Below are 56624 nucleotides of genomic sequence, written 5' to 3'. Positions count from 1 at the left end.
CCAAGGGCGAGAGCCGGGCGGCACGTGCCGCCCGCATCCGCCAGTACGAAGACTTTTTCAACGCCACCGGCATGGCCACCCCGGATGATCTCGAGGAGTTCCGCTCCTGCCAGAAGACGTACCAGGCCGGCGCCGCACCGTTCAACGACCTCAGCCGCGGTGTCACCCACCAACTCCGGGGCCCCGACGAGGATGCGAAGAAGATTGGTATCAACCCCATCTCCAGCGGTGTGAAGACCGAGGACGAGGGCCTCTACCCGATCCAGCACGGCTACTGGGTGCAGGCGCTCACCAAGGCGCTCGACGCCGACGCTGCCGCTGCTGCGAACAACCGCTGAGGGAGAGAAGTTTCATGACTGCAGTAGCCGAAAACACCGTCACCCAGCACGATATCGAGCAGTTCCTCTACCGTGAGGCCCGCCACCTCGACGACCGTGAATTCGAGAAGTGGATCGAGTGTTATCACCCCGACTCCGAGTTCTGGATGCCGGCATGGGCCGACGACGGTGAACTGACCACCGACCCGATGACCGAAATCTCCCTGATCTACTACGCCAACCGCGGCGGCATCGAGGATCGGGTGTTCCGCATCAAGACGGACAGGTCGAGCGCGACGAGCCTGCCGGAACCGCGTACCGGTCACAATATTTCGAACGTCGAGGTGACCGAGCGTCGCGGCGAGGTCGTGGACGTCCGGTTCAACTGGTTCACGCTCTACTTCCGCTACAACACGGTCGACACGTACTTCGGGAATTCGTTCTACACCATCGACTTCTCCGGTGAGCAGCCGCTGATCATGAAGAAGAAGGTCGTGCTCAAGAACGACTACATCCACCACGTGGTCGACATCTATCACATCTGACCTTCTTCCCCATTCTTCGCGAATCGAGCTGTTTTCATGACTTTCCAAGTTGCACTGAGTTTCGAGGACGGGATCACCCGCTTCATCAAGTGTGACGGCGACGAGACGGTCGCCGACGCGTCCTACCGCGCGCGCATCAACATCCCCCTCGACTGTCGAGACGGTGCGTGCGGCACCTGCAAGTCGCTCTGCGAATCCGGCACGTATGACGGCGGCGACTACATCGAGGAAGCGCTCACCGACGACGAGGCGGAGCAGGGCTACTGCCTTCCGTGCCAGATGATGCCGGAAAGCGATCTGGTGCTGCAGATTCCGACGACCTCCGACGTCGCCAAGACCGCCGCAGGAACGTTCTCGTCGACGATCACGGAGATCCGCAGGTTCTCCGACACCACCATCGGGTTCACGATCGAGATCGCGAACCGCGAAGATCTGGTGTTCCTCCCCGGGCAGTACGTCAACATCACCGTGCCCGGGACGGAGGCGACGCGCTCGTACTCGTTCAGCACCGGGCCCACGTCCAAGGAACTGTCGTTTCTGGTCAAGATCACCGACGGCGGCCTGATGTCGGAATACCTGCGCGACCGCGCACAGATCGGCGACACGCTCGACTTCACCGGCCCGATGGGAAGCTTCTTCCTGCGTGAGCAGAAGCGTCGCGCTCTGCTGCTGGCCGGCGGCACCGGGCTGGCCCCGCTGTTGTCGATCCTCGACAGGATGCGCACCGACGCCGTCGACCATCCCGTCCACCTGGTCTACGGAGTCTCGTCCGACGCCGACCTGGTGGAGCTGGACAAGCTCGAGAAATATACGAAGTTGCTGCCGCAGTTCACATTCGACTACTGCGTATCGGATCCGGCGAGCAGCGCGCCGAACAAGGGGTACGTCACCGGGCTGTTCGAGCCGGCGCATCTGAACGACGGTGACGTCGACGTGTACCTGTGCGGGCCGCCGCCAATGGTCGAAGCCGTCCGCGACCACCTGAAGTCGGAGGGGATCACGCCGGCAAATTTCTACTTCGAGAAGTTCAACAACGCGGCGACGCCCCACGGATCCGAGACACCCGCACCGCGACCGGCCGAAACGCCCGAATCCGCTGTGCCCGAGTACGAGATCGGCGAGGAACACCAGCCGCTGTCCGAGTCGGATGCGCAGTTCGACGCCCGCATGGCACTCGAGCTGGGCGCGCTCGAACTCACCATCGGCAGACTGACTCCGGAACAGCTGGGCGAGTACCGCATCCTCGCCGAAGCGTCCGGCGCCTCGATCGATCGGGACCACTTCACCGACGCCGACGCGTTCACCGACGCGAACTTCCGATTCCACGAGTTCCTGTTCCGCTGCACGGGCAACGAGGTGCTGCTCGAGGCGTACAACCGGCTCGAGGTCACCCAGCTGATGCGCAAGGTCCTCCGGAACTCCGGCTGGGTCGACGAGCACATCCCGCAAGAGCATCTCGACATCGTCGCCGCATTCGACAAGGGCGACCGCGACTCCGCGCGGAAACTGATCGTCGCGCACAGCGCACACGCGAAGACCACCATGTGCCGCGCCATCGAGAACAGCACAGTCGCATGAGGCCGGCGTTCTACGCGAATCGGTTCGACGGCAGGGCCGTCACCGTCACCGGCGCCGCACAGGGAATCGGGCTGGCCGTCGCAACCCGGCTCGCCGACGAGGGCGCGTCCGTCGTCCTCGTCGACCGCGCCGAACTCGTCCACGACGTCGCCAAAGAACTGCGGGAGAAAGGGGCCGAGGCGCACAGCATCACCGCGGACCTCGAACAGTTCACCGACGCGCAGGACGCGATCGACGAGGCCCGCGCCCAGCACGGCCGGATCGACGTGCTGATCAACAACGTCGGCGGAACGATCTGGGCCAAACCGTACGAGCACTACACGCCGGAACAGATCGCCGCGGAGGTGCAGCGATCGCTGTTCCCGACGCTGTGGACGTGCCGCGCCGCACTGCCGCATCTCATCGCGCAGCGCAGCGGCACGATCGTCAACGTATCGTCGGTTGCAACCCGCGGAGTCAATCGCGTGCCCTACGCAGCCGCGAAAGGCGGGGTCAACGCTCTCACCGCGTCGCTCGCGCTCGAGGCGGCACAGTACGGAATTCGCGTGGTGGCCACCGCTCCCGGAGGAACTGAGGCACCGGCGCGCCGCGTCCCACGCGGTCCCGATACCGAATCCGAGCAGGAGAAGGCGTGGTACCAGCAGATCGTCGACCAGACCGTCGACTCATCCCTGCTGAGGCGGTACGGCACCCTCGACGAACAGGCCGCCGCGATCCTCTTCCTCGCCTCCGACGAGGCCTCCTACATCACCGGCTCGGTACTGCCCGTCGCCGGTGGCGACCTCGGCTAGCAGCCCCACATATCTCCACCGCCTCATCGGCGGGCCATCCGGCTCGCCGTCGCACTTCCCGAGCGGAGATCATCATGAACCCGTCCACGACCGACAGCTGGGCCAGCCCCCGCCATCGCCGGGCCGTCACCTGGATCGTCACACTCGCGACCATCGCCATCGTCTTCGACGGCTACGATCTCGTCGTCTACGGCACCATCCTCCCGATGTTGCTCGACGACCCCACTCAACTCGGGGCGATCTCACCGGCCCAGGCCGGCGCGCTCGGTTCCTACGCCCTCATCGGTGTGATGGTCGGCGCACTGGCGTCGGGTGCCATCGGCGACTATCTCGGCCGCCGCCGGATGATGCTGATCAACATCGTGTGGTTCTCCGTGGGCATGGGGCTCGCGGCGCTTGCCACGAGCATCACCACCTTCGGACTGCTCCGATTCTTCACCGGGATCGGTGTCGGCGGACTCGTCGCCACCGTGGGCGCGATGGTCGCCGAATTCGCGCCTCCCGGAAAGCGCAATCTGTACAACGCCATCGTCTACAGCGGAGTCCCAGCCGGCGGTGTACTCGCATCTCTACTGGCCATAGTGCTCCGCGACGCGATCGGCTGGCGCGGCCTCTTCTGGATCGGCGCACTCCCGCTCGTCACGCTGCTGCCACTGGCCCTCATGAAGCTGCCGGAGTCCCCGAAGTGGCTCGTCGCACGCGGGTACGAGGACAAGGCCCGCCGCATCTCCGAATACACGGGTATCCCGATGCCCGACGCAGAGGAGATCGCCCTCGAGCACGCATCGGTCGAGAAAGTCGGATTCGCGGCCCTCGCGACCCGCCGGTATGCCTGGGCGACAGGACTTCTCGGTGTGATGAGCTTCTCCGGCCTCCTCCTCACCTACGGACTCAACACCTGGTTGCCGAAAATCATGGGAGACGCGGGCTTCAACGCCAAGGGGTCGCTGTCCTTCCTGCTGGTCCTCAACGGCGGCGCCATCATCGGCGGTCTGATCGCCTCCAAGATCGCCGACGGTATCGGCCCTCAGCGAGTCGTGGCCACCACGTTCTTCCTCGCTGCGGTCGCGTTGGTGGTGCTCACCCTGGGATTCCCACTCCCGGTGCTGCTCGCCTCGGTCGCAGTTGCCGGAGTGGGCACGATCGGAACTCAGGTGCTGATCTACGGTTTCGTGTCCAACTACTATTCGACCTCCGCCCGCGCTGCGGGAGTGGCATGGTGCGCCGGATTCGGCCGGCTGGGCGGAATCTTCGGACCCCTCATCGGCGGCGCACTCATCAGTGCAGGGATCAGCAGCCAGGTCGCGTTCTCCGTGTTCGCGGGCATTGCCGTACTGGGCGCCTTCGTCACGTTCTTCGTACCGCGCGCACGAGTCGCCCTCCGCGCCGAGGTTGCGCCCGTCACCGCCTAAACGGTCCAGGTGTCGTGCCCGGTCAGAAGCCGCTGGAGCGAGCCCTCGTCTACGGGATCCCTCTCGCGGGCGAGGTCGTTCTGCCTGCGTACCGCATCGTCGTAGGTATCGCGCACAACGCTGCGTAATACGCCGGTCACCGTGTGGGTGAGGTCCTGGTCGGACAGCCGCGAGAGGGCGTACGCGTAGTCGGGATCATCGGTGTGGGCGTCGTGCACGACGATCTCGTTCCGGTCGACGTTGGCGGTCTCGACCACCTTCAGACCGAAACCGGCACGCACGACGCAGTATTCGCCTGCGTTCCCGAACACGATCGGTTCTCCGTGGGTCAATGGAATCAGCCGCTGCTCCGCACCCTCCTTGCGGAGCACGTCGAACGAGCCGTCGTTGAAAATCGGGCAGTCCTGAAAGATCTCCACGAACGACGTGCCCCGGTGCGCCGCGGCCGCACGCAGCACCTCGGTAAGGCCCTTGCGGTCGGAGTCCAGGGCGCGGGCCGCGAACGTCGCCTCGGCACCGAGCGCCAGGGACAGCGTGTTGAACGGGTGGTCCACGGACCCCAGCGGGGTGGACTTGGTGACCTTCCCGACCTCCGAGGTCGGTGAGTACTGGCCCTTGGTGAGGCCATAGATCCGGTTGTTGAACAACAAGATCGTCAGATTCACGTTGCGCCGCAACGCGTGGATCAGGTGGTTGCCACCGATGGAGAGGGCATCACCGTCACCGGTGACCACCCACACCGACAGGTCCGGACGCGTGACCGCCAGCCCGGTCGCGATGGCCGGGGCACGGCCGTGGATCGAGTGCACGCCGTACGTGTCGAGGTAATAGGGGAACCGGCTCGAACATCCGATGCCGGAGACGAACATCATGTTCTCGCGCTTCAGGCCGAGCTCCGGCAGGAAACTGCGGATCGTGGCCAGGATGACGTAGTCACCACAACCCGGACACCACCGCACCTCCTGGTCCGTGGTGAAGTCCTTGGCTTTCTGCGCTACATCGGTGTGTGGGACGTGCGCGGTCGCGCTGAGTGCGAGAGTCCTCCCGATGCGATTGATCATCTGGGTCACGCCGGTTCCTCCTGCCGGGGGCGGTTCGTCCGATAGGTGGCCGAAGCGAGCGCGTCGGAGGTCTTGGCCAGCTCCTGCTCGCGCAACGTTCCCGCCAGCGCCGCGTCGATCACCCTGTGTAGTTCGTCGCTGAGGAACGCGAGACCCTGCACCTTGGTGACCGACTGCACGTCGACGAGGTACCTCGATCGCAGAATCATCGCCAGCTGGCCCAGGTTCATTTCGGGTGCCACCACTGTGGAATAACTGCGGAGCACCGCACCGAGATTCGACGGCAGGGGGTTGAGGTGTCGCAGGTGCACCCGGGCCACCTTCTTCCCCTCCCGCCGGGCCCGGCGGCACGCCTCACCGATCGGACCGTACGAACTACCCCACCCGATCAACAGCAACTCCGCCTGACCGGAGGGATCGTCGACCACCACATCCGGGACGGTGATGCCGTCGATCTTCGCCTGCCGCAGCCGGACCATGAGGTCGTGGTTGGCGGGATCGTAGGAGATGTCACCGCTGCCGTCGGCCTTCTCGAGCCCACCGATCCGGTGCTCGAGCCCGCTGGTGCCGGGCACCGCCATGGCGCGGGCGAGCGTCGCCGGGTCGCGCGCGTAGGGCGCGAACACCCCCTCCGGCAGAGGCGCCTTCTCGTAGTCCACGTCGATCGGGTCCATGTCCGCCACATTCGGAACAGCCCACGGTTCACTGCCGTTCGCGATGGCACCGTCCGAAAGCAGAAGCACCGGCGTGCGATAGGTGAGGGCTATCCGCGCGGCCTCGACAGCGGCGTCGAAGCAGTCGGCGGGTGACCGCGGCGCCAGCACCGCAACAGGCGATTCACCGTTGCGCCCGTACATTGCCTGCAGCAGATCCGACTGTTCCGTCTTGGTCGGCAGTCCGGTGGACGGCCCACCACGCTGCACGTCGATCACCAGCAACGGCACCTCCGTCATCACCGCCAGCCCGATCGCCTCACTCTTCAGCGCCAGGCCCGGCCCGGACGTGCTCGTCACCCCCAGCGCCCCGCCGATCGACGCCCCGAGGGCCGCCCCGATACCGGCGATCTCGTCCTCCGCCTGGAAGGCGGTAACACCCAGGTTTCGATGCTTGCTCAGCTCGTGCAGGATGTCCGACGCCGGAGTGATCGGGTACGTGCCCAGGAACACCTGCCGCGAGGCCAGCTGCGCCGCCGTCACCACTCCGTAGGCCAGCGCAGTGTTGCCGGTCACCTGACGGTAGGTGCCCCGCGGCAGGGTCGCGGCCGAGATTTCGTAGGTGGTGGCGAAGGTTTCCGTCGTCTCCCCGTAATTCCACCCCGCCGTGAAGGCGAGGAGGTTCCCCTCAGCAATCTGGGGTTTCGCCGCGAACTTGGTGCGCAGGAACTGGTCGATACTGCGTGTGGGCCGGTTGTACATCCACGAGAGCAATCCGAGCGCGAACATGTTCTTGGCCCGCTCACCGTCTTTTCGGCTCAGGCCCGCAGGTTGCACCGCGCCCACCGTCAGCGTCGTCATCGGGACCGGGTGCACCGTGTAGTCCGCGAGGGAATCGTCCTCGAGCGGACTGGCCGCATACCCGACCTTCGACAGGTTCCGCTTGGTGAACCCGTCCATGTCGACGATGATCATCCCGCCGCGAGGCAGGTCGGGCAGATTCGCCTTCAACGCGGCAGGGTTCATTGCCACCAGCACATCGGGGCGATCACCGGCGGTGAGAATGTCGAAGTCGGCGATCTGGATCTGGAACGACGACACCCCTGGCAATGTGCCCTGCGGCGCACGAATCTCGGCGGGGAAGTTCGGTTGCGTCGCGAGATCGTTGCCGAATGCCGCCGCCTCCGAGGTGAACCGGTCCCCGGTCAGCTGCATGCCGTCACCCGAATCGCCGGCAAAGCGGATGACCACCCGCTCCAGCTTGGTGGAGTTCGCGTCCGTCGTCATAAGTGCACCGGATCTCTCGACTGCTGCGTCCGTGTCGATCAGCTGCTTCTCACCTCACGTTACAAGCGTTCCGCCGTTCTGCCAGGCACCCGCCTGAAATCGCGTCGCGATACGGTGAGCCTTGTGAGTGACCCAGCCAACAGCGAACTCGTCGGCCGTTCGTGTGAGCTCGCAAGTCTCGAGGCTTTCCTGCGCGCGGCGACTCCCGACATGCCGGCCGTCGTGCTGGTCGAAGGCGCCGCCGGCATCGGCAAGACCACCCTCGTCGAGGCGTTCCTCGCGGCGCACTCCGAGGTGCCGACACTTGCAGCAGTGTCTACGCCCTGGGCGACGGGGCACCCGTACGGCGTGGTCGAGCAGATGCTGGGGTCCGCAGTGACCGCACGACATCCTCTGGGCGTCGCCCACGAGCTCGCCGCCGCGGTGACCGCACTTCCCGGGGAGAAGGTCGTGGTCGTACTCGACGACGCACACTGGGCCGACCTCGACTCTTTGCAGGCCGTGACGTCGGCCAGTCATCTTCTCGACCGCCCTGCCATGCTGGTGCTGATCACGACGTCGGAACCGTCCGCCGACGTCTCGCCCGACGTGATCGAGCTCCTCGACCGACATCACCGTCACCGGCTGTGTGTCCCGCCCCTCGATGCGTCCGACATTCGCACACTCGCGAACCGCATTGCGCACGTGGAACTTCCAGCGCCCATTGCGCACCAGCTCACGCAGCACACGGCCGGAAATCCCCGGCACGTCACGCAACTCCTGCACGAAGTGGATCCGGGCGCCTGGTCCCACTGGCAACCCGTGCTGCCCGTCCCCCGGGCGGTCACCGCATCGGTGCGCTCGCGGCTCACGGCGTGCTCGGCGCCCGCGCGCGCCCTGGTCGAAGCGGCCTCCGTCCTCGTCGGTGATCCGCGTTTCGCCGATGCCGCCGAACTTGCGGACATCGAGAATCCTGTCGAAGCACTCGACGAGGCGCACCGAGCGGGACTGCTGACGATGGGTGAGCATCGCGGCGTCACCGTGCTGGTGTTCCCCTCGGCACTCACCCGGGCCGCCGTCTACCGCGACCTCGGCCCGATCCGACTGCGCGACCTGCACGAGCACGCAGCACGCGTCGTCGACGACGACAGTCAGCGCCTCGACCATCTCGCTGCCGCGTCGCCGTTTCCCCACCCCGAACTCGCCGATGAACTCGACCGCCACGCCGTCCACCGGGCCACGGTCGGGGCCTGGTCCGCCGTCGCGGACGCCCTGATCAAGTCGAGCCGCCTCAGCGCAGACCGACGCATTCGAGAGCAACGCCTGATCCGCGCCGTCGACGCCCTGGTCGGGACCGGAAATCTGCCGCAGGCGATCGCGTTCGCACCCGAGATCGAAAGCTTCCCCGCAAGCCCGCTCCGTGACGCCGTCCTCGGCTATCTGGCCATCCAGCGGGGCCGCCCCGCGGAGGCCGACCTGCTGCTCACGCAGTCGTGGTCTGCCTGCGACCCCGCCGCGGATCCGGCGACTGCCGCACTGATCTGTCAGCGCCGGGTCCTCGACTCCTTGGCCCGGTGGCATGGGCCCGACCTCGTCCAGTGGGGTTCGCGGGCAGTGTCACTCGTCGACCCGAGCGATCCTTCGGCCGTGGAATCCGCGGCGATCATGGGCCTAGGACTGGCAGCGACGGGCAAGACAGCCGAGGCGCGGGCCGCGTACGACCACCTGTCGGCCACAGTCGCACTGGGCGCCCAGTCGCAACGCTTCGAGATGGCCCGGGGGTGGCTCGACCTGGCGTTGGACGAGCCGGAGGCGGCGCGGCAGGAACTCGAAAGTGCCGTCCCGACGGCATTCCGGATGGGGTCTGCCCGTATTTCGCTGTGGGCGCAGGCCTGGTTGGCACGCACCCAGTTCGCCCTGGGTGACTGGAGTGGGGCCGTGGCCACCGTCGAACGTGCCGCGCGTCAGCTGGAGGATGTCGGGCTGGACCTACTGCGGCCACTCGTGCACTGGACGGGAGCGCAGACGCAGGCGCTGCGTGGCAACCGCGATGCCGCACAGCATCACCTCCGGCGGGCGGCCGCGAGCCTCCACGACTACCCGATCATGTTCTTACCGTCCTCGCTGGCACGCGCCCAGTGCGCCGAGGTGGAAGCCGACTACCCCACGGTGATTCGCGCACTCGAACCCCTCACCCGGCTCCGGCCGCGGGAGGGCGTCGACGAACCCGGGTTCTGGCACTGGCCGGACGTCTACGCGAATGCGCTCGTCATGGTCGGGAGAGTGGACGACGCCGACACCTTCCTCATCCCCCACGAGGAACGGGCCGCAGCGCGACAGCACCGTTCCGCCCAGGCGCGGCTCGGCTACGCCCGCGGACGCATACTCGGCGCCCGAGGGGATATCGACGCCGCCCGAGCCGTCTTCGAGCAAGCACTGCAGCATCTCGACACGTTGCCCCTGCCCTACGACCGCGCCCGGGTCAACTTCGCGTACGGCCAGACCCTGCGACGGGCCGGTAAACGCCGTGAGGCCGATGCGGTGATCCAGGCCGCCCGGGAGGGATACTCGGCCCTCGGTGCAACGTCGTACGTGTTGCGGTGCGACCGCGAAATCAAGGCGGGCGGGCTCAACCTCGAGCGCAGTCGTGTCACACTCGCGGACCTGACGCCTCAGGAACAGGCGGTGACGGAACTCGTCGCCGGTGGTGCCAGCAACAAGGAGGCAGCGGGAGAACTGTTCCTGTCGGTCAAGACGGTGCAGTACCACCTGACACGGGTCTACGCGAAGCTCGGCGTTCGCTCCCGCAGCGAACTCGCGGCGCAGTTCCGCAACGAGGGCTGAAGTCGGGGGGCCGGAAACCACCCCAGGGTGTCTTTTCCCGGGCACCCGTTGCGCGAAGGCTGGCACCTGAGCGTCCTGACAACCAGGCGCCCATCCGACCACAGGAGGTCTTCGAGATGAAGGACACGATCGACGCAGTCGAGGCCGACCGCGAGCTGAAAACCCGGCACCGCGCCATGTGGGCGCTCGGCGACTACCCCTCGCTGGCCGGCGAGGTGATCCCGGACCTCGGACCGGCGCTGGTGGCAGCGTGCGAGGTGCGGTCGGGCGACCACGTCCTGGATGTCGCAGCGGGGTCGGGCAACGCGGCTATTCCCGCCGCGCTCGCCGGGGGCCACGTCGTCGCCAGCGACCTCACCCCGGAACTGTTCGATGTGGGACGCCGTGAGGCTGCTGCGGCGGGGGCTGCGGTCGAATGGCAGCAAGCGGATGCCGAGGCACTGCCCTTCGACGACGAGGAGTTCGACGTCGTCATGTCCTGTGTGGGCGTCATGTTCGCGCCGCACCACCAGCAGAGCGCCGACGAGATCGTCCGTGTCTGCCGTCCGGGAGGAAGGATCGGACTGCTCAGCTGGACGCCGGAGGGTTTCATCGGTCAGATGTTCGCGACGATGAAACCGTATGCCCCCGCTCCCCCACCCGGCGCGCAACCCCCACCGCTCTGGGGTCGCGAGGAACACGTCCGCAAATTGTTCGGGGACAGAGTCACCGACCTGACGGCGACGCGGCAGACATTGCACGTCGAGAAGTTCCCGACACCCGAGGAGTTCCGCGACTATTTCAAGGAGCGGTACGGCCCCACGATCGCCGTGTACCGCAACATCGCCGGTGACCCGGAGCGGGTGGCCGCACTGGACGGTGAGCTCGCCGACCTCGCGCGACGCCACTTCGACGGGACCGCCATGGAATGGGAATATCTCCTGGTGACCGCGCGCAGACGTTGACCACCCCGGGACGGTAGGGTTGTCCTCGGTGCGCCGGGAAGTCTGGTCGGCAAGTATATTGTCGACCCGATTTCCAGGAGTGTGCCGTGAGCGAATCCCAGACCCGATCGACGCTGTTTGCCCGCGGATCGTGGGCGGAGACCGCGCGGATCTCCGACATCCTCCGCAAGGAAACGGTGGGCGGAGCGCTGCTCCTGATCGGCTCGGTCATCGCTCTGGTCTGGGCGAACTCGCCGTGGTCCGACGGGTACACGGCGCTGCGCGACACCACCGTGGGACCGGCCTCACTGCACCTGAACCTCTCGCTCGGGACGTGGGCCGCCGACGGGTTGCTCGCGATCTTCTTCTTCGTCGTGGGCCTCGAACTCAAACGGGAGTTCGTGGCCGGAGACCTGCGTGATCCTCGCCGCGCCGCTCTTCCCATCGCCGCCGCCGTCGGCGGCATGGCCGTCCCCGCGCTGGTCTTCGTTCTGATCAACGCCCGCACCGGTGAGGGGGCGCTCGCCGGCTGGGCAATTCCGACGGCCACCGACATCGCGTTCGCGGTGGCCGTCCTCGCCATCGTGAGCACTCATCTTCCGGCAGCCCTGCGCACCTTCCTGCTCACCCTCGCAGTCGTGGACGACCTGCTGGCCGTGACCGTGATCGCCGTCTTCTACACCGACGAGCTCGCGTTCGGCCCATTGCTTCTCGCGCTGATCCCGCTGGCACTGTTCACCGTTGCCGTGCAACGACGCGTCCGCTCCTGGTGGATCCTGCTGCCCCTCGCCGGGGCTACCTGGATCCTCGTGCACGAGTCGGGCATTCACGCGACCGTGGCGGGCGTCCTCCTCGGCTTCGCCGTTCCCGTGCTTCGCAGCGAGAAGGCCGGCGGACCCGATGCCGGGCCCGGTCTGGCCGAACACTTCGAGCATCGAATTCGGCCCATCTCGGCGGGATTCGCAGTGCCGTTGTTCGCCTTCTTCGCCGCCGGGGTCACCGTCGGCGGATTCTCCGGACTGAGCACCTCACTACGCGACCCGGTCGCACTCGGTATCGTCGCCGGCCTGGTGATCGGCAAGGCAGTCGGGATTTTCGGCACGACGTACCTCATGTCGCGGTTCACCCGGGCGACCCTCGACTCCGGCCTCGCCTGGCTCGACGTTCTCGGCGTCGCCCTGCTCGGCGGCATCGGATTCACCGTCTCCCTCCTCATCGGCGACCTCGCCTTCGGCATGGACTCCCTGCGGGGTGATCACGTCAAGGTCGGCGTACTGACAGGATCGGTGGCCGCCGCAGTCCTGGCCTCGGCGGTCCTGCGAATGCGCAACGGCGCCTATCGCAACATCGCGCTTGCGGAGAGCCGGGACGACGACGGCGACGGCATCCCCGACGTGTATCAGCGGTGACCGTCGGCCCCGGTAGTGCCGGTGGTTCCGGGCTTCGTCTGCGCGTCGGGTGAGCCGGTCTCCCCGACCGGGCCCTCCGCGTATTCGGCCATCAGCCGGGTGATCTCGTCGCGATCGGCGAGTCCCGGAAGTCCCCACCCGTCCCGGTAACCGTAGAGCTCGGCGAGAGTAGTCGCGCGGCGGTTGCCGTCCGCGACCTCCACATCCGAAGCCGTGATCAGTCCGGGATGTGCAACTCCGCACGCCTCGGCCACCTTGAACACGTCCCGCCGCAGCGATCGGATGTAGTTGTCGGCCCGCACCGACTTCGCCTGGGCGTCGAGGCCGTGTTCCAGCCAACTGCTCTGGGTGGCCACTCCCGTGGGGCATCGATCGGTGTGACATTTCTGGGCCTGGATGCAACCGATGGCGAGCATCGGCTCGCGGGCAACGTTGATCATGTCGCAACCCAGAGCCATCGCCACCACAGCGTTGTCGGGCAAACCCAGTTTTCCGGAGCCGATGAACGTGATGCCGTCGGTGAGTCCCGCCTCGGCGAACATCGAGTACACCCGGGCGAATCCACTGCGGAACGGCAACGAGACCGCGTCGGAAAACACCAGCGGTGCCGCACCCGTGCCACCCTCGCCGCCGTCGATCGTCACGAAGTCGACGCCCCGGTCGGAGTGGGTCATCTCCTCGATCAGCGATTCCCAGAACCGGGAGTCTCCGACGGCCGACTTGATGCCCACCGGCAGTCCCGTCTCGGCGGCGACGAGTTCCACCCAGTCGAGCATGCTGTCGACGTCGTGGAACGCGGTGTGCCGTGAAGGACTGACACAGTCGCTGCCTTCCCGTACGCCGCGGATCTCGGCGATCTCGGCCGTGACCTTCGCACCGGGCAACAGGCCACCGAGCCCCGGCTTCGCACCCTGGCTGAGTTTGATCTCGATGGCCCGTACCGGGGCGGAGTGCACGAGGGACACCAGTCGATCGAGATCGAAGCGGCCGTCCTCGTCCCGGCACCCGAAATAGGCGGTACCGATCTGGAACACCAGATCCGCACCGTTCCGGTGGTAGCGAGACAGCCCGCCCTCACCGGTGTTCTGCAGGCAGTCCGCCGCCGTGGCACCGCGATTCAAAGCGGTGATCGCCGCCGACGACAGCGAGCCGAAACTCATCGCCGAGATGTTGACGAGTGAGTGTGGACGAAAGGCCTTGGCTCGGCCGCGTGCCGAACCCAGAACTTTGGCCGACGGGAGCTGAAGTGTGTCACCACCCCCGGGAACGGCCGACGGGGCGATGTCGGAAAACGTGCGGTGCTTGATGATGGTGTAGCCGTCGGTGAACTCGATGTCGTTGTCCGTGCCGAACCCGAACGTATTGGTTTCCTTTTTCGACGACGCGTACACCCAGCGACGCTGATCGCGGGTGAAGGGACGCTCCTCGTCGTTATTGGTCGTGATGTACTGCCGAAGCTCCGGCCCGAGCGACTCCAGCAGATATCGGCCGTGGCCCAGGACGGGAAAATTGCGCAGCAGAGCGTGCCGCCGCTGGAGCAGGTCATACGAAGCCACGGCGGCCAGCGCGGCGGCCGGAATCCCGAGGGCGTTCGACCACTTCATGAAGCCACCGTACGTCGCGGTCCGGGGGCTCCGTTGGCAATTTCGGTGTGGTCGCCGGCTTCCGATGCCACGCTTGACGGTATGAACCCTATTCGCCCCAGGAGTGATCGATACAGGAGTGATCGATACAGGAGTGATCGATAATGGCCCGGCCGGTACGCGTCGTCGTTCTCGGAGCGGGCTCGTGGGGAACCACGGTGGCCGGACTGGCGGCGCGGAACACACCGACCCTGTTGTGGGCGCGGAGCTCGGACACCGCCGACGAGATCAACACCGTCCACCGGAATTCCCGGTACCTCGGTGACCGCGTACTCCCCGATTCGATGCGCGCCACCGCCGACCTCGTCGAGGCAGCGCAGGAGGCAGATGTCCTCGTCGTCGGGGTGCCCTCACATGCCGTCCGCGGCACCCTCTCGCAGATCGCCAACGAGGTGCGCGCGTGGGTACCGGTGCTGTCGCTGGCCAAGGGACTCGAGCCCGGCACCCGGCTGCGTCCCACCGAGGTGATCGCGGAATGCCTCCCCGGCCATCCAGTCGGGCTCCTCGCGGGGCCGAACATCGCTCGGGAGATCGTCGACGGACTTGCCGCGGCTTCCGTGGTGGCCACCCAGGACGTTCGAGTGGCGACCGCCCTGCAGCCACTGTTCGCGTCCCCAGTCTTCCGCGTCTACCGCAACACCGACGTGCTCGGGTGCGAGCTCGGTGGCGTGCTCAAGAACATCGTGGCCATCGCGTCGGGCATGGCCGACGGACTCGACGTCGGCGACAACACGCGGGCCATGGTGCTCGCCCGAGGGCTCGCCGAGATGACGAGGCTCGGCGAGGCGATGGGCGCCAACCCACGAACCTTCGCCGGCCTCACCGGTGTCGGTGACCTGATCGCGACGTGCATGAGCCCCAGTTCCCGTAACCGCCGGGTGGGCGAAGCGCTGGCCCGCGGACTCACCGTGGAGGAGGCCGTCGCCCAACTCGGCCAGGTCGCGGAGGGTGTCAAGACCGCACCGACCGTCATGGAACTCGCCCGTGACCACGGCGTGGACATGCCTATCGCCGCCGAGGTGGAAGCCGTGGTGGCGGGGCGACAGACGGCGGAAGGTGCCTACCGCGGCCTGCGCAAGGTCGCGGCAGGCAGCGAGCACGAGGTCGCGTGACGAGCGGGGCCCGCGATCACCCCCCGACCGGACGGAGAATCCACCAGCCTCCGAGCAGGAGACATCCGAGGTTGACCAGCAGGAAGAGCCCCACCCAGACGATGCCGGGAACGCGGGTGAGCCGCGCCAGCTGATCGGCGTCGGAGTCGGGGGCGGCCCGCCGTGCCCGACTCCGCTGTAGTTCGATGACCGGCCGCGGCGACGCCACCAGCATGAAGGACGTGATCAAATAGGCAGCCGCCACTTGCTGTTGCTCCGTGCCGAGCCAGACCAATCCGAACAGGAGGGCTCCGACGACGGTGAGGGAGAACAACCCATAGAGGTTCCGAACCAGGATAAGCATGGCGGCGAGTGCCACCACCCCGATCCAGAGCACCGCGACGGCATGGCGGGTACCGAGCACCCATGCTGCGCCGAGGCCGAGGACTGCGGGACCCACATACCCCGCAAAGGTCATGAGAACGACACCGAGTCCCGTGGGCTTGCCCGACGAGATCGCGACCCCGGACGTATCCGAGTGCAGCCGGACACCTTTCAGTCGTCTGCCGAAGAGCAGCGCGACCACGAGGTGCGCACCCTCGTGGATGATCGTCACCACGTTGCGCGTGATGCGCCAGGCGTGGGGCTCGAGAACGAGCACCACCGCTACCACTGCCACCACCTGGACGATCCACGTCGCCGGGGTGGGGCTGACCGCGCTCACGCGCTCCCACAGCGATCGAATCCCGTCTACACCCGCCGCGTCGTATGCGGCGGCCCCGCTCACTCGAGTCATCGGCGCCGAGTGTACGGAGGCGCGGCGTGGCCCGAGGAGCAGGATCGTTCGCAAAGCTACGGTCACGAGTAGGTAAACATGCGGAGAGCTGCCGTAGCGCTGGCCTAGGCTCGATAGTTGCCCGCGATCGACCCGGCGGGTACGAGTGCGGATGGATCGGGGTGTCCAGATGCGGATCGCGGATGTATTGCGGAGCAAGGGTACGGCGGTAGCGACGGTCGACGCCGATACGTCGGTGAGCAGCCTGGTCGACGAGCTCGCCCAGCACAATGTCGGCGCGCTGGTGGTGCTCGAGAAGGGCTCGTTGGTCGGCATCGTGACCGAGCGCGACGTCGTGCGCAAGATTCACGAACGTGGACCCGACGTGCTGAAGGCACGGGTCGCGGACATCATGAGCACCTCGGTGTTCACCTGCCTGCCCACCGACAGTGTGGACAGCCTCGCCGAGACCATGACCGAGCGCCGGATCCGGCATCTGCCCGTGGTGGTGGAGGGGCAGCTCGTCGGCATCGTCAGCATCGGTGACGTGGTGAAGAGCCGGATCGGCGAGCTGCAGAGCGAACGCGACCAGCTCGAGCACTACATCGATCAGGGCTGAACTCCACGACTCCCGCTAGCGTCGTATTCGACTCTCTAGCGTTGAGCCTAGAAAGCGATAGATTGCACTACCGATCTTTCAGTCGCTCTGGCCGCGCAGATACCGGCCGAAATGCGGGACGGTGAACCCGATGGATCCACGCTCGGCCGAATAGATCAAGCCCTTCTTGATCAGGCCGTCCCGGGCGGGTGACAACGAGGCCGGTTTACGACCGAGTTCGGCGGCGATCGCCGCTGTCGCGACGGGGCCGTCGTCGCCGGCGAGATCCGCCATCGCCCGCATGTACTCGCGTTCGGCCGGGGTCGCGCGCTCGTAGCGGGAACCGAAGAATCCCACGGCGAGTTCCTCTTCCGCGGTCGGTGCCGCCACCCGCACGTCTTCCTCGGTGATCGGGCTCGCCGCAGCCACATCCCAGGTGGCCTTCCCGTACGCCTGCACGAAATAGGGATAACCGTCGGCGGCCGCGTACAACGCATCCAAGGCTTCGTCGGCGAACTTCACATCTTCCCGCTCCGCGGGCGCGATCAGCGCGCGATCCGCCGACGCCCGGTCCAGCCGGTCGATGCGGTGGTAACTGAAGAGGCGCTCCGAGTAACTCTTCGATGCCGACAACACCGCAGGCAGGTGCGGGAGACCGGCACCGACCACGATGAGCGGCGCCGCGTCCTGGCTGAGTTCGTGGCACGCGCCGCAGATCGCGGAGACGTCCGCGGCACCGAGGTCCTGCATCTCGTCGATGAACAGCGCGATCCCGACGCCCACATCTCGCGCCAGCGAGGAGGCGTCGAGCAACAACTCCACCAGATCGATCTCGATGTCTCCCGAATCCGCCCGACCCTTCACGGCCGGGGCGTCGATCCCGGGTTGCCATCTCTCCCGCATGCCCTTGTCCGCCGTCGCCCGCAACGCGAACGACTTCAGCACGCCCAGAAACTCCTCGACCCGATCGGGGTTGCGGTGTGCCCCCGCGATCTCGCGCACTGCCATGTGCAGCGCCGACGACAGCGGTCGGCGCACGTCCTGGTCGGGGCGGGCCTCGATCTTGCCGGTGCCCCAGCTGCGGGAGATGGCCGCCGACCGCAGATGATTGAGCAGCACCGTCTTCCCGACTCCGCGGAGGCCGGTGAGCACCACACTGCGTTCCGGACGGCCGCGGGCGATCCGCTCGAGCACCACGTCGAACGCGTCGAGCTGTCTGCTTCGGCCCGCGAGCTCCGGTGGACGCTGGCCTGCACCGGGGGCGTAGGGGTTACGGACGGGGTCCATGGCCTCGAAGGTAACAACCTCGATAACCGAATCTGCGGACATCTAGCGCGTGTCCTAGATCCCGCTATGAAGTCCACAACGCCCACGAGGGGGTGGGTGTTCGTCACCCTTCGGTGCCTATCGACGGGCGCCCGTTCCGCCGAGGCTGGAAGCAGTCACACGGAACGGGAGAACACCATGATCGAGACGGACGTCAGAGCGCAGCTCGAGCGCCTCGCACCCCTCGCCGCCGTCGGGGACGAGGAGGCCGTGGAAGAGATTCTCCGCATCGCCCACCCGGTGGTGCATCGCTACTGCACATCCCGACTCGAATCGGTGGAACACCCGCACGCCTCGGCCGACGATGTCACCCAAGACGTCTCCCTCGCGTTGATGAGCGCACTGCGCACCTACCGCGACGAAGGTAAATCCCTGCTGTCGTTCATCTTCGGTATCGCCGCACACAAGGTGGCCGATGCCCGTCGGCGCGCCAATCGCCTGTCGGTGCCCACCGCACGATCGGCCACTGCGCATCACACCGTCGATATCGACGAGGGGCCCGAGCACCACGTGCTGCGCACCGAACTTCGAGGGGAGATGGACGAACTGGTGCAGACGCTCCCGGTCCGGCACCAGCAGATCGTGTTCATGCGCATCGTGGTCGGGATGTCCGCCGAACAGACGGCTCGCGTGCTCGACACCACGCCCGGGGCCATTCGCGTCGCCCAGCACCGCGCGCTCGCCCACCTGCGGTCCCGGATCCACGCGTCACATTCCCTCGCCAGCTGACCTGACCGTCGAGGTGCGATCGCACCATTGCCATTCGCCGGACCGAGTGGTCCGATGTAACGATGAGCGCAGCCGACAGAGTTTTGCTCGCGATCGGAACCAAGAAGGGCCTCTGGCTGGCCACCAGCCGAAACCGCACCGCGTGGTCGTTTTCGGGCCCACACTTCTTGATGCACGAAATCCCCAGCATCGGCATCGACACCCGCGCGGGCCGCACCCGCATTCTCGTGGGGGTCCGGTCGGAGCACTGGGGACCGACCGTCGCGCACTCCGACGACCTGGGCGCCACATGGGTCGAACCCGACCACGGGGCGATCCGATTCGGTGACACCGACGACGCCGCGCTCGAGCGGATCTGGCAACTCCAACCGGACAGCGCAGACCGGCCCAGTGTCGTATGGGCGGGCTGTGAACCGATTTCGGTGTGGCGATCCCTGGACAGCGGCGAGCACTTCGAACTCGAGCGCGCACTGTGGGACCACCCGCACCGGTCGCAGTGGGGTGCCGGGTTCGGCGGCGCTGCAGCTCATTCCGTGGTTCCGCATCCCCGCGACCCGCACACGGTGCACGTCGCCATGAGCACGGGTGGCGTCTACCGCACCACTGACGGCGGCCGCACCTGGCAGCCGCGCAATGCGGGCATCTCGGCGGGCTTCCTGCCGGATCCGAATCCGGAGTTCGGGCAATGCGTCCACAAGATCGCCCGTGACGCGGTGACCGAGAATCGGCTGTATGCGCAGAACCATCACGGCGTGTACCGATCCGACGACAACGGCGACACGTGGAAGTCGATTGCCGACGGGTTGCCGTCGGACTTCGGTTTCGTCATGCTCACCCATCCGTCTCGCGAGGGCACGGTGTGGGTGGTGCCGATCGAGGCCGACGCCGAACGGATCCCACCGGACGGCCGCCTCGCCGTGTACCGCAGCGAGGATGCCGGCAACACCTGGACCCGGCTCGACCGCGGCTTACCCGAACGCGAGTACAACGTGGTGCTGCGTGACGCCGCATCCGTCGACACCGCCGACCCCGTGGGAGTGTATTTCGGTACGCGCGGCGGTGCCGTATATGCGAGCGCCGACGAGGGCGCCACGTTCACCGAGGTGGTCGGACACCTGCCCGACGTCCTCTGTGTGCGCGCGGCGGTGGTGGCCGCGCCGTGACCGGGGCGGTGTCCGTTCGGGTTCCGCGCGCCCTCGCCTCGATCGTGGGCGGTGAACGCACCGTCGACGTGGCTCTCGACTCCGTGGCAACAGTGGCGGCGGTCCTCGACGTTCTCGCCGAAAGGTATCCAGTGCTCGGCAGGCGCATTCGCGACGAGACCGGCGCCCTGCGCCGGTACGTCAACGTCTACGTGAACGGCGAGGACGTTCGCCTACTGAGCGGCGTGAGCACCGAAGTGGCGCCGGGCCAGGAAATACAGATTCTGCAGTCGGTCGCCGGAGGCTGACAGTCACCGCGCGTGCATGTGGTTCGAGCGCGCCGTCGACATCAGTACCCGAGGTCGAGCGCCACCGCACGGGTGGGGGCGCCGTCCGAGCCTTCGATGGTGATCGGCAACAGGCTCACGAGGGGGTCGGGGAAGTCGATGAGGTCGACGTGGCACAGGTTCTCGCCGATCACTCCCCCGGCAGCGGCGATCAGGTGGTGCACCGGATATCCGTTGTCGGCCTGCTCGTCGGAGGGCGTCTCGTCGACACTCGGTGCGTCGACGCAGAATGTCCGCACCCCCCGATCGAGCAGTAGTTCGCAGGCATCGGGATCGAGATAGGGGTGCATGTAATAGGCGTCGCTGCCGTAATAACGCGACCATCCGGTATGGAACAGGGCGATGTCGCCGGGTCCTACGCGTTCGGCAGCGGCCCGGATCGCATCAACGGTAATACGTTCGCGCGCACCGAGATCCCGGACGTCGAACAACACGCCGCGGCCGACGAACAGCTCCGGCGGCAGGGCGTCGACGGTGGCGCCGGTTGCGTCCATGTGGGCGGGCGCATCTACATGGGTGCCGGATTGCGATCCGAAGCGGACACCCAAGACGTTGTAGCCATCGCGTTCGATCGTGCGGTGCGGCGTCAGCATCGGCACCGGATCGCCGGGATACACCGGCATTCCGGGACCGATCGTGTGGGAAAGGTCCACGATTCTCCGCACGTGTGGCATCGTTCGATTGTCCACGGTTCGCGGGCATGTGCACGCTGGGGCGGCGGCACGGCACTGCGCGCCACGATATGCTCGACGACGAGCAAAGAGGTGGTTGCATGCCCGCGCGGTTGCTGACGCCACAACGTCAGGTCGAGGCCGACGATGGCCGAATTTGATCCGCTCGCGACTCAGCGTGGCGCCGCTCCCACGCTCGCAGCCGAACTCTCCGCAGTCGGGCTCGAGGATGCCGTAGAAATCGGCCGCGGCGGATTCGGAGTGGTCTACCGCTGCGTGCAACCCCAGCTCGACCGGACCGTCGCCGTGAAGGTGCTCACCGCGGAACTCGACGCAGAAAACCTCGAACGATTCTTGCGGGAACAACGCGCGATGGGCAGATTGAGCGGACACCCACACATCGTCAACATCATGCAGGTCGGCGCTACGGACAGCGGCAAACCCTTCATCGTGATGCAATTTCATCCCCACGACTCGCTCGACATGCAGATCCGCAGAAGGGGTCCCGTGCCGTGGAGCGAGGCGCTCCGAATCGGCGTCAAACTCGCCGGCGCCCTGGAGACCGCCCACAGGGTGGGAATACTCCACCGCGACGTGAAACCCGGCAACATCCTCCTCACCGAATACGGCGAGCCGCAGCTCACCGACTTCGGCATCGCACGGATGTCCGGGGCTTTCGAGACCTCGGCCGGCACAGTCACGGGATCACCGGCGTTCACCTCCCCCGAAGTGCTGTCGGGACGGGCACCGACCGCGGCGTCCGACGTATACAGCCTGGGCGCCACGCTGTTCAGCGCCATCACCGGTCACGCAGCGTTCGAGCGGCACCACGGCGAGGAGGTGATCGCCCAGTTCCTGCGGATCACCACCCAGCCTGTGCCCGATCTGCGCCAGGAAGGCTTTCCCGCCGACGTGAGCGACGTGATTCAACGGGCGATGTCCGGTAACCCGGAGGAGCGTCCGGCCTCCGCCGCCGCGTTCGGAGACGAACTCCGCGACATCGAACGCCGTCACGGGCTGCCCGTCGACGAGATGGCGATGCCCGTCGACAAAGGCATCGTCGTCGTCCATCCCGCCGATGCCGCACCGTCAGGCACCACAACCGGTGACACCCCTCGTTCCACCACCGGCAGGCGACGGGACACCTCGACACCACCGCCGACGCCGGCTACCCGGTTCCGGCCGCCGGTGCCCACCCGGCGACTGGTGGAGCGTGCACGCCTCATCGACCTGTTGCGGGCCGGCCGTCGCCGGCTACTCACAGTCATCCACGGCCCGACCGGCTTCGGGAAGAGCACCCTGGCTGTGCAGTGGCGTGATGTCCTGACCGCGGACGGTGTGGCCGTCGCATGGCTGACCGTCGACAACGACGACGACAACGTGGTCTGGTTCGTCGCGCACCTCATCGAGGCGATCCGGCACGTGCGGCCGAGTTTGGCCGAGGAACTCGGTCAGGTTCTCGAGGAGCACGACAACGAGGCCGAGCGGTACGTACTCACCTCCCTCGTCAATCAGATCCACTCGAGCGGTGAGCGCGTCGCGCTGATGATCGACGACTGGCAACGGGTGTCCGATCCGGCGACGATCGCCGCCCTGGAGTTCCTCCTCGACAACGGGTGTCACCACCTTCAGGTGGTCGTCGTGAGCCGGACCCGGGCGGGCCTGCCGATGAGCCGGATGAGAGTCAAGGACGAACTGGTTGAAATCGATTATGCCGAACTCCGTTTCGACAACGGTGAGGCGCGAGAGTTCCTCGTCGACCTCGGTGGTCTGCCCCTCGAGAACGACGACGTCACCGAACTCCGAGATTCCACCGACGGCTGGGTGGCGGCGCTGCAGCTGGCCTCGTTGTCGTTGCGGGGCCGGTCCGATCCCGGGGAACTCATCGCCGGGCTGTCGGGACGGCATCATGCGATCGGCGAGTTTCTCGCCGAGAACGTCCTCGACACCCTCGAACCGGCGATGCTCGATTTTCTGCTCGCCACGTCGATCACCGACCGCATCTGTGGACGCCTCGCCTGCACCCTCGCGGACACGGCGCGGGGGCAGGCCATGCTCGAGGAGGCGGAGGACCGGGATCTATTCCTTCGTCACATCGACGACGAGCGGACGTGGTTTCGCTACCACACCCTCTTCGCCGAATTTCTCCGTAGGAGGCTCGAACGCGATCAGCCCGAACGTCTTCGGGAACTTCATCGGGCAGCGTCGGAGTGGTTCTGCAACCACGGACTGCTCCGGGAGGCTGTCGATCATGCTCTGGCGGCCGGTGACGAACAACGGGCCGTCGAGTTGGTGGAGGCCGACGGGTTGTCGCTCTTCGAGCATTCGCAGACCGCGACGCTGCTCTCCCTGGTCGGCAAGCTCCCGCCGCGGTTGGTGCAGCGCAGTGCCCGACTGCAGATCACCGTTGCCTGGGCAGACATGATGTTGAGCCGCATGGAACCGGCGCGGCGGGCACTCGAACTGGCCGAGCGTGCCCTTGAACACAGCGCACTCGACCCGGGGGACATCGCGGATCTCCGCGCCGAGATCGGTGCGGTTCGCGGGGTCGGGGAGCTGCGCGCCGACCGGATCGACGACATCGACGAACTCGTCGCCGAGAGCCTCGCCCAGCCGGAATCATTGCACCCCTGGGTGGTGTCGGCCGCTTCCAACGTCGCCACCTTCGCCGCAGTGTATCGATTCGATTTCGCCGCAGCGCGACGGCTCCAGGAACGAGCGCAACCCTACTACCAGCGGAACAAGGGACCGCACAACATGGTTCACGGTGAGTGCTACGTGGGCATCTGCGCGCAGGAAGAACTCGACGTCGACGAGGCCGAGAAGCGCTTCCGCAAGGCGAGGGGTGGCGCGCGGAAAGCCGGCGGAGTGCACGCGCCCTCGGGCCGGCTCGCGGGTTCCCTTCTCGGCGAGCTCCTCTACGAGCGGGGCGAACTCGACGAGGCGGAGCAGTTACTCGACGACGGTTACCGCCTCGGCGCGGAAAGCGGCGGCGTGGACTTCAAGATCGCCCGGTACGTCACAGGGGCCCATATCAAGGCACTCCGGAACAACCGCGATGAAGCCGCCCGCCGGCTGCACGAAGGCTACGAAATCGCCACTGCGCATCGACTTCCGCGCCTGAAGGCCCGCGTGGAGAACGAACGGCGCAGATTGGGGATCTCCGCCCATCCCGCACTCGGGCCAGCCACACCGATCACCTATGCAGAGCGGCGCCGACCGGTGCAGGGGCTGAACTCGATCACAGCGCAGGTAGAAGAAGCCACCGCCATCCGTCTCCTCCTCGCCACCCGTTCCCAGGAGAACATCGAGCTGGCCTGCACATGGGCGCACGAGTGGACCGGCAGACTGGAGGGCAGCGGACGCCGACGGGCGCTGCTCCTGGCCGATCGACTGCTGGTGGCGTGCCTTGCCGCGGCCGGCCGCGAAGACGAGGCCAAGAAAGTACTCGCTTCCGTGGCGTCCATCTGCGCCGTCCGGGGCCTTCGCCGCATTCTCCCCGACGGTGGACCGCTCGTCGTCGCCCTCTCCGCGGATCTGCGGGCAGATCAACTGGCCGGCGACTGGCAACCGGAGTGGCCTGCCGTCCCACCCGAATTCCTCGAACAAATCCAGGCGTCGACTGCCCCGTACACCTTGTGACGATGGATTACCGTGAGCGGATGACGAACCCCGGCACGCCCCTCCTTCTCGACGTTCTGCGCACCGAAGGGCAGCGCATCGCGTCGATGCCGGCCGACGCTCTTGGCGCGCCGGTACCGTCATGCCCGGGTTGGACGCTCGAACACGTGGTCCGGCACACCGGCAAAGTCCACCTATGGGTGACCGCCGTGATGCAGGCAGGCCCCGGAGCCGCCCTCGACCAGGCTCGACCGGCGCGGCAAATGCCACGGGGACCGGAGTGTCTCGACGCCTACCGTTCAGCTCACGAGTCGATGATGACCGAGTTCGAGCAGCGAGATCTCGATGAGCCCGCAACCACCTTCGTCGGACCCGCAACCTTGCGGTGGTGGGTTCGCCGACAGGCTCACGAGGCGACGGTCCATCGTTTCGACGCCGCCGATGCCGTCCACACGGCCGGTGGGCCACTGCCCGAACCCGCAGACCCCACCGCAGCGGCCGACGGCGTCGGCGAGTGGATCCAGGCCATAGCCTCGCGATTTCTTGGTGCAGGGCAGGTGCCCGAAAGCCTGCTCGGCCGCACCGTACACCTGCACGGCACCGACACCGGTGACGCCGAGTGGCTGCTGGCCTTCACCGACGACGGCATGTCCGTCACGACCGAACACACGAAAGCCGACGTCGCGTTGCGCGGCTCGGCGCAACAACTACTCCTCGCCGTGTGGCGGCGGCGGCCGCTCGACAGCCTCCAACTCTTCGGCAACGAAGCCGTTGCCGAAGCCCTTCTCGACACCGTGCAGGTCTGAGGCGTTTTCCCCGGGCACCGGAGCGAGTCAGCTCGATCCCATATCTGCCGATCGCCAGTGCTCGGGCCGGAGGTAGATCGCAACCTGCTCGCCGAGCTGAGCCTTGGCGAAGTGGAGGTAGGCGTCGACCTTCTCCGGCACGAGATAACGCTGAGCCATCTCCCGCATCATGTCGTCCGTTCCCGGGGCGGTTCGCGTCACCGCGCCCTCGACGGAGACGTATCGAACGGTGGGTTCGACTCGTTCGACCATCATCGTGAATCGCCCGGCCGCCTCGATGAGGCGCGCCTTCTCCGACCCGGGGCCGGTGAGCACCCACACTTCGCCACCGGGGTGGTACTGATACCAGATCGGGACTGTCAGGGGCCCGCGGTGCTCGCCCGCGGACACCGACAGCGCCGCGATGTGCGGCTCGGCCAGGAACTGTTCGCGCTCGTGCGCAGAGAGTGGCATGTCGCCGACGGTAGACGCACCCACCGACATCGTGTTCCGGTAAGGATTGCGGTCCCGAGTCGACGGATTCAGCCGAGGGTGTTGAATGGGACCCGTCGGTCGGTGCAGCGTCGTTGTCGAGATGATCGGAGGCCGTGATGCCGGGTCCAGTGCCGAGATTGGCTGCGCAAGCCGTTCTCACACCACCGAGTGCGGCATCGCTCTTCCTCGTCGTGGTGGCGGGTGAGTCGCGAGAGGACGCGCTGACGGTCCGCGACGTCGTCGCCGACCTCGAAAGCCTTCTCAAGGCCGTGGGTTTCCGGGAACTGTCGGGATCGCTGTCGTGTGTGGTGGGCATCGGGTCCGAGTTCTGGGACCGTTTGAGCCCCGCCGCCAAACCGGCTCTGCTGCACCGCTTCCTCCCCCTGTCCGGACCCGTTCACAGCGCCCCGTCCACTCCTGGCGACGTCTTATTCCACATCAAGGCTGCCCGCGCCGACCTCTGTTTCGAGCTGGGCCGCTTGCTCGTCGCAGCGCTCGGGTCCGCTGCCACCGTTGTCGACGAGGTGTCCGGCTTCCGGTATTTCGACGCCCGCGATCTCCTCGGATTCGTCGACGGCACCGAAAACCCCACGGACGCCAACGCCGACGAGGCCGCCCTCATCGGAGACGAGGATCCGGATTTCCGTGGTGGCAGCTACGTGATCGTGCAGAAGTATCTGCACGACATGAGCGCCTGGACGTCGCTCAGCGTCACCGAGCAGGAACGCGTCATCGGGCGTACCAAGCTCGAGAATGTCGAGCTCGACGAGGACGCACAGCCCGGCAACTCCCACGTCGCCCTCAACACGATCGTCGACGATGAGGGTGTCGAACACCAGATCCTCCGCGACAACATGCCGTTCGGCAGCCTGGCGGCCGGTGAGTTCGGCACCTACTTCATCGGTTACGCCAGGGATCCGGGCGTCACCGAACTGATGCTGCGCCGCATGTTCCTCGGCGAACCGCCCGGCAATTACGACCGCATCCTCGACTTTTCCACGGCCGTCACAGGCACGCTGTTCTTCGTTCCGAGCCGGGACGTCCTCGAGTTCCTCGCCGACGAACCGGAGAGCGCCGAGACGCCATCGAATGTCACCGGCGAAGCCGAGCAGCCGGACCCGTACGACCTGTCCTTGAACATCGGTGGTCTCAAAGGAGTATCGCAATGAGTGATTCGAGCAATCTGCACCGCAACCTCGCCCCGGTGACGGAGGCAGCGTGGCAGCAGATCAGCGAGGAGGCGGCCCGTACGTTCAAGCGTCATGTCGCCGGGCGACGGGTCGTCGACGTCGCGGGGCCGTTCGGTTACTCCTACTCCGCCCACAACGTCGGGCGCGTCACCCCGATCAGTACCTCCGACAGCCGAATTCGGGCACAACTGCGCCAGGTCCATCCCCTCGTCGAACTGCGTTTCCCGTTCACGCTCAGTCGCGCTGAGGTCGACGACGTGGCCCGGGGCTCTCTCGACTCCGACTGGCAGCCCGTCAAGGACGCCGCGAAGGCCCTCGCCTTCGCCGAGGACCAGTCGATCTTCGACGGGTTCGAGCAGGCCGGGATTCGCGGCATCGGCGCGTCCAGCGACAATCCCGTCCTGAACCTGCCTGAAGATCCGCTTCTCGTTCCCGACGCCGTGGCCTCGGCATTGTCGGCGTTGCGTCTCGCCGGTGTCGAGGGACCGTACTCGGTGGTACTCGACGCCGACACGTACACCGCAGTCAGCGAGACCCGCGACGCCGGGCACCCGGTATTTCACCACCTCGACGCCCTGGTCACCGGCGACATTATCTGGGCCCCGGCGATCCGCGGCGGGTACGTGCTCTCCACCCGTGGCGGTGACAACCAGCTGACCCTCGGCGCCGACCTGTCCATCGGCTACGACAGCCACACCGCGACCGACGTGACGCTGTACCTCGAAGAGACGTTCACGTTCTCCTCACTCACCGCCGAGGCCGCGGTCGTTCTCCAACGCTGACAGCCTCCACGCTGAGCGTGCACTTCAGCCGCCGAACAGCAGGTACAGCCCACCGAAGGTATACGTGACCATGGTGAGCAGCAGTGCCAGCTGTCCGGTGAGCTGATGCCCGCGCGGCAAAATTCGCACCGATGCGTCGTGTGCCGCGACCACGCCCAGGACGTGCCCGATCAGCACGCAGAGCACCTTGATCGACGCGGTCGCGGACGGGTGCTCGGACAGTATGTACGCCACCTCGGCGTTGCCCAGTCCGAGAAGATTCCATCCGCGTCCCAGCGGGTCGGCCAGCAGGATGACCGTCGCCTGACCCTTCTCCACCAGGTACGTCAGGTAATGGGCGAACACGTAACCGATGATGATCGGTATCAGTGAATGCGAGAGCAATCCGGGGAGGGCGGCGCGCTGCTCGGGACGTAGGCCGCCCGTCGCCCTGGTGGCCGCCCAGAACGACACACCCACGAAGCCGATGAAGACGAGCAGTCCGGCCGTGCGCGCCAGCGTCTCCGCTACTGGTCCCCCGGCTGCGTCGAGGGTGCGCTGCCACCATGGAAAGGCGGAGAAGCTGTCGAACGCCGTCGACCCCAGCAGCGTCGCCATCAATGCCACCGACCCGGCGCGCACGGGCATCGACCCCAGATGGTCGAGCGGATTACGTAAGGCGATCCGGCCGTCACCGCGGTTGCGGCTCAGCGGTGACAACCGGGATGCAAGGGTGCTGTAGACCTCGAAGGGATCACCTCGCTCGCACCAGCGCTCCCCCGCGACAACAGCGCCGGCCAACGTCGTGACGAGGTAGGCCACACACCAGGTACGCACGGCGGCAACCGAACCCGGATTTGAATAGGCGAGTTCGAGCCACACAAAAGCGAACAGACCCACCACCGCCGGTCGATATCCCCAGGAGTCGCCGTAACGCCGGTTCCGTTCTCCGGGTGAGCGCCCGAGCACGGCGCATACCAATCGATGCACTGTCCGTACCGGGGACAGCACCCGCCAGATCGGGCCGAACGCCAGCGACGCCGCGACCAGGCCCACCCACAGAAGCACGTAGAACACACCGGGCAACGCATTGTCCGCGGACGTCGACGGTCCGAAGAACGCGGCCAGAGCCACCCACGCGGTGAGGACGAGCGCTACACCCGCCAGGACGTTCCGGGTGATGGGCGAGTCCGCGAACCGCGTGACCCAGTCGGGGAGGGCGCGGCCGGGCCGTTCGGGATCGAGTTTCGGGGTCTTCCACGCGAAGGCCAGAACGACGAACGACACGGTCAGCGCCCAGCTCGCGCCAATAAGGGCAAAGGTGAAGGGAATCGGAAGATCGGTGGACCCACCGAGCCCGTGTGCGAGCACAGCGGTCATGGACGCACGAGCAGGGTGGCCACCGTCTTGCCGGTCTCGTGCAGCTCCAAGGCGACCTGGCCCGGAACCTCTACCGAGAACTGGGTCTGCTGGCCCGTCCCCGGGTGAATTTCGAACGAGTGCTCCGGCACCGCATGTACGTGCAGTTCGTCGTCGGCGTCGCTGTCGACGCGCACGGTCACGGTCTGTCCTACCGCGATGTCGATGCGCTCGTTGGTGGGCGTCACCGTGCCTTGGTTGATCCGGACGTCGATCACGACACTGTCCTGGGCCGCGCCCGGTGTGGTCTCTGCCGAGGTCTCATTGGCCGGCGTACCGGTGCCGGGGGCTTCGTTTCCGGAACCGCACCCGGAAGCTCCGACGAGAACACCCGCGGATACCGCCACCACGGCGGTCAACCGCCTGATCACCTAGACGTCCTCCTCTTTCCGCTTCGTTGATTCGTCATCGGTGTTCTCGGCATTCTCGGCTGCCTCGGCTTTACGGTCCCGGACCGCCAGATAGACGACCAGACCGACGACGAGGAATGCCGGAACGAAGGCGGGAATCGCCAACAACACCGAGTGGTCCGCGAGATACACGACATTCGGGTCGCTCGCCGGACTCATGTCACGTTCACGTCCTCGCGGGTGTCGGCGGTCGCCTGCCCCCTGGTGTACTTGCCGATCCGTCCGGCGCCCCAGGCCAGGGCGGTGACGAGTGCGAGTGTGCAGGCCAACACGACGAGGGAGGCAGCGGCGAACAACCAGTTGGGATGATCGAAGTTGCGCTCCCGCTGCAAGATGGTGATCTCCGGGACGAACTCACGGGTGAACGACGACTCCGCGGGCAGCTCCTCGGCACCGATCCCCGGGTCGCTCGGCAGGAAGATCGGCACCGCCGTCATGGTGCGCCCGTCCTGCACGCGCAGCAATGTCTTCCACGTTCCGTGCACCGGCACGGGCTCGTTGGTCCGGTAGGTTCCCGGCCCGGTGCGTTCGAGGTTGTCCACGGTGAAACCGTTGTCGAGGTCGGGCCCGCCCTGCCAGGACAGGATGGACACCCAGGCCGGATCGTCGCTCGCCAGATCGGGCGGATCGATGGTGGCCTCGGCATTGACCATTCGGCCGCCGTCGGGTGCCGCGTCGGTGAGGACCACTGTGGCCGTCGCGTTCTCCGGGACGGTGGCGATCAGGCCGTTGGCGGTTGCACCGCCGATCACCAATACGGTGGCGACCACGATGGTCCGGCTGAGCGCGGGACGCGGCAAACCCTCGGACCGCAGCACCCGGCCGAGCAGCGCACCACAGGCTCCTGCCGCGATACCGACGGGCACGGCCATCGCCAGTGCCTCCGGCCACATACTGGTGGGCCAGGGGTAGAGGTACATGGCGTCGATCCACAACGATTCGAGCCAGAGTCCCACCGTGGCGACGAGGAATCCGCCCACGGCGCCGAACGCCACCCGATTCTTGATCAGCGGGGTGAGGGCGAGCAGTTCGATGACCACGGCTGCGCCGAGGCACAGTTCGAACACGTTGGTCGGGGCCCCGAGTACCGGGCCAACCATCAACGCGGTCACAGCGCGCACCACTCCGGCGACGGCGACCGCGACTAGTGCCGCGAAAGGACCGAGGACGATGCGCGCGGCGACCAGCGCGAATGCGGCAGCACCGGCGATCATCATCGGCTGCAGGACCAACCGGAACTGTTCGACACCGAAGTCGTACTCGATCTGGAAGACGGACAAGCCGATGATCAGTCCACCGAAGGTGCCGCACCGGAGGAACCAGATGAGCCGACTGTCGGCGGCCGTCTCACCCGTCTTGGCGGCGCGACCTTCGAAGTCGAGGAGGAGAACGCCGATCAGAGACAGTCCCGCTCCGCCGATCAGCATGAGGTGAGTGGGGCCCCACAGCGTGACATCCTGACCGAAGATGCGGTGCCAGACGTCGTCGAGCGGAAAACCGATGAGGGCGTACAAGCCCGCCCCGGCAACCAGTACCCCGCCCACCGGGACGTACCAGGTGCGGGTGATCTTCAGAGCGGCCGGACCTGGCTTCTCGTCGCGGGGCAAGATCATCGCCAGCATGCCGGTGATGAACAGCAGGAAGAGACCCACGAGGATGAAGTAGTGCGCCGGGTTCGCCAGCGGGCCGTCGTCACGCCCGCGTCCGATATGCAGACTCACGTCCCAGATGAAGCCGAAGAACGCGGTGAGAATGGTGCCCACGAAGGTGAACAGCGGGAGCGCCACCCACGCGGGGCGGTCCAGCTTGCGACCCGCGGCGTCGGCAATCGACTGTAGCCACGTGATCTTCCGCGCACGGTGCAGGTACGCGATCCACAGCAGGCCGATCGTGATGACCGCCGTCGCCACCGTGATCCCGATGATCTGGTCGAACGCTGCGCCGCCACCCTCTCCGCCAGATTGCGCGAAGATGAGTGAACTCGAAGTAACAGTAACTTGGCTCACGTGGTGATTATGTGCGTCCCGCGCCGAAAATGCCAGCCCCTCGTCGGGGAGGTCACCGTTCCGTAGACGAATCTATGCCTTTCTGCGATCAGACGTAGATCTGCGTAGATGCCGCTATCGCAGTCTCTACCAGGACTAATCGCCAACGTCCGCAACTGCAGCCCGTGTAGGACACCACCCCTGTACTCGTCCGATGTCGCGATACTTCCCGCCAGGCGTGCTCGTGCCGTTCACTCATGGCTCCAGCGTGATGTAATGGCATTGTGCATCTCAACCCTTACGGGGAGTATGCGGTGGAACTCGCCGCTGATCTGGCGAATCGCCGACCCCGGACCATTGACGAACTGGTAACCCGATGCATCGAGGCCGGAGTCGTCGTCGATTTCCCGGTCTCCGAGGACGACCTCGGAGACGTGCTCGCCGTGCTCGACCGGTGGGCGGTCATCGTGGACGCCGCAAACGAGCAGAACCGCGCAGAGCAGGTCAATCTCCTCCTCGCCAAGGCGTCCGCCTACCCACGTCTGACCAACCACGCCGGCGACGGCTGGCATCTGCACTATCGCGACGACCAGCGTTCCCTCGCCGGAGTGCTCGAGGCACTCATTGCCGTCGGAACCGCATTGCATCTCGTCGGCCGAGGGATGAGCCGCCTCGGCCGGTGCGCGGTGGAGGAGTGCACAGTGATCTATGCAGACACCTCGCGGAACGGGCGACAACGCTACTGCTCGCCTCGCTGCGCCAACCGTGACGCCGTCCGCCGTCACCGGTCGCGCTGCTGACGGTTCCGGTCCGAGCTGACTATTCCAGGATGATCAGTGCGGGAAATCTTCGCCCGTGAACTCGCGCTTCTCGACCAGCACCAGCCAGTTCCCCGAATTGTCGCGCATCACCGCCTCTACCCCGTAGGGGCGTTCGGCCGGAGGCTGCGTGAACTCGACCCCCTTCGCGCGCAACTCGTCGTAGGTCTTGCGGCAGTCGGTGGTGGTCAATCCGAAGCCGCCCATCGTCCCACTCGCCAGTGCACGCCGGATCGCCTCTGCCATGTCGGCGTCGAGCGGCGGTCCCGGCTTCATGAGGGTGACCTCGAGCTCGGAGTGGTCCGGGTGCATGATCGTCACCCAGCGGAACCCGTCACCCATCGTGACGTCGGTGCCCTCGACGAAGCCGAGCGTGTCGACATAGAACTTCTTCGCCTCGTCCTGATCCGTGACGTACAGCGTTACGAGGGATACGCCTGTAATCATGTGCTGCCCCTGCCTGTGTGGTGTTTTGCACCGAACCTACGTCGGGGCCGCGTCGTCGTGCTCGAGCAGCCGCCGTCATGCTCCCAGTCTGGCAGTACCTACCGACGAGAGGACAGGAACGCCGTCGAGCCCGACAGGTCGCCCGGGCGGTGGCTACGTGGCTGGACGAGCCCGCGGCGCTCGAGAATGGGCCGCACGCCCTCTCCGAAGCGGTACGACTCCTCGAGGTGGGGATAACCGGACAGCACGAAATGGTCGAGTCCTAGTGCCGCGTATTCGGCGATGCGGTCGGCGACCTCCTCGTGCGAGCCGACCAGCGCGGTGCCGGCGCCACCCCGCACCAGTCCGACACCTGCCCACAGGTTGGGCGCCACCTCGAGACTCCGCGCGTCACTCGCCTGTGAATACGCGCTGCCTCCGCCGTGCAGCTCGCGCATGCGCCGCTGTCCCTCCGAGCCCGAGCGGGCGAGGCTCTGTTGCGCCTGTTCGACCGTGGCCGGATCGAGCGCTGCCAACAGCCGGTCGGCTTCGGCCCAGGCCTCCTCGGAGGTGTCGCGGCTGATCACGTGCAGTCTGATGCCGTAGTCGAGCGTGCGACCCTGTACCTCGGCGAGGTCCCGGATCCACGCGATCTTCCCGGCGACAGCACTGGGCGGCTCACCCCAGGTGAGGTAGGTGTCGGCGAACTGGGACGCGACGGTACCGGCCGCAGGTGACGACCCGCCGAAGAAGATCGGTGGCACGGGATCAGGAATCCGCTGCAGCGAAGCGTTCTCGACCCGGATGTACTCGCCGGCGTAGTCGACCGGACCGTTGCCCGACCACAGACGCCGGATGACGTCGAGGAACTCTCCGCACCGTGCGTATCGCTGGTTCTTGTCGAGGTAATCGCCGTACGTCCGCTGCTCGTGGTCTTCTCCACCGGTCACCACATTGAGCAGCAGGCGCCCCTGCGACTGCCATTGGAATGTCGACGCCATTTGAGCGGCGAGCGTCGGGCTGAGCAAGCCTGGCCGCAATGCGACCAGAAACTTCAACGTTTCAGTGGTCTCCACCATCATCGCCGTCGTGAGCCACGCGTCCTCGCACCAGGCGCCGGTGGGAGTGAGAACCGATTCGAAACCGCTCGCCTCCGCGGCTGCGCCGATCTGGTTGAGGTATTTCAGCGTTGCGGGACGATCCCCCGCCATCGAGCTTCCGTGGCCGCCTGCCATCAAGTTGCGGGAGTCACCGTAGGTGGGCAGGAACCAGTGGAAATGCAGAGACACGCGGGATCCTTGTCGACGAAGATGGGCAGCGCTGCCCAGTTCATCAACCGGGCGGCCCCTGCGGGAGGGTTTCATTCACCGTGATTCGGAGGGTGAAGGCAGGCGGCGGACACCGATAACGTCACCGGCCCATGACCACGCTCTCCCAACCCGCATCCTCGCCGTCGACCGAGTCCGACCTCGAGCGGCGCAAGCGGTTACGCACCGTCGTGGCCGCCAGTCTCCTGGGCACGACAGTGGAGTGGTACGACTTCTTCCTCTACGCAACTGCCGCCAGCTTGGTCTTCAACCAACTCTTCTTCCCCGACCAGACCTCCTTCGTCGGCACCATGCTGGCTTTCGCGACGTTCGCAGTCGGTTTCGTGGTCCGCCCGATCGGTGGAGTCGTGTTCGGCCACATCGGCGACCGCATCGGGCGCAAGAAGACGCTCGCGCTGACCATGTTCATCATGGGCATCGCGACCGCCCTGATGGGCGTGCTACCGACCGCCGAGCAGGTCGGTGTTCTCGCCCCCGTGCTGTTGCTCCTGCTCCGGATTCTGCAGGGGTTCGCCCTGGGTGGCGAATGGGCGGGCGCCGTGCTTCTCGCCGTCGAGCACAGCCCAGCGCGGCGACGCGGGCTGTTCGGGAGCATCCCGCAGATCGGCCTCGCCCTGGGTCTCGCACTGGGGACCGGAGTCTTCGCGGCCCTGCAGGTGATCTTCGACGACGCCCAATTCCTCTCGTACGGGTGGCGAATCGCGTTCTTGCTCAGCCTGATCCTCGTCGTCATCGGCTTCGTCGTGCGACTGAAGGTCGAGGAGACCCCGGCATTCCGGGAAGTGCACGAACTGCAGACGCGTTCCTCCGCTCCGTTGAAGGACGTGTTTCGCGGCCCCATCCGCCGCAGCAGTGTGCTCGGATTACTCTCGCGCTGGGGTGAAGGGGCTGCGTTCAACACCTGGGGCGTCTTCGCAATCACCTACGCGACGAAGAGCTTGGACTTCGCGAAAGTGCCCGTCCTGCTGGCCGTCACGATCGCGGCAGTCGTCATGGCGGCCCTGCTTCCGTTCTCCGGACTCTTGGTGGACCGCTACGGGGCCGCAAGGATCTACATCATCGGAATCGCGGCGTACGGCCTGGCGGTGTTCCCGACTTTCGGCCTGTTCGGCACCGAGAACATGCTCTGGTTCACCGTCGCGCTGGTGCTGGTATTCGGGATTATCCACGCTCTGTTCTACGGAGCGCAGGGCACTCTCTATGCAAGTCTCTATCCCACCGAGATCCGCTACACCGGACTGTCGGTGGTGTATCAATTCTCCGGGATCTACGCCTCCGGTGTGACTCCGATGATCCTCACTGCCCTCATCGCAGTCGGCGGCGGCGCCCCGTGGCTCGCCTGCGGCTACCTCGTCGCCACATCGATCGTCAGCGTCGCCGCCACATCTGCGATCCGCAAGCAAGACCTCTACCTCTGACCCGGCCATCCGTCGGCACTCACCCGTCACACCGACTTCGATACACCGGCGTATTCGATACGTTAGTGTATCGAGTGAGTCCACCGACCCCGGCGCAGAGGAGGGAACATGGCGACATCTTCGGTGCCCACTCCTCACCGTGCCACCGACGCGCCGAGAAGGGTGACGAAACGGCGAGGCCAAACTCGGCGGCGCCTGCTCGACGCAGCGGGCGAGGTGTTCTCGGAGAACGGGTTCGGGCGATCGACTGTCGAACAGATCTGTGAGCGCGGCGGATACACGCGCGGAGCCTTCTACTCCAACTTCGCCTCCCTCGACGAAATGTTCTTCGCCATGTGGGAACAGCGATCCACGGCCATGCTCGAGCACATTCGACTGGCAGCCGAGTCGTCGGACATCGACCTGACCGACCTTCCGCCGTCGGAGAAAGTGCGTGCCGGTACCGCCCTCATACTCGACGTCGTTCCGGTCGACGACCAGTGGTACCGGATCAACGCCGAATTCACCGCGCATGCGCTACGCAATCCCGCCTTGAAGAAGGCCCTCGCGGCGCGCGAACAAGCGATCCTCGACACGATAGTGCCGATCCTCGAGAGCGCCCTCGGCCGACTCGGCCGCACCATTGTCGGCGACCCACAAACATTGGGCCGCGCCCTGGTCGCCGTACACGACGGCACCAGCGTCCAGTGCCTGATCGAGGACGCCAGCGCGTCAGCCCGGGAACTACGCGTCGATCTGTTCACCCACGTCGTGACGGCTTACAGCCGGCCCGACACCACCCCACCACGCACCGCCCGACAAGAGGAGTCTTCGTGACCGAACAGGCTGATGTCATCGTCGTCGGCGCCGGCTTGGCCGGTCTCGTCGCCACCTATGAAATGGTGAAGGCGGGCCGCAAAGTCGTGGTGGTCGAGCAGGAGAGTTCCTCGAACCTAGGCGGGCAGGCCTTCTGGTCACTCGGCGGTTTGTTTCTCGTCGACACGCCCGAGCAGCGGCGTCTCGGTATCAAGGACTCGTACGAGCTTGCGATCCAGGACTGGATGGGCACCGCCGCCTTCGACCGTGAACGAGAAGACCAGTGGCCCCGCCTGTGGGCGCAGGCGTACGTCGAGTTCGCCGCCGGCGAGAAGCGCCAATACCTGCACGACCTCGGCCTGCGTCTGATGCCCAATGTCGGGTGGGCCGAGCGCGGTCGGGGATCTGCACTCGGGCAGGGCAACTCGGTGCCACGCTTCCACATCACCTGGGGCACCGGACCGGGTGTCGTCGAAATCTTCCTCACCCGCGTCATCGCCGCCTCACAGCGCGGACTGGTCACGTTCAAGCATCGACATCAGGTCGACGAGATCGTCGTCACCAACGGCGCCGCCACCGGGGTGCGCGGCACCGTCCTCGAACCGTCCACCGAGCCGCGCGGGGTGAAGAGCTCGAGAACGGCGGTCGGGGACTTCGAATTCTCGGCGCAGGCGGTGGTCGTCACCTCCGGCGGCATCGGCGGAAACCCCGAACTGGTCGCGAAGAACTGGCCTGCCCGGCTGGGCAAGGCGCCCGAGAACATGCTCGCCGGGGTCCCGGCGCACGTCGACGGCAGAATGCTGGAAATCACCGAGAACGCGGGCGGCAACATCGTCAACCGCGACCGCATGTGGCACTACACCGAGGGCATCCAGAACTGGGACCCCATCTGGCCCAATCACGGGATCCGGATCATTCCCGGCCCGTCGTCCATGTGGTTCGACGCCAACGGGAAACGACTGCCCAGCCCCAACTTCCCCGGGTTCGACACCATGGGAACACTGGATTACATCATGAACAGCGGCCACCACCACACGTGGTTCGTGCTCGACCAGAAGATCATCGAGAAGGAGTTCGCGCTGTCGGGCTCCGAACAGAACCCCGACATCACCGGGCGGGATTTCAAGCTCCTCGCCGCGCGCCTGAGAAAGGGTGCGCCCGGACCGGTCGAAGCATTCAAGCAGCACGGGGTCGATTTCGTGGTCCGCGACAACCTTCGCGACCTCGTCGACGGCATGAACGCGCTCACCGACCAGCCCCTGATCAAGTACGAGGACCTCGAACACGAAATCGTGGCCCGAGACCGCGAGGTGAAGAACAGCTACAGCAAAGACTTCCAGGTGATGGCTATCCACAATGCACGGAACCTTCTCGCCGACAAGATCACTCGCGTCGTCGCCCCCCACGAGATACTCGCCCCCGAAAACGGCCCGCTGATCGCTGTTCGGCTGCACCTCCTCACCCGCAAAACCCTGGGTGGGCTCGAAACAAACCTCGACTCCCAGGTCATCAAGCCGGACGGCACGCCGTTCGAGGGCCTCTACGCCGCGGGTGAGGTCGCCGGATTCGGCGGTGGCGGCGTGCACGGTTACAGCGCCCTCGAGGGCACCTTCCTCGGTGGCTGCATCTTCTCCGGGCGCGCCGCCGGCCGAGCCCTCGCCCGGTAGGCGGCTCCGCCGCCCGTGAGTGGTTAACGAGTCTCTGGGCTCGCTAACCACTCACGGGCGCAAGCCTCTCGGCCGCCTCGAGTTCGCGGACATGGGGCAGTACCTTGGCGCCGAAGTATTCGATCTCCTCCTGGAAGTGGAGGAAGCCGCCCAGAATGAGATCGACCCCGCGGCGCCGGTATTCGACGATCCGCTCGGCGACTTGTTCGGGTGTGCCGATCAGCTGGGTGCGGAACCCGTCGTTGTACTGCACCAGATCTTCGAAGGTCGAATCCGCCCACATACCCGATTTGTCGGCGGTGGACGCACCCGCTTGCTGGACGGCCGACTTGAACCCTTCGACGGCCGGCTTGTTGGCCTTGTCGATGATTTCCCGGAGGGTGTCGCGGGCTTCCTTTTCGGTGTCGCGGGCAATGATGAATCCATTGAGACCGAACTTCACCTCGCGGTTCGCCTCACGCGCATGCCGGCGAAGGTCCACGATCTGCTCGGTGACACCGTCGTAATCCTTGCCATTGGAGAAGTACCAATCCGCGTAGCGTCCTCCGTTCACCCGAGCCGCGGAAGAGTTTCCGCCCTGGAACAGTTCCGGGTTGGGCCGTTCCGGCGTGTTCAACGGTTTCGGCTTCAGCGTGAAGTCGTGGATGCGGTAGAAGTCTCCCCGGAAATCGACCTCGTCTTCGGTCCAGATTTTGCGCAGCACTTGCAGGAACTCGGCGCTGCGCCGGTAGCGCTCGTCGTGTTCGAGCCAGGGCTCTCCGAGGTGGGTGAACTCGTCTTTGAACCAGCCGCTCACCACGTTCACCGCGAACCTGCCGTTCGAGAGGTGATCTGCTGTGGCCCCCAGCTTCGCCAGGACGGCGGGCTGCCACAATCCGGGGTGCACCGCCGCGATCACCTTCAGCCGCTCGGTGGCCAGCAACAGCGCGAGGCTGAAACTGGTCGACTCGTGCTGGAACTCCGCGCCGTAGCTCGCCTCGTAGCGCACCTGGCTGAGTGCGTACTCGAAACCGTTGTTCTCCGCCGTCTGGGCGAGCGTCTTGTTGTATTCGTAGTCCCAGCTCGTGCGCTGTTCGATGTCGGACGTGACCAGTCCGCCACTGACGTTGGGCACCCAGTAGGCGAACTTGATCTGATCGGCGATGTGTTCCGTTGACATACCCAGGATCGAACCTGTTCACCGCGGTGGTGCCCACCCTTCCGATCATGACGCGTGCAACCCTTCCCCCTTCCTGCGGAGGCGTGTGAGCTTCGCTGACATGACAGCCGTACAGGAGCGAAGAGCTGCTTCCCCGATCCCAAGCGAGACGGACTACAACACGCTCGCCAATACATTCCGACCCATCTTCTCCGACATCGCCGAGGGCGTGGTGCAGCGCGAGCGCGACCATGTCCTTCCCTACGAACAAATCGACGCCCTGAAGAAGGCTGGTTTCGGCGCAATTCGGGTACCCACGTCACACGGCGGTTTCGGCGCGAGCATTCCGCAGCTGTTCCGGCTTCTCGTCGAACTCTCCGCTGCGGATTCCAATGTCACGCAGGCTCTGCGTGGCCATTTCGCATTCGTCGAGGACCGTCTGGTGGCGGCGGAAGGCGTGGACCGCGACCTGTGGCTGCAGCGTTTCGTCGACGGCCAACTCGTCGGAAACGCGTGGACGGAGATCGGGGACGTCGCCCTCGGGGAAGCCAACACCAAGGTATCGCCCTCACCCGACGGTGATCACTTCCTCGCGAACGGTGCCAAGTACTACAGCACGGGGTCCATCTTCGCCGACTGGATCGACCTGTACTCGCAGCGCACCGACACCGGCGCTTTCGTCATCGCCGCCGTCGACGCACGCCAACCGGGCGTGACCCACAGCGACGACTGGAACGGTTTCGGGCAACAGACCACCGGTTCGGGCACGTCGACCTACGAGAACGCAGTGGTCCGGCCGGAGAACATCTTCGACTTCTCCACGCGCTTCAAGTATCAGACCGCCTTCTACCAGTTGTTCCACCTGGCGACTCTGGCCGGGATTGCCCGAGCTGCGACGGACGCCACTGCCGCACGCGTCGCCGCCCGCACCCGCACGTTCAGTCATGGCAACGCACCCACCTACGCTCAGGACGCCCAGATCCAGCAGGTGGTGGGTGAGGTATCCGCTGCCGCGCACGCAGCCGAGGCCATCGCGATTCATGCCGCGGAGCCGGCCCAATGGGCGTACGAGGCCGCGTTCGGCAGCGACCCCGATGAGGAGAAGGCGGCCAACATCGCCGCCGAAATCGCCTCCGCGCAAGGACAGATCGCCTCGACGTCCCTCGTCATCCCGGCTACGGCAAAGATCTTCGACGCACTCGGCGCCTCGGGTGTCGACCGCGGCTGGGGACTCGACAGGTTCTGGAGAAATGCGCGCACCGTGGCGAGCCACAACCCGGTGGTGTTCAAGGCGAAGGTCGTCGGCGACTACGAAATCAACGGAACCGAACCCATCTACGTCTGGGCCATCGGAACCGCACGGAACGACACAGGAGACCAGCAATGACAGTAACCACGGCAGAGACAGTCTGGGCAGAGACCCCGACCACGAGCGCAGAGTGGATTGCCCACGCACAGAAGGTGAGCGACATCCTCGCCCGCGACGCCGTCGAACGCGACCGCGTCGGAGCCGCCCCCTACGCGGAGGTCCAGCTCCTCAAGGACAGCGGACTGGTCACCCTCCTGGGCCCCACCGAGTTCGGTGGCGGCGGACAGCGCTGGGAGACGGCGTATCAAGTGGTCCGGGTGATCGCCCGCGGCGACGGTTCGATCGGGCAGCTCCTCGGATACCACTACCTGTGGGCCTGGGCCGTGCGGCTCGTCGGCACCGAACCTCAGATCGGCGCGGTGGAGGAGCTGTACACCAGAAACAACTTCCTCTTCGGCGGTGCGGTCAACCCGCGGGACACCGACCTCACCATCGTCGACCGTGGCGAGACCCTGGTGTACAACGGCGTGAAATCGTTCTCCACCGGAGGGCGTGCCACTGACCTCACCGTGCTCGAGGGCATCATCGAGGGCACCGCCACCCATGTGTTCGCCATCGTTCCGACCGCTCAGGACGGTATTGTCTTCCGCGGTGACTGGGACAACCTGGGCCAGCGTCTCACCGATTCCGGTTCGGTGGAGATCAATGACGTCGAGGTCGACTGGGCAGGCGCAGCAGGGTTCGTGGACAAGGAGTTCCAGCCCCTCGTCTACAACACGCTGAACTTTCCGGCACTCGAGATCGTGTTCGCCAACTTCTACGTCGGAATCGCCCGCGGCGCCCTCGACATCGCCGCCGAGTACACCCGAACGCGCACCCGCCCATGGCCGTACGGGGGCGACAACAAGGAACTCGCCACCGACGAGTGGTACCTGCGTGAAGGCTACGGCGACCTGCAGGCGAAGCTGTGGGCGGCGGAGGCCTTCGTCGATCAGGTCAATCGCGAGTCCGACGCGGTCCTGCACGACGCACGGGAAAACCTCATCGAGCAGGCGCGCGGCGATCTCGCCGTGCGGATTGCCGCAGCGAAACTACGGGCTGCCGATGTTGCACTCGAAATCGGAACGAGAGTCTTCGAGTTGACGGGTGCGCGAGCCACCTCCAACAGTGTCGGGCTGGACATCTTCTGGCGTAATGTCCGAACGCATACCTTGCACGACCCTGTGGCGTACAAGCGCCGCGAGGTAGGCGGCTACGTCCTGACCGGCGAGATTCCCGAACCCACCTGGTACACCTAGGATCTCGCACATCTATGTTGCACTGATCGCCGAGTCCGGCTGCCACACCCGGTAGCCGGACTCGGCACGTCACAAACCACTCGGAGGACCATGACCGCCGTCCAGAACGCTCACCGGATCACCGACGAGGCGCAGGCCCTGGCCGTCGCCGCCGATCTCGCCGCACAATTCGCCGTCGACGCCTCGGCCCGTGACGCTGAACGGACACTGCCGCACGACCAGATTCGGGCGCTGGCACAGTCTGGCCTTCTCGCACTGAGTGTCCCGCGTGAGCACGGCGGAATCGATGCCCGAACGGAGACGCTCACGGAGGTGTTTCGCCTTCTGGCAGAATCCGATCCGAGTATTGCGCAGATCCCGCACAGCCACTACACGTTCCTCGAGGTTTTGCGGCTTCAAGGGACTTCCGATCAGCGCAATTTCTTCTACAGCGAAGTTCTCGCCGGTGCGCAATTCGCCAATGCGCAAAGCGAGCGCGGGACGACGACCATCGACGTCGACGCCACCACTCTGGCCGAGGAGGGCCCCGACTTCGTCGTCGACGGAACGAAGTTCTACAGCACCGGCGCGCTCTTCGCCGACTGGATCGCCGTACGGGCCACACTTACCGGGGCCACCACAACAACCGGAAAACCGGCCAAAGCTGTTGCCTACGTCCCGAGGACCGCACCGGGAATCTCGATCGTCGACGACTGGGACGGCATGGGCCAGAGAACCACCGCGAGCGGCACCGTCACCCTCGACTCCGTGCGGGTGCCCGCGGCCCACGTCGTGCCGTTCTCCCCGATCTTCGAGGCACCCACCACGTACGGTGCGCAGGCGCAGATCCTGCACGCAGCTATCGACGCCGGCATCGCGTCCGCCGCGCTCAACGAAGCGGTACGGTCGGCACGTCGGGCGCGGCCGTACTTCGAAGCCGGTGTCGGCGACGCCGTCGACGACCCCCTGCTCATCCAATTGGCCGGTGAAGCATCGCTCGGGGTGCGGGCGGCCACCGCTCTGCTGCGAGAGGCGGCCCAGAGCATCGACGCCGCACGCAGAGACCTGACCGAGTCGACGGCCGCCGTCGCCTCGATCGACGCGGCCGCTGCCAAGGTGGCGTCGGCACGGGCGTCACTCGAGGCGTCGTCCGTGCTGTTCGAGCTCGGGGGCACGCGCAGTGCGTCGGAGTCGGGCAACCTCTCCCGCTTCTGGCGCGACGCGCGTACCCACACCCTGCACGACCCGACACGCTGGAAGATCCAGCACATCGGCCGGTGGACGCTGTCGAGGACCATTCCGCCCCGGCACGGGCTGCTGTAGGCCCTCCGGGCTCGTGAGTGGTTAAGGAGTCCCAGGACTCGTCAACCACTCACGGGCGCTAGCCGCCCAACTTCGCCCTCATGAGGAACACGTTGTAGTCGGACCACGTCGACAGGGTGAAGTACAAATCCTCACCACTCGACCACGGGTGGATGAAACCGCCGTACAGCTCCGGATACTCCATGGCGCTGACCATCGGGGCACCGTCCGACCATTCACCCTGCGGCGAATCGGACTCCCGGAGAACGATGGCCGCCTTGGAGGTGTCGAGGTAGGACATCTGCCACTTGCCGGTGGCCTCCTCGTACCGCACGGACAGCTCGCCGGCCGGCGCGTTCACGATGGGCGTGGCCTCGTTGAAACCACCGACCGGGGTCCAGTTTCCGTGCTGCCAGTACTGGTACGCCGACTTGTTGAGCACCTGATCGGCGGGAACCCGCGCGAGGCCGATCGAACCCAGCCGGGTATTGGGAGTACCGAACATGTAGACGAAGTCCCCGACCGGAACCATCGAGGCCACCTGGAATTTGGTGACGCCGAAAATGTTGTCCCACTTGGCGTAGGGGTCCTTGGTCCACGTCGACCCGCCGTCGTCCGAGTAGGCGATGCCGCCATAGTTCGTCCACCACGTTGCGGGAATGCTGTTCCACGTCCGAATCGACATGTAACTCATGTACTGCCTGTTGCCGACCGCGAATCCCGACGTCGGAATGGTGGTGATCTCGACGTTGTCGAGTTTCCGGCTGTCCAGCAGTTCCGCCGCGTGACAACGGCTGTCCTGCACCATGCTGTCGAGGCTCATACCGTCCGCGAGGTTACGGTCGGAACTGAAGCCGAGGACATTGCTGCGCCAGTCGCCGCCCTGGCCACCGGGCGGCATGAAGCCCTTGCCGACGGTGTCACCGAAGGCGACCGCGACCTGGTCGGGCGCACTCTCCCACATGATGCCCAGGTCGGTGCCGTTGACTTGGTAGCGCTTGTCGGTGCGGCTGACGGAGCCGGCCCCGGTCACCTTGGCCACCCGGGTCACGTCACCGATCTTCGGGGCTGCCGGAGCAGGACTCCGGGGCGCTTCCTCGGTCGCGGGATGCACCAGCGGCGGCGGAGGCGGTAAGGCCACGTCTGCGCCGGGGACGGGAATGCCGAGGTGGAAGGGCGTGAATTTCACGCTGACATCCGGAATGTTCAACACGCTCGACAGGTTTCCCGGATCGAGCTCGGTGTCGTCGGTGAGGTCGGGGCAGGGATCCGTGCACGGGTCCGCGGGCAGCGGTGGCGCAGCAATACGCGTAGGTTCCGTGGTGGGCGCCGGGTACGGAACGGTGGTGATCTTCGGGTACGGGATCGGAATTTCGAGCTTTTCCGGTATGAGCGAAGCGGTTTCGTTGGTGCTGTCGCTGGCGCACGAACCACTACCCGGCACCCCGTTGGACACCGTTTCGGGTTCGGCGCCGGCCGAGCTCTGATTCGAGTAGACGATCACGCCCGAACCGATAGCCACCGCCGCGAACGACGCGACCCATCTCTTCGACATCCCCGAACCCCTCCGCTGTCCACTCTTTCCGCGCGCAGGTCCGTCTCGGCCACACCTGGCGAGGGCAACTTAGCATCGCCGGGTTACGTCCACCGATTCCCACACGCCATACCCGGGGGTAACATTCCGCGGCGTCGACTGTCGATACAGGACGTCGTTACCCGTTCACTGGTGACCTGACGTCTCCGGCTGGGTCAACCCTTCCTGGGCGGTCCGGTCGACGATACCGGTGGCCACCGCGTCCGTGCCGCTGTATCGGCGGCCCGTGGTCATGGCCGCATTCGCGGTGGGGACACCTGCTGGGTGCGCTGTACCGCCCGTAGCCACACGCGTACCAGCAACTCGTCGACGGACGCGAAGCGGTGATAGATCGAACCGGTGCCCGACGGAAGCGACGCCGCCGGTGATCCGGTCGAGATGGCCGTGCAGCTCGCGCTCGCGTTCTACGACCATTGCGTCGAGACGCCGCAGGACACGCTCCTACTCGATCGCCTGCGCCGGGAGGACGTGCTGCACCTCGATCTCGACCCGGCGCTGCGAGCGGAGGTCCAGGCCACCGACAGAGACACGCCGCACGCATGGCGGCCCTGACCCGAAACGTTTTCGGGCGTGCGGGCCGCAGAGAATCGGACCTCGTCGTGCTCGCCGTCATCGACCTTCCGCACAGCTTCGTGCAGCGTTATCTGCAGTCGGGGCAGAAGCCGCCGCGCAGTCGTCGCGAGAAGCTACCCGACGCTGTGCGCGCGGTGCTGACGGACCCGAATGTCCCCGCGGAAGGTCCCGGCGAGTCTCAGCCGCCCGTCCCGAACAGCGTCCCCAGCACATAGGTCGCGGCTGCGGCGCCGTAACCGATTGCCAGCTGGCGTAGAGCCCGCTTGACGGGTGGGCCACCCGAAAGCAGCCCGACCACTACACCAGTTCCGAGCAGCGCCACGCCGACGAGCGCAGCAGCGACGAGGAGCGCTGCGGTGCCCTCCAGCCCGAACAGGTACGGCAGTACGGGGATGATGGCGCCTGAGGCGAAGAAACTGAAACTCGCCGCGGCAGCACCGATGCCGGTGCCGACGGCCTCGTGCTGGTCGACGCTCTCGGTGGCAGGTTCAGGGTGATACGTGGTCTGCAGCACCTCGTTCGCGCGGTTCTCGGCCTCCTCCACCGACATTCCGCGCGCCCGGTAGACGAGGGCCAGTTCGTTGGCGTCGACGTCGAGGAGAGCCACCGCCTCACGGGCGGCACGCCCCGGCGTGGAGGCCTCGAGCAGCTCGCGCTGCGATCGGACCGATACGTACTCACCTGCTCCCATCGAGAGTGCGCCGGCGAGCAGACCCGCAAGACCGGTCAGGAGAACAATCGAATTGGAGACGCCGCTTCCGCTGATGCCGAGCACGAGCGCCAGGTTGCTGACCAGACCGTCGTTGGCACCGAACACGGCGGCACGGAAGGTGCCGGAGAGCCGATTCCGTCCCCGCGCAGCCAGTGCGCGTACCACTTCTTCGTGGATGCGTTCGTCGGCGCCCATGGCATCGGTGGCGTCGACGTCCGTCGGATAGGGCGAGCGCGTCTCCGCGCGCTGTGCGAGGGCGAGCACGAACACCGAGCCGAACCTTTTCGCGAGGACACCCAGGATTCGAGTCCGGAGGTCACCGCGCACGGGCTTGCCGACGTGCTCCCCGAGGAGCGTCCGCCAGTGCGCTTCGTGACGACCCTCGGCATCGGCGAGTGCAAGGAGGATCGCGCGTTCCTCACCCGTTCGACGCTTTGCCAGGTCCCGGTAGACCGCCGCCTCCGCGCGCTCGTCGGCGAGATAGCGACGCCATTTCCGGATGTCCTGGGAACTGGGATCCGGTCTGGCACCGGAATCGGACACCATGCTCAGCCTCCGATCGTCGACTGTGAGAAGGATACCGAGGCGGCATGTGACTCACGCCGGAAGTCAGTCCTGGCGTGCGAGGGCCTTCGCGAGTGCATCGTCCCGAGCGGACACCACCGCGGGGTCCCGGCCGGACAACAGGTCGAGCACGGCCTTGGGCCTGGACAGTGGTTCTCGGATGGTGTTCCTGGCCCTCGCGAACACACTGCAGTCGCAGCCCGCGTTGACGCCGTCGGCGTCGATGCCCGCGTCGCGGCACAGCGCGACGGCCCGCGGCACGTGGAATTCCTGGGTGACGATCAGAGCCTTCGTCACACCATACGTATGTATGGCCCGCACACACGTGTCGTAGGTATCGAGCCCATAGGGGTCACCGACGATCACATCTCGGTCGATGCCCTTCTCCACCAGGTACTCCGTCATCGCCGCGACCTCGTCGCCGGACCTCCCGCCCGCGTCACCAGACACGAGGACCGCACGCGCGCGGCCGTCCTTCACGAGCTGGACGGCGACGTCGAGCCGGCCGGACAGGTACGCCATCGGCTTGCCGTCACGCACCTGCGCACCGAGGACGATTACCACGGGAGCTGCCGGAGCATCCTCGAGGTCATAGATGTGGCCGGTGGCCTGACGCGACACCCAGACCGTCGACGCGGTCACGACGACTCCGGCGAGGATCCCCGCCACCGCTCCCACCCCGAGCATGCGGCGGAGCCACCGTCGTTTCCCCATGCGGGTATCCAACCACAGGCCGGCTCGCCGACCCGCGGATGTTTCTACTACCCCGGCTCGGCCCCTCAGGGAACCGAGACGGCGTGTGTGTGGGACTGGACCGCCTGCCGAAGTTCCGACCGAGAAAGGGTGCGGGAACCGCACGCGCACCGAGCCGGTATCTGATCGTCCTCGAATCTGGAGGCGTCGAGCATGTCGATGTAGTCGGTGCCGGGTCGATCGCCATGGTGTCCGGTGCCCGCCCGATCACGTGATCCGTGGCCCCCGGGACCACCCCCGGCGACGACCACAGGGCCCTCGTCTGTCCGGTACACGGTGGCAACGCGGTGACTGGCCGGGCAGGTCACCCGGACGATGGCGTGATCACTGCGTTGCGTACCGAGCGACTCCACTGCTGTCCGCGCAAGCCTTCGACGATCCGTCGGTAGAAGTTGTTCTGTGTCCATACAGACATTCCACACCCGATCGGCGCGTACTTGAAGGGTATTTCGCAGTTCTACGCACTCGACCGGGACACGTGGTGGTCGTCCGTGCGACTGATGGCCACGGCCGACACGATCACGCCGATCACCACGCCGACCAGGGTGTCGATAACCCGACTGACCGCGATGCCGGGGGTGACTGCCGACCCCAGACCGGTGAGCAGCAAAGCCATCGGGGTGATCACGACGGACGCGAAGCCGTAATTCCTGATGACGACGAGTTCGGTCGCCGTCTGCAGTACGACGATCACGACCACCGTCTGCCAGTATCCCAGAGCCGCGGCGATCAATGCTGCCGCGAGGACTGCGCCGGCTAGATTTCCGGTCAATCGCTGGATCCCGCGCTGCACCGTCTGACTGAAAGTCATGCCCTGCATGGCCGCCATCGCACCCATCGATGCCCACAACGGATGCTCCAACTCCACAGTGAGGCAGAAGCATCCGGCGAGGAGCGCTGCCACCGCAATGCGGGCAGCAGTGACCGCCGCGTCCCGTGACCGCAGTCGGCGCATGCCGTCCGGAAGGAAACGGCCGGGCGCCGGCAGATCTCGATCGGGACCCTCGACCCCGGGAAGAACACTGCGGCGCTTCACCTTGCGAAGTTCGCTCTCGTATTCGGCGAGGGTGTGCAGGGTGGCGCAGTCTCGATCCGACGTCCACCGCTCGACCACCGTTTCCGCGTCGGCGAGCAGGGCGGAGAGTTGACGGACGTGCGCGTCCTGGCGCCTGCCGGTGTGTGCCAGCACCTCCCACGCACGATCGACGGCCCGGCGGGCCAAGGTCAGAGTTTCGCCCTCGCACTCACGACCCAGTTCCGACACCGCCGCGAGGGCCCTCGCCACCGCGAGCCGCGCAGGTCCGAGCGGAAGGAAGAAATAGGGCGTCATGACTGCGAGCCACCCGACGACCACTCCCCCTGCGACAGCAGCCACAGCCGGTCCGACGTCGGAGAAATTCCTGGCATACCCGACTGCAGCTGTGGCGGCGAAGATCAGGATGACGGGACCGGGGCCGGCGATCCGGAAGGCGGTCAGCAGCCAGGCAGCGGCACCCGCGGCCACCGACATCAGGGCGATCTGCCACCACACTGCCCAGCCGGCCGCACCGAGCAATGCGCCGGCAGCGACGTAGACAACCAAGGCGATCCCCACGAAACCGGCCTTGCGGGCGAGCTGCGGATACGGCTCGTACCGCCCGAATGCCGCCGTCAGCGCACCGAGCGCACCGAGTCCCGCCAGGTTTCCGTGCCCCAGCAGTCCGCCCAGCACCAACACCAGCGCTGTGGCCGCACCCACGCGTATCGCCGGCGCGATGGTGGCGTCGACCGGGTGAACCTCGAGCGCTCGACGCCAGGTGGCGGGGGTCACCGAATGCTTCAGCGCAGTGCGGCAGTGCGCGAGTCGACTGCTGTCGGGCACGCATCGAGGGAGAACCTGCATTGGTCGAGCGTAGCGTATATTTCACTAGTAAAATAGTTGTGAACTAGTGTGAGGTCGGTCGCTACCATGGCTGTCATGAGCAGCACTTCCCGTCCGGACGAGGACTTCACCGACCGCGTCCGACGCGAGTGGGCTGAAACCTATCCCGAGGTCGATACCTCACCGATCGAGGTGATCGGGCGGATCACCCGCATCGGGTCGCGCGCGTTGCAGCAGTTGGACCATTCGCTCGACGAACACGGCGTCTCCCGTCCCGAGTTCGACGTGCTGTGCGTGCTGGCCCGGAGCGGGCGGCCGTTGCGAGCCAGTGAAGTGACCGCCGTGACCATGCTCAGCGGCGCCTCCACCACCAAACACGTCGACCGGCTCGGCAGGCTCGGCCTCGTCGAACGCCTGCCCTTCGAGCGCGACGGGCGGGTGGTCCTGATTCACCTGACCGACGCCGGGCGCGCGCTCGTCGACGCCGAGTTCCCGCGACGAATCGAGCGCGACAGGCGGCTGCTCGACGGTCTGGACGAGAACGAACGCTCGGTTCTGGCCGGGCTGCTCCGCCGCATCGCCACCAACGTCGAGTCCGGAGTCCACCCCTAGCCGATCAGGGCATTTCGACGGTTTCGGCGCGGGCGATCTCGTCGAGCGCCCGCCGCAAGTAGTCGGTAGCGGGCACTGCGGCCGTGGCCGACAGGTCGGCGATCACCAGAACCGCCGCCTCGAACACGCATTCCGGGGATCGCGGGTTCTCCTCCACCTCGGTCACCCCGAGTGCACCCGTGAGCACGCTGACGAAGGCGTCGACCGGGACGAAGGGGAGCCACAGCGCGGCCGCGCGAGCGCAGCGCCCGAGCACGCCCTGCACATCTTCGCCGGTGAGGCCGTCGGGGTGGAGGGTCTCGAGCAGTTCCCGGACCACGGCTGCCAGCACCACCCGAACCTGTTCCGGCGGTGCCCCGGCCAGCTTCGCCGCTGCTTCGGTCAGCGCTGCCGTGTCCGAAGAGCGAGCAGCGGCGAGTGCGGTGTCGACCGCTTCGGCAATGTCACGGGCGACCGTCGGCCAGTGTGTAGGCCACATCGGGTGATCCTCTTTCTCCGGGAGAAGTGCGCCATCACCCTCTCACGGCGGCCCGACACCTCCATTCCCCCGCACGCGCTCGATCAGCCGGAGCGCATCGAACGGTGCATACCCCTTCATGTCGTTGTCGAAGTACACGAACACATCGAGCCCCTTCTCCATCCACCGCTCGATCTTGCGTGCCCACCGGTCGAGCGCTTCGTCGTCGTAACCGCTTGCGTAAAGTTCCTTGTCGCCGTGCAGCCGGATGTAGACGAAGGTGCTGGTGGTCGCCTCCACCAACGGATACCGGCCCGCGGTGTCGGCCACCACGAAGGCGATGTCGTGGGCACGGAGCAGTTCGGTCGCCTCCGCCGTGTCGAAGCTGTGGTGGCGAACCTCGAGCGCGTGGCGTAGCGGGCGGTCGGCATCGGTCTCGAGCAGAACTCGATCGCCGGACAGCTTCTCGTCGTGGTGAGCCGCGAGCGCCGCCGCCTCCGCGGTAGTACGCGGAAGCTGGTCGAAGAAGGCACCCAGGCTCGACTCGTCGAAGGCGAGTGTCGGGGGGAGCTGCCACAGGAAGGGCCCGAGCTTGGGACCGAGCGCGAGCACACCCGAGGCAAAGAAGTTGGCCATTGCGCTCTCCGCGTTCACCAGCCGCTTCATGTGGGTGATGTAGCGGCCACCCTTGACCGCGAACACGAAGTTCTCCGGTGTCTCGCTCCGCCACTTCGCGTAGCTGGTGGGTCGTTGCAACGAATAGAACGACCCGTTGATCTCGATGGACGTCAATCGCCCCGCCGCATAGGATAATTCCTTCCGGTGAGCCAGTCCCTCCGGATAGAAATCACCACGCCAGCCCGGATACGTCCAACCGGAGATACCTATTCGGGCCTGCGCCATATCACGACACTAACGGCGTTGCCCCTTGCGCGTGATCGCTCCCGGGGAGAAGCATGGGACGGACCACAACCGAGGAGGCCCCATGCCGAAATACCTCTGGCAGGTCACGTACTCATCCGAAGGCGCGCAAGGCCTCCTCACCGAGGGCGGCACCGCTCGACGCGAGGCAATCACACGGATGGTCGAAAGCATCGGCGGGACAGTAGAATCCTGCTACTTCGCGCTCGGCGGACGAGATCTGTTCGTCATCGGTGACGTACCCGACGAAGTCGCGGCCGCTGCTCTCGGCATCCGTACCGCCGCATCCGGTGCCGCACGGTCGGAGTCGGTCATGCTGTTGACGCCCGAACAGATCGACGACGCCGTACGGCGTGAGGCCGACTATCGCGCACCGGGAAGCTGACGGTCCGCCGAGTACGAGTCGCCGGAATGAATGACGAACAGGGGAGGTTGCACGCCACATGACAGAGACCACAGCGAATACCCCGCAGCTCGGACGGTTCGGCGTATGGCGACACGCGGGCGGTCTACAGCCCGAGGTGGGCGCTGCAATAGAGAAGGCAGGCTACGGCGCCATCTGGATCGGCGGGTCTCCGCCGGCCGACCTCGAGGTGGCGGAGCGCCTGCTCGACGCCACTTCCACGATCACCGTGGCCACCGGCATCACCAACATCTGGACTGCGCCCGCCGAAGAGGTCGCGGAATCATTCCACCGCCTCGAAAAGCGTCATGCCGGGCGTTTCCTCCTCGGGATCGGCGTCGGCCATCCCGAACAGCCGGGACTGAACTACAGCAAGCCGTACTCCTCTCTGGTGAGCTACCTGGACGTCCTCGACGAAGCCGGAGTGCCGGCCGATCGCCGGGTTCTGGCCGCCCTCGGCCCGAAGGTGCTGGAGCTGTCGGCGGCGCGCAGCGCCGGCGCGCACCCGTATCTGACCACTCCTCAACACACCCGCGAGGCCCGCGAACTCCTCGGCACCGGTCCGATACTCGCGCCCGAGCAGAAGGTCGTTCTCGACACCGATACCGCGCGGGCCCGCCCCATCGGACGGGCCGCCGTCGACAACCCCTACCTGCACCTGCGCAACTACGTGAGCAACCTCGAACGGCTCGGGTACACCCACGAGCAGATCGCCGACGGCGGCAGTGACGACCTGATCGACGCCCTGGTGGCTCACGGGGACACGGAATACATCGCCGGACGCCTGCGCGAACACCTCGATGCCGGTGCCGACCACGTCGCTATTCAGGTGCTGCCGGCCGGGGACGATCCGGTTCCCGCGCTTCGCGAACTCGCGGCCGCGCTGGGGATCTGACTTGCGCTAACGAAATAGTGTGACAGCACGTCCCGCATACCGGCAGAAGTCCGGCTCATCGGTCGGGGTAGGGTCCCCACTGAACGGCAGCCAGGACTGAACGCAAGGGTAGGAACTGTGCAAGAGCCAACGGCACGTCCAGTCGGCCCCTACGCCTCGGGACCGCCCGAAGCAGCCTTGACCGTCGACGCCGTCACCCTCGACCGGTTTCGCGGCGCGGAACTGTGGCGAGCGGTGGTCATCGGCGTCGTCGTCGTGGCCTACGTGCTGTTCTCCGTCGCCAGCTGGCCCTTCCGTCGCCGCGGCCGCACCCTCGCGGACGCGGCGTCGGAAGGATTGGTCGACGGGTTCGAGGTGCTGGGACCTACCTTCGTGAAGGTCGGGCAATTGATGGCGTCGTCGTCCGGGGTGTTCCCCGCCCCGCTGGCCAACGCGTGCCTGCGATGTCTCGACGACGTCCCACCGGTACCCGCTGCCGAGGCACGCAGGGTCATCGAGCAAGACCTGGGACATCCGGTGGACGCATTGTTCGCCGCATTCGACGACATCCCCCTCGCCGCCGCCTCCGTTGCGCAGGTCCACGCCTGCGTTCTGCACGACGGCCGGGAAGCGGTCATCAAGGTACAGCGCCCCGACATCTTCCGCCGCATGGTTGTTGATCTGCGCACCGCGTACTGGGGAGCGCGAATCCTCGAGCGGCTCTTCGAGTTCTTCCGCATCGCCAACGCCACGGCCATCATCCGCGACCTGCACGCCGCCACGATGACGGAGCTCAACAGCGCAGTCGAGGCTGATCGCCAGGCCCGATTCCGTACCAACATCGGGGCGTTCGGGGACAACAAAGGGGTCACCACCCCTGAGGTGTACTGGGACTACTGCGGTCCCCACGTGATCTGCATGGAACGCATGTACGGACTGCCCCTCGACCGTTTCCCCGATCTCGCACACATGGACACCCGGATGCTGATCCGCCGGGGCGTGAAGGTCTGGCTCGAATCGGTCATCGTCCACGGGCCCTTCCACGGCGACGTGCACGCAGGAAATTTGTGGGTGCTCGACGACGGCCGTATCGCGATGCTCGACTTCGGCATCGTCGGGGAGCTTCCGGAGTCGTGGCGTCAGATTCTCCGCGACATGTTCTATGCGACGCTGATCGACGGCGACTTCTCCCGGATGGCCCGCGGTATCCGGAGCCTGGGATATGTGACGGACAACCCTGCGACCGACGAGGAGGTCGGACTGCAGGTAGCGGCCGCCCTCGCGCCCCTCCTCGGGCGTGACCTCGGCGAACTGCGCCTCAGCGAGCTGATCATGGCGTTGGTCGGGATCGGCAAGAAGTGGGGTGTCGCGAGCCCCGAGGAGTTGGTGCTGTTCGGCAAGCAACTGGGCTACTTCGAGCGCTACGCGACGGAACTTGCGCCCGGGTGGGTTCTCGGACAAGACCTGTTCTTGTTCCGCAACGTGTTCCCCGACGCGGTCGCGGCGAAGGCGCGGGAACTCGGCATCGAGCTACCGGACGAGTAAGTTACCGCCCGGTGAGCGAATCGAGTACCGACGCACGCTGGAGCGGATCAGCGGGAAGCCGGTCGGGCGTGAGGATCCACTGGTTGCCCGTCCACGGGTCGGACACGGTGAGAACCCCCGAAGACGGAACTTGTTGCGCGAATCTCTCGAGCACCGCGACACCGGGGTCCGTCTCCGCCGCACTGTCGTCGCCGACGATGATCAGGGACGTCCCCACTGCAGGACCGTGGTCGGCCAGATGGACGATGCGCGCAGCATCCTCGGCTCCGTAGCCGTGCGGAAAATCGTTGAGGATGACGAGGCGTGGGGACGGCCTCGCATCCGCGATCCGGCTGTGTGCGGCCATTTCTGCAAGGTCGACGCTGTCCGAGAGTGCGGCGAGCCGTGCCGAGATGTCGGCGGCGGCAGTCACCACCGGGGCAGCCAGCAGCGCGGCGAGCGGCTCGGTGAGAGCGCGCAACGAACCGCTGATGTCCACGACTTCGAGCGTGGGCGTTGCCGCGGCGGATGCCACCAGCATGCGTACCGCCAGTGCGGCGACGACCGGCGCGGCCTCCGCCGAGTCCCCGACGATCCACAGCGGGCGAGCCAGCGGATAGTGCACACAGAACGGCACCCGCAGGTCACCGAGATCGGGTGCGGACAATTCGCCGAGCCGCAGACCGTCGGTCATCGCACTGCTCGCGTCCCGGGCCGACCACGAAGTCGATTCGAAGGTGGCCAGCGAGCGCGGCAGCAGCGGGTCGATGACGCGGAGTTCCGCGGCCAACTGCGTTGTCTCACCCGCGAATTTCGACTGCGCCTCGGCGAGGAGCGCGTCGTGACGTTCGTGGGCTCGGGCCTGCAATCCCGCCGCGGCGGGGCTGTTTCTCGTGGACTGGTCGGCCACCGACGCCGACAGCTCATCGTCCAGCCGGGCCTGGGCATAGTCGCGGGATGCCCGGAAGGAGGCGGCAGAGCGAGCTGCATCCTCGAAGATCATCCATGCCCGCTCGAACGAGTGGGCTGGGTCGAGGGGCACGGCGGCAGGCCCGGCAGGCGTGGGGGCAGGGACTGTCGGCTTCGGCTCGTCCACCTCGACCCCGTGCCGGGTGAGCAACTCCGCCAGGCCGCCGTCGTAGCCCTGCCCGACGGCCCGCACCTTCCACTCGTCGCCGCGGCGATAAAGCTCGAGGCAGATTGCCGCCGTCTCGCTGCCGACGAGCGGTACCTCGAAAGCGACCAGCGGAGCGCCGTGCTCGTCGGAGAGTGTGGCCGACAAACCGCTACGAGGGAGGGGTGTTCCCTCGTCGGCCGTCGGGTCCACACTCACCACACAGAGCACCGCCGAAGCGGTGCCGTCCACCTCGCCTAGATTCAGCCGAATCACGTTGCCGTCGTCGAGAGTCACGCCGGTCGCGGATCGAGCGTTGTAGAACACGAAGTGATCCGACGACAGCGCGCGCAGGTTTCCGTCGACCACGAGCACCGACACGTCGATCGGGCTCGCGTTCACCGCCTGGAAACGCACCGAATGCGAAGGCAGCACCGTGTTCTGGCCGGCCGCGAGGTGAATCGTCACCGCCCTGCCCTAGATGCCGAGGAAGCGGGTGAGTTGCGGAGCCGCTTCACCGGCGTGCTTGGCCTGAATGCCCTCACCGATCGCCTGGAGTTTCCATTCGCCGCCGACGCGGTACACCTTGGCCATCACCATTCCGGTGAACGGCATGCCGCCCTGCAGGGTGAACCGGGCGAGCTCCGCCTGCGAGGTGCTGTCGACCAACCGGCAGAAAGCGTTCTTCACCTGTTCGAAGGAGTGCCCGCGGTAGGAGGTGACGATGAAGACGATGCTGGACACGTGCGGCGGGATGCGGGTGAGATCCACCATGATCACCTCGTCGTCGCCGGCGCCCTCCCCGGTGAGGTTGTCACCCTGGTGCCGGATCGAACCGTCCTTGGAGGCCAGCTGTCCGTAGTAGGCGACGTCGACGAGGTTGTTGTCGGCGAACAGCACTGCCGACGCGTCGAGATCGACGTCTGCGGAACGGCTGCCGAACATTCCACGCTTCTCGACGGGGTCCCAGCCGAGGCCCATCTGGATGTACGTGAGCGCGACACCCCCCTCCTTGCGGAGAGTGACCTTCTGCCCCTTGGTGAGGCTGACCGGCCGCGACTTGGTGAGACTGACCTCGGCCGGGGCGGCCGGGGCGGCAGGCGCAGCTGGCGCGGCCGGGGGCGGAGTGGGAGCCGCAGGCGCCGGAGGCGGTGTCGGTGCGGCCGGAGGCTGCGGTGTGGGTGCAGGTGCGGGCGCGTCGTCGACGGACACGCCGTGATCGGTGACGAGTGCCGCGAATCCGCCGGCATACCCCTGGCCCACGGCCCGCACCTTCCAGGCACCCTGACGCCGATACAGTTCGAGGGCGATCACGATCGACTCGGAGTTCAGGCCCTCGATCTTGTACTCGTACAACGGGTTACCTGCACCATCGGCCACCCGAGCGGTCGGCGGTG

Annotated in this window: 53 protein-coding genes and 1 pseudogene (2 of these 54 running past the window's edge); 31 read left to right on the top strand and 23 right to left on the bottom strand. The window is 66.3% G+C overall.

From position 1 onward, the window contains the following. The 5 genes from benA to HYG77_RS19240 form a co-directional block, all read left to right on the top strand. Positions 1-338, top strand: the final stretch of a protein-coding gene (gene benA / locus HYG77_RS19260) for a benzoate 1,2-dioxygenase large subunit (RefSeq protein WP_208960269.1). The gene continues 1045 nt to the left of window position 1, outside the view; 338 of the gene's 1383 nt are visible here — the last part of the coding sequence; the start codon falls outside the window, past its left edge; its stop codon occupies positions 336-338. Between the two features lie 14 nt (positions 339-352). Further along, the gene (gene benB / locus HYG77_RS19255; protein WP_208960268.1) at positions 353-862 is read left to right on the top strand and encodes a benzoate 1,2-dioxygenase small subunit; all 510 of its coding nucleotides are present in this window, start codon (positions 353-355) and stop codon (positions 860-862) included. A 36-nt stretch (positions 863-898) separates the two neighbouring features. After that, positions 899-2440, top strand: coding sequence for a benzoate 1,2-dioxygenase electron transfer component BenC (gene benC, locus HYG77_RS19250; protein ID WP_208960267.1), 1542 nt, complete (start codon positions 899-901; stop codon positions 2438-2440). Next, positions 2437-3231 carry a 1,6-dihydroxycyclohexa-2,4-diene-1-carboxylate dehydrogenase gene (locus tag HYG77_RS19245; RefSeq protein ID WP_208960266.1) on the top strand — a complete coding sequence of 265 codons (795 nt, stop codon included), beginning with the start codon at positions 2437-2439 and terminating at the stop codon, positions 3229-3231. The genes benC and HYG77_RS19245 overlap by 4 nt, the downstream gene beginning before the upstream one ends. A gap of 74 nt (positions 3232-3305) precedes the next feature. Beyond that, a complete protein-coding gene (locus tag HYG77_RS19240; protein ID WP_208960265.1) occupies positions 3306-4643 on the top strand; it encodes an aromatic acid/H+ symport family MFS transporter in 1338 nt (445 codons plus the stop codon). On the opposite strand, the gene HYG77_RS19235 is transcribed toward HYG77_RS19240, so the two are convergent. Both HYG77_RS19235 and HYG77_RS19230 read right to left on the bottom strand, forming a co-directional pair. Continuing rightward, positions 4640-5704, bottom strand: a complete 1065-nt coding sequence (locus tag HYG77_RS19235) for a 2-oxoacid:ferredoxin oxidoreductase subunit beta (RefSeq protein ID WP_109335394.1) — start codon at positions 5702-5704, stop codon at positions 4640-4642. The two genes, HYG77_RS19240 and HYG77_RS19235, sit on opposite strands and share 4 nt — an antisense overlap. A 5-nt stretch (positions 5705-5709) precedes the next feature. Further along, positions 5710-7644 (bottom strand): 2-oxoacid:acceptor oxidoreductase subunit alpha, encoded by a 1935-nt coding sequence (locus HYG77_RS19230; protein WP_208960264.1) that lies wholly within the window; start codon positions 7642-7644, stop codon positions 5710-5712. 123 nt (positions 7645-7767) lie between these two features. Here HYG77_RS19230 and HYG77_RS19225 point away from each other — a divergent pair, with 123 nt between their 5' ends. The 3 genes from HYG77_RS19225 (at position 7768) to nhaA (ending at position 12799) form a co-directional block, all read left to right on the top strand. Continuing rightward, a complete protein-coding gene (locus HYG77_RS19225; protein ID WP_208960263.1) occupies positions 7768-10467 on the top strand; it encodes a LuxR family transcriptional regulator in 2700 nt (899 codons plus the stop codon). 116 nt (positions 10468-10583) lie between these two features. Then, a complete protein-coding gene (locus HYG77_RS19220; RefSeq protein ID WP_208960262.1) occupies positions 10584-11411 on the top strand; it encodes a methyltransferase domain-containing protein in 828 nt (275 codons plus the stop codon). A gap of 86 nt (positions 11412-11497) precedes the next feature. Beyond that, positions 11498-12799 (top strand): Na+/H+ antiporter NhaA, encoded by a 1302-nt coding sequence (gene nhaA / locus HYG77_RS19215; protein ID WP_208960261.1) that lies wholly within the window; start codon positions 11498-11500, stop codon positions 12797-12799. Here nhaA and HYG77_RS19210 read toward each other — a convergent pair. Next, positions 12790-14403, bottom strand: a complete 1614-nt coding sequence (locus tag HYG77_RS19210; protein ID WP_208960260.1) for an FMN-binding glutamate synthase family protein — start codon at positions 14401-14403, stop codon at positions 12790-12792. The genes nhaA and HYG77_RS19210 overlap by 10 nt on opposite strands. A gap of 143 nt (positions 14404-14546) precedes the next feature. Between HYG77_RS19210 and HYG77_RS19205 the strand changes: the two genes are divergently transcribed. Further along, positions 14547-15554, top strand: a complete 1008-nt coding sequence (locus HYG77_RS19205; RefSeq protein WP_109333855.1) for an NAD(P)H-dependent glycerol-3-phosphate dehydrogenase — start codon at positions 14547-14549, stop codon at positions 15552-15554. Positions 15555-15570: 16 nt separating this feature from the next. Here HYG77_RS19205 and HYG77_RS19200 read toward each other — a convergent pair whose 3' ends face one another. Further along, complete coding sequence (locus HYG77_RS19200; protein WP_208963445.1) at positions 15571-16257, bottom strand: M50 family metallopeptidase; 687 nt, start codon at positions 16255-16257, stop codon at positions 15571-15573. A gap of 241 nt (positions 16258-16498) precedes the next feature. Between HYG77_RS19200 and HYG77_RS19195 the strand changes: the two genes are divergently transcribed. Further along, positions 16499-16927 (top strand): CBS domain-containing protein, encoded by a 429-nt coding sequence (locus HYG77_RS19195; protein WP_208960259.1) that lies wholly within the window; start codon positions 16499-16501, stop codon positions 16925-16927. 78 nt (positions 16928-17005) lie between these two features. Here the strand turns inward: HYG77_RS19195 and HYG77_RS19190 are convergent, their stop codons facing one another. Then, positions 17006-18193, bottom strand: coding sequence for an ATP-binding protein (locus HYG77_RS19190; RefSeq protein ID WP_159927345.1), 1188 nt, complete (start codon positions 18191-18193; stop codon positions 17006-17008). A 177-nt stretch (positions 18194-18370) separates the two neighbouring features. Here HYG77_RS19190 and shbA point away from each other — a divergent pair, with 177 nt between their 5' ends. The 3 genes from shbA to HYG77_RS19175 all read left to right on the top strand — a co-directional run bounded on the left by shbA (position 18371) and on the right by HYG77_RS19175 (position 20411). Further along, positions 18371-18961 carry an RNA polymerase sigma factor ShbA gene (gene shbA / locus HYG77_RS19185; protein WP_109335398.1) on the top strand — a complete coding sequence of 197 codons (591 nt, stop codon included), beginning with the start codon at positions 18371-18373 and terminating at the stop codon, positions 18959-18961. Between the two features lie 62 nt (positions 18962-19023). Continuing rightward, entirely contained in the window at positions 19024-20124 is a 1101-nt protein-coding gene (locus HYG77_RS19180) for a glycoside hydrolase (protein ID WP_208960258.1), read from the top strand. Further along, complete coding sequence (locus tag HYG77_RS19175; protein ID WP_109333858.1) at positions 20121-20411, top strand: ubiquitin-like small modifier protein 1; 291 nt, start codon at positions 20121-20123, stop codon at positions 20409-20411. Before HYG77_RS19180 ends, HYG77_RS19175 begins: the two co-directional genes overlap by 4 nt. 41 nt (positions 20412-20452) lie before the next feature. Here HYG77_RS19175 and HYG77_RS19170 read toward each other — a convergent pair whose 3' ends face one another. Then, positions 20453-21124: a cyclase family protein gene (locus HYG77_RS19170; RefSeq protein WP_208960257.1), complete on the bottom strand. Its 672-nt coding sequence runs from the start codon at positions 21122-21124 to the stop codon at positions 20453-20455. Between the two features lie 144 nt (positions 21125-21268). Here HYG77_RS19170 and HYG77_RS19165 point away from each other — a divergent pair, with 144 nt between their 5' ends. After that, positions 21269-24763 carry a serine/threonine-protein kinase gene (locus HYG77_RS19165; RefSeq protein WP_208960256.1) on the top strand — a complete coding sequence of 1165 codons (3495 nt, stop codon included), beginning with the start codon at positions 21269-21271 and terminating at the stop codon, positions 24761-24763. 20 nt (positions 24764-24783) lie between these two features. Continuing rightward, positions 24784-25548 (top strand): maleylpyruvate isomerase family mycothiol-dependent enzyme, encoded by a 765-nt coding sequence (locus HYG77_RS19160; protein ID WP_208960255.1) that lies wholly within the window; start codon positions 24784-24786, stop codon positions 25546-25548. A gap of 27 nt (positions 25549-25575) precedes the next feature. Here HYG77_RS19160 and HYG77_RS19155 read toward each other — a convergent pair whose 3' ends face one another. Beyond that, entirely contained in the window at positions 25576-26001 is a 426-nt protein-coding gene (locus HYG77_RS19155; RefSeq protein ID WP_109335400.1) for a pyridoxamine 5'-phosphate oxidase family protein, read from the bottom strand. 137 nt (positions 26002-26138) lie between these two features. Between HYG77_RS19155 and HYG77_RS19150 the strand changes: the two genes are divergently transcribed. Both HYG77_RS19150 and HYG77_RS19145 read left to right on the top strand, forming a co-directional pair. Continuing rightward, complete coding sequence (locus tag HYG77_RS19150; RefSeq protein WP_208960254.1) at positions 26139-27191, top strand: Dyp-type peroxidase; 1053 nt, start codon at positions 26139-26141, stop codon at positions 27189-27191. Then, positions 27188-27994 carry a family 1 encapsulin nanocompartment shell protein gene (locus tag HYG77_RS19145; RefSeq protein ID WP_208960253.1) on the top strand — a complete coding sequence of 269 codons (807 nt, stop codon included), beginning with the start codon at positions 27188-27190 and terminating at the stop codon, positions 27992-27994. The genes HYG77_RS19150 and HYG77_RS19145 overlap by 4 nt, the downstream gene beginning before the upstream one ends. 24 nt (positions 27995-28018) lie before the next feature. Here HYG77_RS19145 and HYG77_RS19140 read toward each other — a convergent pair whose 3' ends face one another. Genes HYG77_RS19140 through HYG77_RS19125 form a run of 4 tightly spaced genes read right to left on the bottom strand, consistent with a single transcriptional unit; the run spans position 28019 to position 31808 of the window. Then, positions 28019-29353, bottom strand: a complete 1335-nt coding sequence (locus HYG77_RS19140; protein ID WP_208960252.1) for a hypothetical protein — start codon at positions 29351-29353, stop codon at positions 28019-28021. After that, the gene (locus tag HYG77_RS19135; protein ID WP_208960251.1) at positions 29350-29763 is read right to left on the bottom strand and encodes a hypothetical protein; all 414 of its coding nucleotides are present in this window, start codon (positions 29761-29763) and stop codon (positions 29350-29352) included. The genes HYG77_RS19140 and HYG77_RS19135 overlap by 4 nt, the downstream gene beginning before the upstream one ends. Beyond that, positions 29764-29961 carry a hypothetical protein gene (locus tag HYG77_RS19130; protein ID WP_109333870.1) on the bottom strand — a complete coding sequence of 66 codons (198 nt, stop codon included), beginning with the start codon at positions 29959-29961 and terminating at the stop codon, positions 29764-29766. It abuts the gene before it with no gap. Further along, on the bottom strand, positions 29958-31808 hold the full coding sequence (locus HYG77_RS19125; protein WP_208960250.1) for a hypothetical protein: 1851 nt from the start codon (positions 31806-31808) through the stop codon (positions 29958-29960). The genes HYG77_RS19130 and HYG77_RS19125 overlap by 4 nt, the downstream gene beginning before the upstream one ends. A 263-nt stretch (positions 31809-32071) precedes the next feature. Here HYG77_RS19125 and HYG77_RS19120 point away from each other — a divergent pair, with 263 nt between their 5' ends. Then, entirely contained in the window at positions 32072-32587 is a 516-nt protein-coding gene (locus tag HYG77_RS19120; protein ID WP_208960249.1) for a CGNR zinc finger domain-containing protein, read from the top strand. Between the two features lie 33 nt (positions 32588-32620). Here the strand turns inward: HYG77_RS19120 and HYG77_RS19115 are convergent, their stop codons facing one another. Both HYG77_RS19115 and HYG77_RS19110 read right to left on the bottom strand, forming a co-directional pair. Continuing rightward, entirely contained in the window at positions 32621-33052 is a 432-nt protein-coding gene (locus tag HYG77_RS19115; RefSeq protein WP_109333876.1) for a VOC family protein, read from the bottom strand. A gap of 98 nt (positions 33053-33150) precedes the next feature. Then, positions 33151-34320, bottom strand: coding sequence for an LLM class flavin-dependent oxidoreductase (locus HYG77_RS19110; RefSeq protein WP_208960248.1), 1170 nt, complete (start codon positions 34318-34320; stop codon positions 33151-33153). A gap of 131 nt (positions 34321-34451) precedes the next feature. Between HYG77_RS19110 and HYG77_RS19105 the strand changes: the two genes are divergently transcribed. From HYG77_RS19105 to HYG77_RS19095, 3 genes are all read left to right on the top strand, one after another. Then, the gene (locus HYG77_RS19105; protein WP_208960247.1) at positions 34452-35777 is read left to right on the top strand and encodes an MFS transporter; all 1326 of its coding nucleotides are present in this window, start codon (positions 34452-34454) and stop codon (positions 35775-35777) included. 108 nt (positions 35778-35885) lie between these two features. Continuing rightward, on the top strand, positions 35886-36593 hold the full coding sequence (locus HYG77_RS19100; protein WP_208960246.1) for a TetR/AcrR family transcriptional regulator: 708 nt from the start codon (positions 35886-35888) through the stop codon (positions 36591-36593). Further along, positions 36590-38239: an FAD-binding dehydrogenase gene (locus tag HYG77_RS19095; protein WP_208960245.1), complete on the top strand. Its 1650-nt coding sequence runs from the start codon at positions 36590-36592 to the stop codon at positions 38237-38239. Before HYG77_RS19100 ends, HYG77_RS19095 begins: the two co-directional genes overlap by 4 nt. 43 nt (positions 38240-38282) lie before the next feature. Here the strand turns inward: HYG77_RS19095 and sfnG are convergent, their stop codons facing one another. Further along, positions 38283-39398 (bottom strand): dimethylsulfone monooxygenase SfnG, encoded by a 1116-nt coding sequence (gene sfnG / locus HYG77_RS19090; protein WP_208960244.1) that lies wholly within the window; start codon positions 39396-39398, stop codon positions 38283-38285. A 100-nt stretch (positions 39399-39498) separates the two neighbouring features. Here sfnG and HYG77_RS19085 point away from each other — a divergent pair, with 100 nt between their 5' ends. The 3 genes from HYG77_RS19085 (at position 39499) to HYG77_RS19075 (ending at position 43286) form a co-directional block, all read left to right on the top strand. Beyond that, a complete protein-coding gene (locus HYG77_RS19085; protein ID WP_208960243.1) occupies positions 39499-40764 on the top strand; it encodes an acyl-CoA dehydrogenase family protein in 1266 nt (421 codons plus the stop codon). Beyond that, the gene (locus tag HYG77_RS19080) at positions 40761-41984 is read left to right on the top strand and encodes an acyl-CoA dehydrogenase family protein (protein ID WP_208960242.1); all 1224 of its coding nucleotides are present in this window, start codon (positions 40761-40763) and stop codon (positions 41982-41984) included. The genes HYG77_RS19085 and HYG77_RS19080 overlap by 4 nt, the downstream gene beginning before the upstream one ends. A 90-nt stretch (positions 41985-42074) precedes the next feature. Beyond that, entirely contained in the window at positions 42075-43286 is a 1212-nt protein-coding gene (locus HYG77_RS19075; protein ID WP_208960241.1) for an SfnB family sulfur acquisition oxidoreductase, read from the top strand. A 58-nt stretch (positions 43287-43344) separates the two neighbouring features. Here the strand turns inward: HYG77_RS19075 and HYG77_RS19070 are convergent, their stop codons facing one another. Beyond that, the gene (locus tag HYG77_RS19070; protein WP_208960240.1) at positions 43345-44820 is read right to left on the bottom strand and encodes a DUF4185 domain-containing protein; all 1476 of its coding nucleotides are present in this window, start codon (positions 44818-44820) and stop codon (positions 43345-43347) included. A gap of 198 nt (positions 44821-45018) precedes the next feature. Then, positions 45019-45108: pseudogene (locus HYG77_RS19065) on the bottom strand (enoyl-CoA hydratase/isomerase family protein); the annotation flags it as partial. A 90-nt stretch (positions 45109-45198) separates the two neighbouring features. Between HYG77_RS19065 and HYG77_RS19060 the strand changes: the two are divergent. Then, complete coding sequence (locus HYG77_RS19060; protein ID WP_109333894.1) at positions 45199-45411, top strand: hypothetical protein; 213 nt, start codon at positions 45199-45201, stop codon at positions 45409-45411. Next, positions 45399-45647 (top strand): hypothetical protein, encoded by a 249-nt coding sequence (locus tag HYG77_RS19055; protein ID WP_109333896.1) that lies wholly within the window; start codon positions 45399-45401, stop codon positions 45645-45647. Before HYG77_RS19060 ends, HYG77_RS19055 begins: the two co-directional genes overlap by 13 nt. On the opposite strand, the gene HYG77_RS19050 is transcribed toward HYG77_RS19055, so the two are convergent. Next, on the bottom strand, positions 45611-46690 hold the full coding sequence (locus HYG77_RS19050; protein WP_109333898.1) for a VIT1/CCC1 family protein: 1080 nt from the start codon (positions 46688-46690) through the stop codon (positions 45611-45613). The two genes, HYG77_RS19055 and HYG77_RS19050, sit on opposite strands and share 37 nt — an antisense overlap. 63 nt (positions 46691-46753) lie before the next feature. Beyond that, positions 46754-47422 carry an ElyC/SanA/YdcF family protein gene (locus HYG77_RS19045; protein WP_208960239.1) on the bottom strand — a complete coding sequence of 223 codons (669 nt, stop codon included), beginning with the start codon at positions 47420-47422 and terminating at the stop codon, positions 46754-46756. A gap of 89 nt (positions 47423-47511) precedes the next feature. Between HYG77_RS19045 and HYG77_RS19040 the strand changes: the two genes are divergently transcribed. After that, entirely contained in the window at positions 47512-47676 is a 165-nt protein-coding gene (locus HYG77_RS19040; protein WP_162603290.1) for a hypothetical protein, read from the top strand. 242 nt (positions 47677-47918) lie between these two features. On the opposite strand, the gene HYG77_RS19035 is transcribed toward HYG77_RS19040, so the two are convergent. Beyond that, positions 47919-49343 carry an FUSC family protein gene (locus HYG77_RS19035; RefSeq protein WP_208960238.1) on the bottom strand — a complete coding sequence of 475 codons (1425 nt, stop codon included), beginning with the start codon at positions 49341-49343 and terminating at the stop codon, positions 47919-47921. A gap of 66 nt (positions 49344-49409) precedes the next feature. On the opposite strand from HYG77_RS19035, the gene HYG77_RS19030 reads away from it, so the two are divergent. Then, a complete protein-coding gene (locus HYG77_RS19030) occupies positions 49410-49934 on the top strand; it encodes a MarR family transcriptional regulator (protein WP_208960237.1) in 525 nt (174 codons plus the stop codon). Between the two features lie 4 nt (positions 49935-49938). Here the strand turns inward: HYG77_RS19030 and HYG77_RS19025 are convergent, their stop codons facing one another. After that, positions 49939-50412, bottom strand: coding sequence for a hypothetical protein (locus tag HYG77_RS19025; protein WP_208960236.1), 474 nt, complete (start codon positions 50410-50412; stop codon positions 49939-49941). Positions 50413-50454: 42 nt separating this feature from the next. Continuing rightward, positions 50455-51294, bottom strand: a complete 840-nt coding sequence (locus HYG77_RS19020; RefSeq protein ID WP_208960235.1) for a DUF72 domain-containing protein — start codon at positions 51292-51294, stop codon at positions 50455-50457. An 82-nt stretch (positions 51295-51376) separates the two neighbouring features. Between HYG77_RS19020 and HYG77_RS19015 the strand changes: the two genes are divergently transcribed. The 3 genes from HYG77_RS19015 (at position 51377) to HYG77_RS19005 (ending at position 54134) form a co-directional block, all read left to right on the top strand. After that, on the top strand, positions 51377-51697 hold the full coding sequence (locus tag HYG77_RS19015; RefSeq protein WP_109333912.1) for a GYD domain-containing protein: 321 nt from the start codon (positions 51377-51379) through the stop codon (positions 51695-51697). 58 nt (positions 51698-51755) lie between these two features. Continuing rightward, positions 51756-52610, top strand: coding sequence for an LLM class F420-dependent oxidoreductase (locus HYG77_RS19010; RefSeq protein WP_208960234.1), 855 nt, complete (start codon positions 51756-51758; stop codon positions 52608-52610). 117 nt (positions 52611-52727) lie between these two features. Further along, positions 52728-54134, top strand: a complete 1407-nt coding sequence (locus HYG77_RS19005; RefSeq protein WP_109333916.1) for an AarF/UbiB family protein — start codon at positions 52728-52730, stop codon at positions 54132-54134. A 1-nt stretch (position 54135) separates the two neighbouring features. On the opposite strand, the gene HYG77_RS19000 is transcribed toward HYG77_RS19005, so the two are convergent. Next, a complete protein-coding gene (locus HYG77_RS19000) occupies positions 54136-55695 on the bottom strand; it encodes a TerD family protein (protein WP_208960233.1) in 1560 nt (519 codons plus the stop codon). A gap of 9 nt (positions 55696-55704) precedes the next feature. Further along, positions 55705-56624, bottom strand: partial view of a TerD family protein gene (locus tag HYG77_RS18995; RefSeq protein WP_208960232.1) — the 3' portion only. The gene runs 304 nt beyond the window's last position; the window shows 920 of its 1224 coding nt (coding positions 305-1224); its start codon lies beyond the right edge, outside the window; the stop codon is at positions 55705-55707.

Origin of the sequence: Rhodococcus sp. ZPP (assembly GCF_017656075.1) — a bacterium.
GTDB classification, from domain to species: Bacteria; Actinomycetota; Actinomycetes; order Mycobacteriales; family Mycobacteriaceae; genus Rhodococcus_F; species Rhodococcus_F oxybenzonivorans.
Note: the sequence above shows the minus strand (reverse complement) of the source record. Positions and strands in the feature narration are given on the sequence as shown.

Excerpts from the sequence above, each read along its gene's own strand:
- benB (WP_208960268.1), top strand. The coding sequence starts at position 353 with ATGACTGCAGTAGCCGAAAACACCGTCACCCAGCACGATATCGAGCAG.
- benC (WP_208960267.1), top strand. The coding sequence starts at position 899 with ATGACTTTCCAAGTTGCACTGAGTTTCGAGGACGGGATCACCCGCTTC.
- HYG77_RS19245 (WP_208960266.1), top strand. The coding sequence starts at position 2,437 with ATGAGGCCGGCGTTCTACGCGAATCGGTTCGACGGCAGGGCCGTCACC.
- HYG77_RS19240 (WP_208960265.1), top strand. The coding sequence starts at position 3,306 with ATGAACCCGTCCACGACCGACAGCTGGGCCAGCCCCCGCCATCGCCGG.
- HYG77_RS19235 (WP_109335394.1), bottom strand. The coding sequence starts at position 5,704 with ATGATCAATCGCATCGGGAGGACTCTCGCACTCAGCGCGACCGCGCAC.
- HYG77_RS19230 (WP_208960264.1), bottom strand. The coding sequence starts at position 7,644 with ATGACGACGGACGCGAACTCCACCAAGCTGGAGCGGGTGGTCATCCGC.
- HYG77_RS19220 (WP_208960262.1), top strand. The coding sequence starts at position 10,584 with ATGAAGGACACGATCGACGCAGTCGAGGCCGACCGCGAGCTGAAAACC.
- HYG77_RS19210 (WP_208960260.1), bottom strand. The coding sequence starts at position 14,403 with ATGAAGTGGTCGAACGCCCTCGGGATTCCGGCCGCCGCGCTGGCCGCC.
- HYG77_RS19205 (WP_109333855.1), top strand. The coding sequence starts at position 14,547 with ATGGCCCGGCCGGTACGCGTCGTCGTTCTCGGAGCGGGCTCGTGGGGA.
- HYG77_RS19195 (WP_208960259.1), top strand. The coding sequence starts at position 16,499 with ATGCGGATCGCGGATGTATTGCGGAGCAAGGGTACGGCGGTAGCGACG.
- HYG77_RS19190 (WP_159927345.1), bottom strand. The coding sequence starts at position 18,193 with ATGGACCCCGTCCGTAACCCCTACGCCCCCGGTGCAGGCCAGCGTCCA.
- shbA (WP_109335398.1), top strand. The coding sequence starts at position 18,371 with ATGATCGAGACGGACGTCAGAGCGCAGCTCGAGCGCCTCGCACCCCTC.
- HYG77_RS19180 (WP_208960258.1), top strand. The coding sequence starts at position 19,024 with ATGAGCGCAGCCGACAGAGTTTTGCTCGCGATCGGAACCAAGAAGGGC.
- HYG77_RS19170 (WP_208960257.1), bottom strand. The coding sequence starts at position 21,124 with ATGCCACACGTGCGGAGAATCGTGGACCTTTCCCACACGATCGGTCCC.
- HYG77_RS19165 (WP_208960256.1), top strand. The coding sequence starts at position 21,269 with ATGGCCGAATTTGATCCGCTCGCGACTCAGCGTGGCGCCGCTCCCACG.
- HYG77_RS19160 (WP_208960255.1), top strand. The coding sequence starts at position 24,784 with ATGACGAACCCCGGCACGCCCCTCCTTCTCGACGTTCTGCGCACCGAA.
- HYG77_RS19155 (WP_109335400.1), bottom strand. The coding sequence starts at position 26,001 with ATGCCACTCTCTGCGCACGAGCGCGAACAGTTCCTGGCCGAGCCGCAC.
- HYG77_RS19150 (WP_208960254.1), top strand. The coding sequence starts at position 26,139 with ATGCCGGGTCCAGTGCCGAGATTGGCTGCGCAAGCCGTTCTCACACCA.
- HYG77_RS19145 (WP_208960253.1), top strand. The coding sequence starts at position 27,188 with ATGAGTGATTCGAGCAATCTGCACCGCAACCTCGCCCCGGTGACGGAG.
- HYG77_RS19140 (WP_208960252.1), bottom strand. The coding sequence starts at position 29,353 with ATGACCGCTGTGCTCGCACACGGGCTCGGTGGGTCCACCGATCTTCCG.
- HYG77_RS19130 (WP_109333870.1), bottom strand. The coding sequence starts at position 29,961 with ATGAGTCCGGCGAGCGACCCGAATGTCGTGTATCTCGCGGACCACTCG.
- HYG77_RS19115 (WP_109333876.1), bottom strand. The coding sequence starts at position 33,052 with ATGATTACAGGCGTATCCCTCGTAACGCTGTACGTCACGGATCAGGAC.
- HYG77_RS19105 (WP_208960247.1), top strand. The coding sequence starts at position 34,452 with ATGACCACGCTCTCCCAACCCGCATCCTCGCCGTCGACCGAGTCCGAC.
- HYG77_RS19100 (WP_208960246.1), top strand. The coding sequence starts at position 35,886 with ATGGCGACATCTTCGGTGCCCACTCCTCACCGTGCCACCGACGCGCCG.
- sfnG (WP_208960244.1), bottom strand. The coding sequence starts at position 39,398 with ATGTCAACGGAACACATCGCCGATCAGATCAAGTTCGCCTACTGGGTG.
- HYG77_RS19085 (WP_208960243.1), top strand. The coding sequence starts at position 39,499 with ATGACAGCCGTACAGGAGCGAAGAGCTGCTTCCCCGATCCCAAGCGAG.
- HYG77_RS19080 (WP_208960242.1), top strand. The coding sequence starts at position 40,761 with ATGACAGTAACCACGGCAGAGACAGTCTGGGCAGAGACCCCGACCACG.
- HYG77_RS19075 (WP_208960241.1), top strand. The coding sequence starts at position 42,075 with ATGACCGCCGTCCAGAACGCTCACCGGATCACCGACGAGGCGCAGGCC.
- HYG77_RS19070 (WP_208960240.1), bottom strand. The coding sequence starts at position 44,820 with ATGTCGAAGAGATGGGTCGCGTCGTTCGCGGCGGTGGCTATCGGTTCG.
- HYG77_RS19055 (WP_109333896.1), top strand. The coding sequence starts at position 45,399 with ATGGCGGCCCTGACCCGAAACGTTTTCGGGCGTGCGGGCCGCAGAGAA.
- HYG77_RS19050 (WP_109333898.1), bottom strand. The coding sequence starts at position 46,690 with ATGGTGTCCGATTCCGGTGCCAGACCGGATCCCAGTTCCCAGGACATC.
- HYG77_RS19045 (WP_208960239.1), bottom strand. The coding sequence starts at position 47,422 with ATGGGGAAACGACGGTGGCTCCGCCGCATGCTCGGGGTGGGAGCGGTG.
- HYG77_RS19035 (WP_208960238.1), bottom strand. The coding sequence starts at position 49,343 with ATGCAGGTTCTCCCTCGATGCGTGCCCGACAGCAGTCGACTCGCGCAC.
- HYG77_RS19030 (WP_208960237.1), top strand. The coding sequence starts at position 49,410 with ATGGCTGTCATGAGCAGCACTTCCCGTCCGGACGAGGACTTCACCGAC.
- HYG77_RS19025 (WP_208960236.1), bottom strand. The coding sequence starts at position 50,412 with ATGTGGCCTACACACTGGCCGACGGTCGCCCGTGACATTGCCGAAGCG.
- HYG77_RS19020 (WP_208960235.1), bottom strand. The coding sequence starts at position 51,294 with ATGGCGCAGGCCCGAATAGGTATCTCCGGTTGGACGTATCCGGGCTGG.
- HYG77_RS19015 (WP_109333912.1), top strand. The coding sequence starts at position 51,377 with ATGCCGAAATACCTCTGGCAGGTCACGTACTCATCCGAAGGCGCGCAA.
- HYG77_RS19010 (WP_208960234.1), top strand. The coding sequence starts at position 51,756 with ATGACAGAGACCACAGCGAATACCCCGCAGCTCGGACGGTTCGGCGTA.